Origin of the sequence: Shewanella violacea DSS12 (assembly GCF_000091325.1) — a bacterium.
GTDB lineage: Bacteria > Pseudomonadota > Gammaproteobacteria > Enterobacterales > Shewanellaceae > Shewanella > Shewanella violacea.
Genome location: NC_014012.1, coordinates 2,191,519 through 2,249,189, shown reverse-complemented (window position 1 = coordinate 2,249,189; position 57,671 = coordinate 2,191,519). Strand labels below are relative to the sequence as shown.

At 44.0% G+C, this 57,671-nt stretch carries 47 protein-coding genes and 2 pseudogenes (1 of these 49 running past the window's edge); 27 read left to right on the top strand and 22 right to left on the bottom strand.

All coding sequences use genetic code 11. The annotated features are described in order from the left end of the window. From SVI_RS09220 to SVI_RS09210, 3 genes are all read right to left on the bottom strand, one after another. Nucleotides 1-2,259: the 5' end (the start) of an Ig-like domain-containing protein gene (locus SVI_RS09220; RefSeq protein WP_013051234.1), read on the bottom strand. It extends 9,990 nt beyond the left edge of the window; 2,259 of the gene's 12,249 nt are visible here — the first part of the coding sequence; the start codon lies at nt 2,257-2,259; the stop codon falls past the left edge of the window. A gap of 980 nt (nt 2,260-3,239) precedes the next feature. Continuing rightward, nucleotides 3,240-4,586, bottom strand: coding sequence for a DEAD/DEAH box helicase (locus SVI_RS09215; RefSeq protein ID WP_013051233.1), 1,347 nt, complete (start codon nt 4,584-4,586; stop codon nt 3,240-3,242). Between the two features lie 206 nt (nt 4,587-4,792). Then, nucleotides 4,793-6,043 (bottom strand): MFS transporter, encoded by a 1,251-nt coding sequence (locus SVI_RS09210; RefSeq protein WP_041419831.1) that lies wholly within the window; start codon nt 6,041-6,043, stop codon nt 4,793-4,795. Nucleotides 6,044-6,140: 97 nt separating this feature from the next. On the opposite strand from SVI_RS09210, the gene SVI_RS09205 reads away from it, so the two are divergent. Continuing rightward, on the top strand, nt 6,141-6,923 hold the full coding sequence (locus SVI_RS09205) for an AraC family transcriptional regulator (protein ID WP_013051231.1): 783 nt from the start codon (nt 6,141-6,143) through the stop codon (nt 6,921-6,923). A gap of 239 nt (nt 6,924-7,162) precedes the next feature. On the opposite strand, the gene SVI_RS09200 is transcribed toward SVI_RS09205, so the two are convergent. Continuing rightward, the gene (locus SVI_RS09200; protein ID WP_041419830.1) at nt 7,163-9,352 is read right to left on the bottom strand and encodes an OsmC domain/YcaO domain-containing protein; all 2,190 of its coding nucleotides are present in this window, start codon (nt 9,350-9,352) and stop codon (nt 7,163-7,165) included. A 248-nt stretch (nt 9,353-9,600) separates the two neighbouring features. Between SVI_RS09200 and SVI_RS09195 the strand changes: the two genes are divergently transcribed. Both SVI_RS09195 and SVI_RS09185 read left to right on the top strand, forming a co-directional pair. Continuing rightward, nucleotides 9,601-10,230 (top strand): NAD(P)-binding oxidoreductase, encoded by a 630-nt coding sequence (locus tag SVI_RS09195; protein ID WP_013051229.1) that lies wholly within the window; start codon nt 9,601-9,603, stop codon nt 10,228-10,230. A gap of 1,118 nt (nt 10,231-11,348) precedes the next feature. Then, on the top strand, nt 11,349-11,567 hold the full coding sequence (locus tag SVI_RS09185) for a hypothetical protein (protein ID WP_013051227.1): 219 nt from the start codon (nt 11,349-11,351) through the stop codon (nt 11,565-11,567). Nucleotides 11,568-11,700: 133 nt separating this feature from the next. On the opposite strand, the gene SVI_RS09180 is transcribed toward SVI_RS09185, so the two are convergent. Then, complete coding sequence (locus SVI_RS09180) at nt 11,701-12,159, bottom strand: DUF4442 domain-containing protein (protein ID WP_013051226.1); 459 nt, start codon at nt 12,157-12,159, stop codon at nt 11,701-11,703. A gap of 298 nt (nt 12,160-12,457) precedes the next feature. Here SVI_RS09180 and SVI_RS09175 point away from each other — a divergent pair, with 298 nt between their 5' ends. Further along, nucleotides 12,458-13,213, top strand: coding sequence for a substrate-binding periplasmic protein (locus SVI_RS09175; RefSeq protein WP_013051225.1), 756 nt, complete (start codon nt 12,458-12,460; stop codon nt 13,211-13,213). Nucleotides 13,214-13,217: 4 nt separating this feature from the next. Further along, nucleotides 13,218-14,711 (top strand): methyl-accepting chemotaxis protein, encoded by a 1,494-nt coding sequence (locus SVI_RS20715; RefSeq protein WP_172634433.1) that lies wholly within the window; start codon nt 13,218-13,220, stop codon nt 14,709-14,711. 42 nt (nt 14,712-14,753) lie between these two features. On the opposite strand, the gene SVI_RS09165 is transcribed toward SVI_RS20715, so the two are convergent. From SVI_RS09165 to SVI_RS09150, 4 genes are all read right to left on the bottom strand, one after another. Continuing rightward, nucleotides 14,754-15,119 carry a GNAT family N-acetyltransferase gene (locus tag SVI_RS09165; RefSeq protein ID WP_083779895.1) on the bottom strand — a complete coding sequence of 122 codons (366 nt, stop codon included), beginning with the start codon at nt 15,117-15,119 and terminating at the stop codon, nt 14,754-14,756. 596 nt (nt 15,120-15,715) lie between these two features. Then, complete coding sequence (locus tag SVI_RS09160; RefSeq protein ID WP_013051222.1) at nt 15,716-16,264, bottom strand: GreA/GreB family elongation factor; 549 nt, start codon at nt 16,262-16,264, stop codon at nt 15,716-15,718. Nucleotides 16,265-16,365: 101 nt separating this feature from the next. Further along, nucleotides 16,366-16,734, bottom strand: a complete 369-nt coding sequence (locus tag SVI_RS09155; RefSeq protein ID WP_013051221.1) for a hypothetical protein — start codon at nt 16,732-16,734, stop codon at nt 16,366-16,368. A 127-nt stretch (nt 16,735-16,861) separates the two neighbouring features. Next, the gene (locus SVI_RS09150; RefSeq protein ID WP_013051220.1) at nt 16,862-18,004 is read right to left on the bottom strand and encodes a cupin domain-containing protein; all 1,143 of its coding nucleotides are present in this window, start codon (nt 18,002-18,004) and stop codon (nt 16,862-16,864) included. A 364-nt stretch (nt 18,005-18,368) separates the two neighbouring features. On the opposite strand from SVI_RS09150, the gene fusA reads away from it, so the two are divergent. Both fusA and SVI_RS09140 read left to right on the top strand, forming a co-directional pair. Beyond that, complete coding sequence (fusA, locus tag SVI_RS09145) at nt 18,369-20,462, top strand: elongation factor G (RefSeq protein WP_013051219.1); 2,094 nt, start codon at nt 18,369-18,371, stop codon at nt 20,460-20,462. Between the two features lie 155 nt (nt 20,463-20,617). Beyond that, complete coding sequence (locus tag SVI_RS09140; protein WP_013051218.1) at nt 20,618-21,238, top strand: 3'-5' exonuclease; 621 nt, start codon at nt 20,618-20,620, stop codon at nt 21,236-21,238. 374 nt (nt 21,239-21,612) lie between these two features. On the opposite strand, the gene SVI_RS09135 is transcribed toward SVI_RS09140, so the two are convergent. Continuing rightward, nucleotides 21,613-22,314, bottom strand: a complete 702-nt coding sequence (locus SVI_RS09135) for a DUF3334 family protein (RefSeq protein ID WP_013051216.1) — start codon at nt 22,312-22,314, stop codon at nt 21,613-21,615. A 505-nt stretch (nt 22,315-22,819) separates the two neighbouring features. On the opposite strand from SVI_RS09135, the gene SVI_RS09130 reads away from it, so the two are divergent. The 4 genes from SVI_RS09130 to crr all read left to right on the top strand — a co-directional run bounded on the left by SVI_RS09130 (nt 22,820) and on the right by crr (nt 25,855). Next, the gene (locus tag SVI_RS09130) at nt 22,820-23,206 is read left to right on the top strand and encodes an ACT domain-containing protein (RefSeq protein ID WP_041419829.1); all 387 of its coding nucleotides are present in this window, start codon (nt 22,820-22,822) and stop codon (nt 23,204-23,206) included. A gap of 47 nt (nt 23,207-23,253) precedes the next feature. Continuing rightward, complete coding sequence (locus tag SVI_RS09125) at nt 23,254-23,511, top strand: HPr family phosphocarrier protein (protein ID WP_013051214.1); 258 nt, start codon at nt 23,254-23,256, stop codon at nt 23,509-23,511. A 46-nt stretch (nt 23,512-23,557) separates the two neighbouring features. Beyond that, complete coding sequence (gene ptsP / locus SVI_RS09120; RefSeq protein ID WP_013051213.1) at nt 23,558-25,273, top strand: phosphoenolpyruvate--protein phosphotransferase; 1,716 nt, start codon at nt 23,558-23,560, stop codon at nt 25,271-25,273. Nucleotides 25,274-25,345: 72 nt separating this feature from the next. Continuing rightward, on the top strand, nt 25,346-25,855 hold the full coding sequence (gene crr / locus SVI_RS09115; protein WP_013051212.1) for a PTS glucose transporter subunit IIA: 510 nt from the start codon (nt 25,346-25,348) through the stop codon (nt 25,853-25,855). 218 nt (nt 25,856-26,073) lie between these two features. Here the strand turns inward: crr and SVI_RS09110 are convergent, their stop codons facing one another. Further along, entirely contained in the window at nt 26,074-27,753 is a 1,680-nt protein-coding gene (locus SVI_RS09110; protein ID WP_041420286.1) for a KAP family P-loop NTPase fold protein, read from the bottom strand. Nucleotides 27,754-28,315: 562 nt separating this feature from the next. Here SVI_RS09110 and SVI_RS09100 point away from each other — a divergent pair. The 12 genes from SVI_RS09100 to moeB all read left to right on the top strand — a co-directional run bounded on the left by SVI_RS09100 (nt 28,316) and on the right by moeB (nt 39,633). Further along, entirely contained in the window at nt 28,316-28,693 is a 378-nt protein-coding gene (locus SVI_RS09100) for an ArsC family reductase (RefSeq protein WP_041419827.1), read from the top strand. Beyond that, nucleotides 28,690-29,820, top strand: coding sequence for a succinyl-diaminopimelate desuccinylase (dapE, locus tag SVI_RS09095; protein WP_013051209.1), 1,131 nt, complete (start codon nt 28,690-28,692; stop codon nt 29,818-29,820). Before SVI_RS09100 ends, dapE begins: the two co-directional genes overlap by 4 nt. 5 nt (nt 29,821-29,825) lie before the next feature. Then, complete coding sequence (locus tag SVI_RS09090; protein ID WP_041419826.1) at nt 29,826-30,488, top strand: M15 family metallopeptidase; 663 nt, start codon at nt 29,826-29,828, stop codon at nt 30,486-30,488. Nucleotides 30,489-30,591: 103 nt separating this feature from the next. Continuing rightward, nucleotides 30,592-31,428 (top strand): alpha/beta fold hydrolase, encoded by an 837-nt coding sequence (locus SVI_RS09085; protein WP_013051207.1) that lies wholly within the window; start codon nt 30,592-30,594, stop codon nt 31,426-31,428. 373 nt (nt 31,429-31,801) lie between these two features. Further along, entirely contained in the window at nt 31,802-32,419 is a 618-nt protein-coding gene (can, locus tag SVI_RS09080; protein ID WP_013051206.1) for a carbonate dehydratase, read from the top strand. A gap of 197 nt (nt 32,420-32,616) precedes the next feature. Then, entirely contained in the window at nt 32,617-33,801 is a 1,185-nt protein-coding gene (kdnA, locus tag SVI_RS09075; protein ID WP_013051205.1) for an 8-amino-3,8-dideoxy-alpha-D-manno-octulosonate transaminase KdnA, read from the top strand. Between the two features lie 71 nt (nt 33,802-33,872). Then, nucleotides 33,873-34,943, top strand: a complete 1,071-nt coding sequence (gene kdnB / locus SVI_RS09070) for a 3-deoxy-alpha-D-manno-octulosonate 8-oxidase KdnB (protein ID WP_041419825.1) — start codon at nt 33,873-33,875, stop codon at nt 34,941-34,943. 215 nt (nt 34,944-35,158) lie between these two features. Continuing rightward, nucleotides 35,159-35,896, top strand: coding sequence for an 8-amino-3,8-dideoxy-manno-octulosonate cytidylyltransferase KdsB (gene kdsB / locus SVI_RS09065; RefSeq protein ID WP_013051203.1), 738 nt, complete (start codon nt 35,159-35,161; stop codon nt 35,894-35,896). Between the two features lie 56 nt (nt 35,897-35,952). After that, complete coding sequence (locus SVI_RS09060; RefSeq protein ID WP_013051202.1) at nt 35,953-36,219, top strand: DUF2897 family protein; 267 nt, start codon at nt 35,953-35,955, stop codon at nt 36,217-36,219. Between the two features lie 294 nt (nt 36,220-36,513). Continuing rightward, nucleotides 36,514-37,419, top strand: a complete 906-nt coding sequence (locus tag SVI_RS09055; RefSeq protein ID WP_231847819.1) for a PLP-dependent cysteine synthase family protein — start codon at nt 36,514-36,516, stop codon at nt 37,417-37,419. Between the two features lie 64 nt (nt 37,420-37,483). Then, nucleotides 37,484-37,915: a Mov34/MPN/PAD-1 family protein gene (locus tag SVI_RS09050; protein WP_013051200.1), complete on the top strand. Its 432-nt coding sequence runs from the start codon at nt 37,484-37,486 to the stop codon at nt 37,913-37,915. Nucleotides 37,916-38,211: 296 nt separating this feature from the next. Then, nucleotides 38,212-39,633 (top strand): molybdopterin-synthase adenylyltransferase MoeB, encoded by a 1,422-nt coding sequence (moeB, locus tag SVI_RS09045; RefSeq protein ID WP_013051199.1) that lies wholly within the window; start codon nt 38,212-38,214, stop codon nt 39,631-39,633. Between the two features lie 82 nt (nt 39,634-39,715). Here the strand turns inward: moeB and SVI_RS09040 are convergent, their stop codons facing one another. The 5 genes from SVI_RS09040 to dapA form a co-directional block, all read right to left on the bottom strand. After that, nucleotides 39,716-43,087: a PKD domain-containing protein gene (locus tag SVI_RS09040; protein ID WP_041419824.1), complete on the bottom strand. Its 3,372-nt coding sequence runs from the start codon at nt 43,085-43,087 to the stop codon at nt 39,716-39,718. Between the two features lie 642 nt (nt 43,088-43,729). Further along, a complete protein-coding gene (locus SVI_RS09035) occupies nt 43,730-46,825 on the bottom strand; it encodes an efflux RND transporter permease subunit (RefSeq protein ID WP_013051196.1) in 3,096 nt (1,031 codons plus the stop codon). Beyond that, nucleotides 46,822-47,907 carry an efflux RND transporter periplasmic adaptor subunit gene (locus SVI_RS09030; protein WP_013051195.1) on the bottom strand — a complete coding sequence of 362 codons (1,086 nt, stop codon included), beginning with the start codon at nt 47,905-47,907 and terminating at the stop codon, nt 46,822-46,824. The genes SVI_RS09035 and SVI_RS09030 overlap by 4 nt, the downstream gene beginning before the upstream one ends. Nucleotides 47,908-48,205: 298 nt before the next feature. Then, nucleotides 48,206-49,327, bottom strand: coding sequence for an outer membrane protein assembly factor BamC (bamC, locus tag SVI_RS09025; protein ID WP_013051194.1), 1,122 nt, complete (start codon nt 49,325-49,327; stop codon nt 48,206-48,208). A 3-nt stretch (nt 49,328-49,330) separates the two neighbouring features. Continuing rightward, complete coding sequence (gene dapA / locus SVI_RS09020) at nt 49,331-50,215, bottom strand: 4-hydroxy-tetrahydrodipicolinate synthase (protein WP_013051193.1); 885 nt, start codon at nt 50,213-50,215, stop codon at nt 49,331-49,333. 236 nt (nt 50,216-50,451) lie between these two features. Between dapA and SVI_RS09015 the strand changes: the two genes are divergently transcribed. From SVI_RS09015 to SVI_RS09005, 3 genes are all read left to right on the top strand, one after another. Next, on the top strand, nt 50,452-50,991 hold the full coding sequence (locus SVI_RS09015) for a glycine cleavage system protein R (RefSeq protein ID WP_013051192.1): 540 nt from the start codon (nt 50,452-50,454) through the stop codon (nt 50,989-50,991). A gap of 115 nt (nt 50,992-51,106) precedes the next feature. Further along, nucleotides 51,107-51,577, top strand: a complete 471-nt coding sequence (bcp, locus tag SVI_RS09010) for a thioredoxin-dependent thiol peroxidase (protein WP_013051191.1) — start codon at nt 51,107-51,109, stop codon at nt 51,575-51,577. 254 nt (nt 51,578-51,831) lie between these two features. Then, nucleotides 51,832-52,812 carry a transposase gene (locus SVI_RS09005; protein ID WP_013051189.1) on the top strand — a complete coding sequence of 327 codons (981 nt, stop codon included), beginning with the start codon at nt 51,832-51,834 and terminating at the stop codon, nt 52,810-52,812. A gap of 371 nt (nt 52,813-53,183) precedes the next feature. Here the strand turns inward: SVI_RS09005 and SVI_RS09000 are convergent, their stop codons facing one another. Beyond that, nucleotides 53,184-54,161, bottom strand: coding sequence for a transposase (locus SVI_RS09000; RefSeq protein ID WP_013051188.1), 978 nt, complete (start codon nt 54,159-54,161; stop codon nt 53,184-53,186). 109 nt (nt 54,162-54,270) lie between these two features. Then, nucleotides 54,271-54,516, bottom strand: a pseudogene (locus SVI_RS21075) (transposase); the annotation flags it as partial. A 75-nt stretch (nt 54,517-54,591) separates the two neighbouring features. On the opposite strand from SVI_RS21075, the gene SVI_RS08995 reads away from it, so the two are divergent. Next, entirely contained in the window at nt 54,592-55,281 is a 690-nt protein-coding gene (locus tag SVI_RS08995) for a transposase (RefSeq protein ID WP_013051186.1), read from the top strand. 37 nt (nt 55,282-55,318) lie between these two features. On the opposite strand, the pseudogene SVI_RS08990 reads toward SVI_RS08995, so the two are convergent. The 4 genes and pseudogenes from SVI_RS08990 to SVI_RS08980 all read right to left on the bottom strand — a co-directional run. Further along, nucleotides 55,319-55,738: pseudogene (locus SVI_RS08990) on the bottom strand (Mobile element protein); the annotation flags it as partial. 206 nt (nt 55,739-55,944) lie between these two features. After that, complete coding sequence (locus tag SVI_RS08985) at nt 55,945-56,469, bottom strand: hypothetical protein (RefSeq protein WP_013051183.1); 525 nt, start codon at nt 56,467-56,469, stop codon at nt 55,945-55,947. A gap of 22 nt (nt 56,470-56,491) precedes the next feature. Next, nucleotides 56,492-56,629, bottom strand: a complete 138-nt coding sequence (locus SVI_RS21435; RefSeq protein WP_013051182.1) for a hypothetical protein — start codon at nt 56,627-56,629, stop codon at nt 56,492-56,494. A 13-nt stretch (nt 56,630-56,642) separates the two neighbouring features. Further along, nucleotides 56,643-57,593 carry a hypothetical protein gene (locus tag SVI_RS08980; protein ID WP_013051181.1) on the bottom strand — a complete coding sequence of 317 codons (951 nt, stop codon included), beginning with the start codon at nt 57,591-57,593 and terminating at the stop codon, nt 56,643-56,645. Nucleotides 57,594-57,671 lie beyond the last annotated feature (78 nt).

The following is a 57,671-nucleotide window of genomic DNA, read 5'->3' as shown; positions in this document are numbered from 1 at the left end:
GTTAGGATTAACCTGAGAATCTATGTCGGCAGTGTAGGTAATGATGACGGTATCTGTTGTCAATGGTGGCCCTTTGCTACCATCATTTTTAGGCAAGGGATCAGTTAACAAGAGCCCAGCCGCAAATAGATCCCCAGAATAAGCCAAGTTAGCACCTAGGCCATCGGTGACTGAGACAATAACCGGCGCGGTGAGCCCGGTCACTAAGCCGGATGTGAGTAAAATATTATAGGCATCCGAACCGCCGATATTTTCGGCGGTGATCACCAAGGTCAGTTTGTCCCCTGCATCGGATACACTGATGTCGCTATTCACGGGCACCGCCGGAATAATACTGGCATCCGCCAGAGGGTTATCACTGGCACTGATACCATATTCGATAACCATGTCGGGAGCCCTGACATGCATCTTCACCGATGAGGTATTGAGTGCCGATGTCAGCGGTGTATTCTTGGTGCTGGCTAAAAACAATAAGCTTAAGTTGCGATCATCGGCAAAGGGGGTATCCCCTATTGTTAGTGTAATATCGATGGCAATGGTTTGGCTGCCTGCAGAGGCGACATCCGGCCATTCTATGCGCAGTTTATTACTCGCTCCATCGACTGAAATACTCGTTGGCAGCAGGCCTAAGGTATCTTGGGCCGCAAAACTGATACTGGTGTTTGATGCCAGGTTAGTATTGATGTCGATATCAGAGACATCGAAGACAGGTAAAGGCAGATAGGTTTCAAAGACCAGACTAGTGGTGTCGCCTGAGGCTATGGTTAACACCTCCTGTAAGGTCACTATATCGCCCGGAGAATATTCAGCCTGAGGGCTAAGAATGGCGAGTGAATTCGTCACAGGGATAATGCTCACCGAGCCCAGCGAACTGTCTGAACAAGCCGAGGCGCCAGCGGTCAGACCATAAATAACATTGACGTTAATGGCTAATTCATCGGCGGCTAGCACGGGTAAGCCTGTGTCTATATACAACTGGGCCACAGTCGCCGTATACACAATATCTATGCTTGTCCCTGGCGCAATATTGCCTGTGACGCTGTGAACATCGTAGTTAAGGGAAGTGGTACCATCACCATTAAGGGTCACATTCGGGGTGATGCTTTGTGGCGAGCCATTCACTAACATGGTCTGATGGCTAGCAAAAGTCAGCCCATCGTCAATATCCAGATTAATGACTAATGAATCTGAGGTTGCGTACTGACTTAAATCCACAGAATCGGTAAAGGTGATGCTATCACCGGGCAAAGCCGTGCTTGTAGAGGCTAAATGACGTATGACCAGATGTTTAGCCTGTAACTGACTGTTGCTTAATCCTTGCACAAGAGGAGCTGACAGGTATTCACCATCAAATTGAGCATCACTTTGAAGCAGACTGCCACTGCATTGAGACTCGTCCAATATGTCGGTGATATAAGCCGAGTAGCTGATTTTTATGTCATCATCCGCCGCCGTTCCTGTGACATCGGTAAACGAAGTCAGCAAGACTCCACCGGCAGTGGATGTCGACGGCTCGGCATCTTGGCTGAATCCGTTGCCACCCATAGCCGATGACGAAATATATTGAAGTGCGTTATCTAAGGTATTTTGGTGACTTAAATTATCAAGGGTTTTGCCATTGGCCACATTGACAGTGTCGGTAAACACGACGGGGAACGCAGATCCGGGGACACTTTTTCCTTCAGAGGCATTATTGCCAGCATCGAACAGATAGAGACTCGGCGCCACATCTTTATTCACCAAGGCGCCTATAATAGGACCATTGCTCCCGGTGGCCGTATCGCCATATTGGAATACACCTTGGACTCCCACCGTTAACGGCGCATTAATGACAGCCGACGTATCTAGGCTGACACAGATATTGGCGACAAGAGCCGGACCATTCTGAAAAACAGAGCCCAAGGCTAATACTAATAGTTCTAAGCTATCTCCTTCGGTCGAGCTAACCTGTGTAGCCGATCTTGGATCGCTCAACAGACCCGACATGGGGAAAACGCCAATATTGGTGACACTCATGGCACTTCCCAGTAGCGTTGCCGAATCAAAGCTAATCCCAATAGGCAAGATCAGACGAATGTAGGGACCAAAACCGGCACTGGGATCTGCATTACTGAAATCGACATCGAAGCAAACCTGCTCGCCAGAAAATGCGCTCGCTGGTAGACCATTAGTGAGTACAGGCGTAGCAGCCTTAAGGGTCAATGAAGTGAATAACAGGGGTATAAGTAAAGCAGCCTGAAGTAACTTATAGTATGTCATAGCAATACAAGACCTCAATGACGACACCACAGAGCTGCAACGAAAGAAGACAATAGTTAACTGGGTTCTTTCTAGCACTGACAACTGAAAAAACTGCTTCTCTCAGATGTGATTATGCCGCTAAAAATAAATTCTTCTTACGAAATGATGCCATTAATAATGGTTCATTTCGCAGAGCTTAATCATTGATCAAAGTTCAACGCTCGTTAGCTCCGTCTAAAAATCTATCCTAAATATTGACTGTATAGATTGCGTTATTTTCAATTCCCTAAAAGCCAGCCGGATACTTGATGCATATGTATTTTAAAAACCTTCGAGTTCCCGGGTATGCTGAACACTCAGACGTTTAAGCCTGAGTTTACGTTTGATTCTGAGCTGTAAAAGTGAATTTAATCTCCAGTAAAAACCACTTCTATTTTACGGTAAGCGAATGGGTAAGCCTGAAAGTCACTCAGCATTCCCCTTTAAACTTGTGGGGAGTTGCCACACCTTATTGTGGTCATTGTTGAAATTAAGACTGTTAGCATAACTAGAATCTGGCCTGTCATGGCCTAAAAAAGGAGCCGAAAACAATGACATAAAAACCATTATTTAGCGGTACAAGTGAAGTATTTTGACGAGATGATGAAGACAATCAGTGAGCACTTTATCATTGCTGACCTTTTTCTATGACTTAACCCCTACTAAATATAGTCGCTAATAATCACTTTAAAAATAACCTGCAATTAATTAGAGTCGAGTAGCCCATTTGCTTTCATATGGAGTGGTATTTGTTGAGCCTTAGATTTAAGGGGAAAAGCGCTGACAACAAGGGTTCACGCCAGAGAATGGCAGTCAAAATGAGCTAAACACAAAAAGGCTGGTGAATTCACCAGCCTTTTGAGGGGGATATAGCTTATAGTCGAAAAAGCTAGCTCATCTTTAGGCTTTAGCATAAGCTAACTTGTTTCTTAATTCTTGTTTGTGGCTATGGCTAGGAGTTATCGGCCCCAGGGATTAAGCGGTAACTTGTTATCCGCTGAGCTGACTTTATTGTCAGTTTGCTTAGATGCCGATGTTCTGCTTGAGCCGCGAGTCGACGCACTTGATTTCGAAGCCGAGCGCTTATCTTTTGGCTTAGGCCTATTATCCTTTGAATCATCTCTATCGGGCATATTCTTAGGCACGAAATTCAATACTGAGACAGGTACTTCTTTACGTGGCTCAAAACCTTCAACTACTTTTCTCTCGATCAAGAGATCCAGACGCCTTTCAATCATGCACAGATTCTTGAAATCATCTTTAGACACCAGAGATATCGCCTCACCGGCGGCGCCCGCACGTCCGGTACGACCGATACGATGCACGTACTCATCGGCAGGATATGGCAAGTCATAGTTGATCACTAACGGTAGATCATCGATATCTATGCCGCGAGCTGAGATCCCAGTTGAGATAAGATACTTTATCTTGCCAGTTTTGAAATCCGCCAAGATCTGCTCTCGAATGGCCTGAGCACGACCACTGTGAATACAATCGGCTTCAATGCCGCGTTTCTCAAGCTGAGCAACGAGCTTAGCGGCGCCGTGTTTAGTCTCGATAAAAATAAGCGCCTGGGGCCAGCTGTTCTCTTTGATCAGATGGCTCAGTAACGCCGACTTCTTATCTTTATCCACCGTCACTAACCACTGGTCAATATTGGGCTTACCTTCACTTTTCTTAGTGACGGAGAGCTGGATGGCATTAGGGATCGTCTCTTTGGCGAGTTCTCTCACCTGACGAGATAAGGTCGCCGAGAACAAGAGATTTTGTCTGTCTTCCGGTAAGGTATCTATGATCTTAGTGATATCTTCGATAAATCCCATATCCAACATTCTGTCGGCTTCATCGAGCACTAACATTTCGATTTCATCGAAATGAATCGATCTTTGAGTATACAAATCTCTCAAGCGACCCGGAGTGGCGACGACTATGTCTATGCCTTCTATCAAAGCCTGTTTCTGCGGCCCGTAATCGACGCCACCATATACTGCCAGCGCCTTAAGATTAAGGTACTTACCATAGGCCTCTATACTGGTACAGACCTGAACCGCTAGCTCTCTTGTGGGAGTTAGAATCAGTGCTCGAATACGTTTTTTACGTTGGTTTTCCCCTCTTGCCAACATTTCAAGCATAGGCAATACGAATGTGGCTGTCTTACCGCTGCCCGTCTGGGCTGCCGCAATTAAATTCTTGCCTTTAAGCGCCAGGGGAATAGCTTCGGCTTGAATAGGCGTTGGCGATGAATAACCTAACTCGGCTAGAGATGTTAAAATCGGATCGCTTAATCCAAGATTAGAAAATGACATTTTGGGTCTCAACATAATAACGAATAAATAACTGTTTAGGCCTTAGATCACATTAGCTAACGCAAAGCGTTCAACGTAAAGTAATTGCTCAATAGGAAAATGCGGCAAAACAGAGAAAGTGCCGCCATTATAACAGGGCCAAGCCGAAAACGAGAAGTGCCATCGGCCTAAAACCGCTATTCTCCCCTTAAAAACTCAGCATCTGTCTAGACACGTCCAGCAGAGGCAAGTTTCATTGTCATACTCTGCTTATGTTCAAGAGTACGATCCCGACCGGCCAATAAACCAAATATACTGCAAAGGACACAAGATACTGCACAGAGTATTAAGGGTAAGCGCCAGCTCCCGGTCGTATCATGGACATAACCGATAAAAATAGGACCCGTTGCCGCCAGTAGATAACCCACACACTGAGTCATGCCCGATAAGGCGGCAGCCTGATGAGTATGATAGGTACGATGGCTGATACATGACAGGCCGACAATGAAGCCCGCACCGCCACCGAAACCAAACACCAATACCCAAACAGTGGCAAACTGCGGCAGTAATAAGAGGCCTAATATGCCGCTTAAGGCGATAAGCGCAGTACCAAAGGCGAGTAAGCTCTGATTTTTTAACCTGCCCATGATAGGAATAAGTGCGATAGCCGGTAGCGCTGTCGCCAGTTGCAGCAGACCCGCGTTAAAACCCGCCTCAACCTCTGAGTAGCCGGCATCCATAAGCATACTGGGTAACCAGCCTATGATGATATAGGTCACGAATGAATTGAGCCCTAAAAAAAAGGTCAGTTGCCAGGCTAAGGGCGAACGCCAAACATAGCTATGGGAATCTAGCTTGGCAGTATTCTTTGTAGGAGCCGTGTGACTCGTCATCTGCGGTAACCAAAACAGAATTGCAACCAGTGGAAACACGATCACACTTACTAGGGCGAAGCTCCAATCAGACATAAATGAGATGCTTAAGTGCTCGGCTAGGTTCGATATGGGCACAGCTAAAGCCGAGCTGATTGCCGAGCCGATCCCCATGGTTAACACGTAAACAGCCGTAAGCGTAGCCACCTTAGTTGGAAAGTCTCGTTTCAGTAGACTAGGCAAGAGTACGTTGGCGATTGAAATCCCGGCTCCAATGACAAAAGTGCCCAGAAGAAGTGCGCTGGTCGACCCTAAGGTCCGAACCATAATACCGATGAAAATAAAAACTAATGCCGTCATAAGCGCGCGCTCTAATCCTAGAGCGTGACCCAGTTTGGAGGACAGGGGTGACATAAACGCGAACGCGAGCAGAGGCATGGTTGTGAGTAAACCCGCTTGACTCGCGGTTAAATTCAAAGCTGTGCGGATGGAATCCAACAAGGGGGACACACTGGTGATGGGACCACGCAAGTTAGCCGCAATAAGCAAGATACCCAGAATGAGGAATATCGATTTAGTGCCTAAGGTTTGATGTTCTTTGGTCATGAAGCGCTCCAATAAGAAGAATATTGCCACTCTAGCCTTTAAACCAACAGCAGAATTGAGCTATATTGACATTTTATTGCTAAAAACAGACAAACATATGTCACCAGATGCATTATTCCCCGAATTCGACTCGGACCAATACCCTCAAAAAGTAGTCTCTTTGAAGCTAAGAGGCGGAGACAGGGAATGCGAGACCCCCTTCCACCAACACAGGAAGGGACAATTAGTGCTGGCGACTCATGGTCATGTGACCTGTAAGATCGACGATGGGATCTGGATGGTGCCGACTCACTGCGCGGTGTGGATCCCAAGTCAGGTTCCCCACAGCAATAGAATATCGCCGGATGCACAGATCTGTATGCTATTTATCGATCCCAAAATTCCTAACTTGCCACAAAAGAGCTGTACCCTGTCCATCTCTCCCCTGGTAAGGGAGTTGATCTTGCACTTAACGACACAGATACAAGACTATAAAGCCCAGAGTGCCACGGCTAAACTTGTCGACGTACTGATGCATGAGCTAGTCAAGATGCCAAGGGAGCAATTTGACTTTCCCATTCCAAAAGAGCCAAGACTGAATAAGATCGCCCAAGACTTACTCGCCAACCCAGATAACCGGGAGACCATTGCTCAGTGGGCGGCAAAATTTGCCATGAGTGAGAGGACATTGGCACGGCTGGTGAAACAAGAAGTCGGGGTCACATTTGGTCGCTGGCGCGGTCAATTGCATATTGTTATCGCCCTGCGCGAGCTATCATCAGGATATTCGGTGCAAAGGGTATCTGAAGATTTGGGCTATGAGTCCGTCAGCGCCTTTATCACTTTTTTTAAGAAGACCTTAGGCCGACCGCCGAAGCAATATATCAATGGCAATACCTAGGCCTAGAGCTTCATCTTGCTTTGGATATGAAAGTTCCAAGCACATCAGATTCAGATGCAAAATAGCCCTGTTCCATAAAATGGAAAAGCTGAAATATTTTATTATTTTATCTAAGCCATTATTAACAATGTTGAGCTTGCACTCCCTACCCATGCCAAATTTTTACCAATAAAAAGCCCGTCAATTGACGGGCTTTTTATCTGTTAACTATTCACAAATAAGCGTAAAGCCTATTAATGCTAGTGACTCGATACACTTGCTTTACGGGCCTGATGAAGCTTTTTATAGCTTTCAATCAACCTTAGGTGCGGTTCTATGCCTTCGAGCTTCATGCTGGTTTGGGTCAGCCCAAAGAACTTAACTTCACCTGTTACTGAGCCAACTACATTATTCATGGTCTCTTCACCGAACATTCTCTTGAAGTTATTAATATAATGTTCGAGTGCTAACTCTTCATCTAAGCTAACTTCAAGCACAGCATGTACGGCTTGATAAAACAGGCCACGCTCAACCGTATTGTCATTGTACTGCAAGAATTCACCAACAAGCTCCATGGCGTCTTCAAGCTCGCCCAAGGCAAGGTAAATCAGAATCTTGAGTTCAATAATGGTTAACTGGCCCCAAGGGGTATTGTCATCAAATACAATGCCAATCAAGGTCGGGATATCAGTTTGGTTATCTAATTGACTCTCTTCGAGACGCTCGGCCAGGCTGGTTAGTTCATCATCAGTTAGCGAATGAAGATTTAAGATATCTTCACGATAATTGAGTGACTTGTTGGTGTTATCCCAGATAAGATCTTCAACTGGGTACACTTCTGAATAATCAGGCACTAGAATGCGACACACAGAAGCACCAAGCTCATCGAATTCGGCGATGTAAGCTTCTTTGCCTATATCTTTTAATATGCCGAATAAGCTTTTAGATTCTTCTTCGTTACTGCCAGAGAAGTCCCATTCGCAAAACTCATAGTCATGCTTACTGCTAAAGAAGCGCCAGGAAATAACACCCGTTGAATCAATAAAGTGATCGACAAAGTTTTCAGGCTCAGTGACAGTCATGCTATCGAAGGTGGGTTTAGGTACATCGTTTAAGCCTTCAAAGCTGCGACCTTGCAATAACTCAGTCAGGCTGCGCTCTAACGCCACTTCTAAACTAGGATGAGCGCCAAAAGAGGCAAATACCCCACCGGTTCTCGGGTTCATAAGCGTGACACACATTACCGGAAATTGGCCTCCCAGTGACGCATCTTTAACCACAACAGGGAAGCCCTGGGCTTCTAGGCCCTTAATGCCGGCTAAGATACTTGGATATTTTTCCAGTACTTGCATGGGCACATCAGGCAAGACAATTTCTTGTTCGATAATTTGTCTTTTAACGGCGCGCTCAAAAATCTCAGATAAGCATTGCACCTGAGCTTCTTGCAGATTATTACCCGCGCTCATGCCATTGCTTAAGAATAAGTTTTCGATCAAATTCGAGGGGAAGTAAGCTGTTTTGCCATCAGAATGACGAACATAAGGAATAGCACATATGCCACGTTCAACCATGCCCGAGTTGGTATCGATGAGGTTAGAGCCACTCAGTTCGCCATCTGGATTGTAAATATCTAAACAATACTCATCTAAAATACCGGCTGGTAGCGCGTCGTCCTCTTCCAACTGAAACCATTTTTCATTGGGATAATGAACAAAGTCACTGTTTGCGATTTCGGAGCCAAAAAATTGATCGTTATAGAAGAAGTTGCAATTTAGGCGCTCGATAAACTCACCCAGAGCTGAGCAAAGCGCGCTTTCTTTAGTTGCGCCTTTACCGTTGGTGAAACACATGGGCGATGCGGCATCGCGAATATGTAGCGACCACACATTGGGTATTATATTACGCCAAGAAGATATCTCAATCTTCATACCTAGGTCGGCAAGCATGGCTGTCATATTCGAGATAGTTTGTTCGAGTGGCAGATCTTTACCCAAGATGTAGGTGCTAGCGTCGCCATCGGCTTGCCCCATCAACATGGCATTGGCATCTTGATCAAGATTTTTAACCATTTCGATTTTAAACTCAGGATCGGTTTGTACCACCTTTTTGACGGTACAGCGATCTATCGAACGTAAGATACCTTGTCGATGTTTATCTGATATGTCATCGGGAAGCTCTACCTGAATTTGAAAAATCTGGTTGTAGCGATCTTCTGGGTCAACAATATTGTTTTGTGACAGCCTGATGTTCTCTGTTGAAATGTCACGAGATTTACAATACACCTTCACAAAGTAAGCCGCACAAAGGGCTGACGATGCTAAGAAATAATCAAAAGGGCTGGGAGCTGAACCATCGCCTTTGTAACGAATAGGCTGATCTGCGGTGACGGTAAAATCGTCAAACTTTGCTTCCAGTCTAAGATTGTCGAGAAAATTAACTTTGATTTCCATTAAATATGTCCAGATACGTGCGCTGTCAATCGGCGAGCTTGTCTTAATTGAAGAGAATTATCGGTGTTTTTAGCCCAATAGTCTTGGATTAATTGCGAAAAGACTTAAATAAAGGCGTTTAGAGACAAACTCCGCCTAAGGTATGGGACTAACATAATTTATCCCTTATCTGGATTTTCACGTAAAACGATAGTAATCCCACCCACAAAGATGCAAACTATTCTCATTATCAATTATGGGGTTTTTAGATGAATACGCTTGTTATTTGGGGAGCTGCTAGTGGTTTGGGTGCTGCAATGCTGGAGTACTTTTATCATCAAGACATTAATGTCATTGCCGTCGTTCGCGATCCAAACAAAAACCCACGTTTAGCCCAGCTAGGTATAACAAGATTAACTTGTGATGCTCTTGATAATAAACAGGTGCAAGAAAGCCTTGCTGCGATTCCGACTGACGCTTGGGTTATCTCGACCATGGGGAGTTTCCAAACGGATACGCCTGTTGATTATATAGGACATAGACACTTAATAAACGCACTTGAAAACAATAATATTCGTCGCTTCTTATTAATAACATCATTAGGTTGTGGCGATTCATGGCAGTATTTATCCGACCGCGCCAAACTCGTTTTCGGGGCGAGTCTTAGAGAAAAATCCTTAGCTGAATCTTGGTTGAAAACGAGTCGATTAAATTACACCATTCTACGTCCTGGTGGATTAAAAGATGGTGGCATAACTGAGAGCGGGAATTTATCACAAAATACTGAGATTCATGGATTAATTCACCGCAGTGAAGTAGCAAGATTAACTCACCAATTACTTCAAGATGAAGCAAGTATTGGTCAAATTTATCAATGTGTTGACCCTAGTTTAACCTGATGATAATACATTATAAAATATCGAGCCCAGCATTAAACCTGAGCTCCTATTATCTTAAACGAGAGACTGTATTTAATCCTGTTTAAGGCTCCACTAGTTTGCACCATCAAGGATCACACTAAGCCTGTTATTCACATTCATATTTACTGCTATATTTACGTCCATATTCACGGAGTAAATTAAGGTCTCGGCTGCATTCAGTCCATACTCACTTTATGCTGGATTCATGTTGGCTTTATTGATTTATTAATATCTTTCAGACCTTCCATCACATCGGGGAATGCTTTGAATATATGTAACAGACTAAATAGCAATACTCCATGATGGGAACCAATGGAGAACTCACTAAATGTATCCCAGGTTTCATAACCAGAAGTTAACAGTAAAATAAAACCAATAAAAAAATTAATATAAGGACTGTGAACAATATTACTCAACATAATGACTAAACCTGATTAATCCAACATGATGCCCTATAAATATGCAAGCCATACTGAAATAGGGATTTACCGTAACGAATAAGAGTGACCTCTTACCCACTGACTTAACACGGCGATTCCACATTATAAAGCACAGGGGTACAGCTCGCCGAACATATAAAAACATTAAACTACAATAACAACTGTCCTAGCATTCAATAACCCTTAGTTAATGACGCTATATTATTGAATAACGGAACAAAGCTAACACACTTCATCTTATCTTAAAAGATTGTTATCTATTAATGGGGCTGTCCACATCACTTATAATTTTAACCAGATGGATATCACCGTTAAGTATTAGTAGATATACTAGAATCATTTAAATACTCAGTTATAATAAATCAAACTTTATTTTTCAGGTCCGTTTATTTAAAAACACATAGAAGCCTTAATGCCAAAAGAGTCCCTCTCCTTTTCTTCGACATTGATTTTAACTTTTACCCTCCTAAAAAGTATAGGTCCATTATATATCCCCACCTAATAACTAGTCGTTTATCATCGCAGAACGAACATAAGATAACGCAGGACTTGAATGTTTTATTTTATATCATAAAATAATTCATGATCTATTTGGTAAGAAGATATTAGGCATTACTTACCTAGCTAGTGATAAGATTAAAAAGATGAAGGACATTTTTGGCCCAGTATGGAAATAAATTAATTTTTACTTTGGCTAAGCTAGTGGAAATCAGCTGCAGTGATAATGATATCAAGGCCCATGTTGACGGCGATAAATTTATTATCATGTCATTATTTTATTATGAAACACCTTACAAGCAAGTGCTCAGTGAGCTATCACTTCGCGTCATTGGTAATGACGCTCGCTTATCGAGTAGCACGACCCTCAAGGCCTGACTTCATGAGTTATGGCGGCTTAACCTTCAAGTATCATTAAATACAGAGCCTTAATGACATGATAAAAAATCCGATAAGCTAGTGAATCAACGCAATAAAATAAAAATAGCAACCGTCTCAGTCAATAAAAACATTACAGCTTAAGCGGCTTTCTCTTCACATAGAGAGTCTTATTCACTTTTGCTATCACATTACCCAATTCATCTTTTATCTCTAAGGTGAATGTAGGAAAATACTTATCTCCCCCTTGGGTGCCTTGCTTAATCTCCTCTAAATCTTTATCAGTAATACTGATCTCACAGGTGACTTTTTTCTTGGTTGCCTTCAAAAACTCGATATCGGCCGCCCTATCCCAGATAAAGTAGTCTTTGCCTAGCAGTTGCATCAATAGCAACATCAGATGTGGATCGACCATGGAGTAGAGACTGCCACCAAAATGGGTATTTACAGCGTTACGGTTGTACCAGCGTACCGACATGGCAACATGCAGTTCCCGCCAGTCTTGGCTCAAGTAGGTGATCTTTATCCCTGCTCCTAGGTAAGGTGGATAGAGATTCAGGAATCGCTTCATAGACTTGGGACTGAGTTTCATTTTTCTCCTATTGACTCCGATATAGTGATAACACGCTAGTTTAACTTAGATGTAGAGTATTTAATCTAACGAAGATATTCAACTAGGCAGATGAGAGCGTCTCAAAAAGGATTTTTAAATGAAGCCTGTGCCTCACTCCACGCGACAAAACCAGTTTAAATATATTGAAACAAGATATTCGGTTAACACCTTGAATCTGTATTTATAAGCCATCGTGTTTGAGCTGAACCTCTGTTCGATAAAGCAGCATTCATTGACTAGACTTCTTAGTACGCTCAGTTGTTAGTACTTTGGAATTATGATGAATAAGCTCACCCCTCTTATTATGCTATCTCTGGTTAGTTTTCTGGCCAATAGTGCGACCATTACTATTCGCAGCGATGTATGGTTCCCCATGAACGCTGCTCCTGGTGCAACACCAGCCGGTTACATGATTGATTTTGCAAATGAGATCTTCAACGCCGCTGGTCACCAAATTGAATATAAAACCATGCCTTGGGAGCGAGCGGTTAAACAGGTACGTGATGGGAAATTCGACTGTGTCATTGGCGCTTATACCGATGATGCGCCGGATTTTATCTTCCCCAAAGAGTCCTGGGGCACTGATGTTTCCTCTTTCTATGTACAAGCGGCTGATAGCTGGCGCTTCAAGGGTGATGACTCGTTAAAAGGTAAGAAGATAGGCATTATTTCCGGTTACTCCTACGGTGACAAGATGGATGCCTTGATTAAGGCAAACCCGGCTTCTTATAAAGCAGCCACAGGTAACGATGCACTAGAAAAAAACTTAAAGAAACTCAACGCAGGTCGACTGGATATTGTCATAGAATCTCAGGCTGTGGGCGCCGCAAAAGTCAGTGAACTGGGTCTATCGGCTAATATAGTCTCAGGCGGAGAAGACGGTAACCCTACCCCGCTATATATCGCCTGCTCACCCAGTAAGGCCAGCAGTCAGGAATATATCGACATCATCGACAAGGGAACCAAACAATTGAGGGAGTCTGGTAAATTAAAGCAGATCTTATCCGTTTATGGGCTAAATGACTGGAAATGATCCTATGAAGCTCATTAACTCTATCGCATTCAGATTGATTGTCGCGACCCTGATTGCGGTTAGTTTTTTAATCACTGTAATGAGTACCATCAGTTATTACAGCCAAAAAAACTTACTCGAACAGAGGCAGCAACAGCAGCTTCAACATGCCATTTCACGACTCGAATTGAATCTCCCTACGGCGGTGTGGAATTTTGAGCAGGAACGCATCGTTAATATTCTTAAGTCTGAGCAGGCATCTGAACATATTGCTTTCATCCAATTTATCAACGATAAGGACGAGGTCAGCGCCACTGCCGGTGATAACAAGACTGAACAAAAAATCAGTGTCCCTCTGTTTTTCGTCGAAGATGGTGAGTCCAATTCACTGGGGCAATTAGCCATATATATAGATAATGACAGCATACTTTCTGTACTCGCTGACTTACTCATCACCTCGGTTATCGAAGCTCTATCACTGGGGTTATTGATAATCCTCATCACTTACACCCTGTATAAAGCACTGATTGCAAAACCTTTACTTATGCTTACCTTGGCTCTGGAGAATATGGACCGAGGGGAGAGCAATCTCACTCAACGACTTCAGGTCGGTAATAAAGATGAATTTGAACGGGTCAGCCAGGGATTTAATCGATTCGTCGAGATGATCCAAGCCATCGTCAAGGCATTTCAGGAGTCTGTGGCCAAGACACGCATTCAGGCTATGCAGGCCAATGACGATGCCAAAGAAAGTATCCAGCTCATCGCGGCTCAACAGCAGGAAACCGATCAGATGGCGACCGCTATCACACAGATGTCATCCTCTGCGGGAGAAGTCGCAAGCCGGGTCAATCAAACTGCAGAGTCGGCGGAGCAAGCACGTAAAGATACTCAAGCCGTCGCCTTAATCTTACAGGAGACGGTCGCTTCAATCGAGGAACTGGCGCAGCAACTCAAAAGCTCAGAGCATGCTATCAACTCATTGGATGAAAATGTTAAAGGGATAGTCTCTGTAATGGATGTGATCAACGGCGTAGCCGAGCAAACCAATTTACTCGCGCTAAACGCCGCTATTGAGGCTGCAAGGGCCGGAGAACATGGTCGAGGTTTTGCCGTTGTCGCCGATGAGGTACGCGGCCTAGCTCAGCGTACCCAAGCCAGCACCTTAGAGATTAAGGAAAAGATAGATGGCCTCAGAGCAAGCACAAATACTGCCGTCGAGTCTACATTGGCTTCATTTGAGCTAAGTGCCACTGCCGTAGACAATGCTAAACGCTCCGAAGCCTCAATCACCGGCATTCTCGATGCCACCAGCTCGATTAGTAGCATGTCAGAACAAATAGCGACCGCAGTTAACCAACAATCTAATGTGGCCGAAGAGCTGAGTATGAGCGTAAACCAGATAGTGTCTCTAGGCTACGATAATACTGAATCCCTCAACAAGGTCTCCAACACCATCCAGGCACTTCTTTCACTATCAAAAGATTTAGATGAGCTGGCTAAACAATTTATTACCTAGATGGAGCTCACTTCCCCTTTAATATATTGATAATGACTTGATTCATGGCACAAGCTGCATCGAATAATAAACTATACCGTCTTGTTTACTTTTAGCGCCATCTAAACGGAATCCGAAACTCTCATAAACTGGAATGGCCATTGTTGAAGACTTTACCCAGTAGTTGCCATTACTTCCTTCAGCTATACAGATTTCATTGGCAGCTGACCATAATTGTCTCGCTATGTTTAATTTTCTACAATTTGGATCGACAAAAAGCTGGCTTAACTTCTCTTTGCTATAAATGGCAATAACTGCGACTATCTTATCTTCCTTAATGAAACACAGCATCAAGTATTGCTTGTTCAGGATGCGATCTTTTATAGCCTGAAACTCTAGCGTTTCTTTAAAATGTTTGACACCATTGATATCAAAGTCGGTGTTACTCTCTGGCTAAATCGCCCGTAAAATTAGTGAGCGAATACCTTCAGAGTCATTGATTGTGGCTTTGCGTATACTCATTACAATCCTAGAAAGTTAATACAGGTATAGTGCTCATGGGCTTATAGCGCTTGGACCAGATTGAAAATAAAACAATTTAAATAAAAACAATTGAAATGAAAAAAACTGAAACCTGACACTAGCTTCACATTTAAAACAGAAGCAAATAGCTAGACGCGAGTTTATTTAAGCCCTTCCGGTACCTATACCTAATCTAGCCAAATTAATGGCTCTGAGAGTAAAATATAACGTCACATATCAATCTATTGCATCGCGGCGAAGACAAAGCAGTAGCATCACGGCAAAGACAAAGACTCCAGTGACCAAGCTGAGCTAGTTACCCCATGGCCTCTGCCTGGCTAGGCCTGAAGGTACTAGCATCAATCTAATACCAATCAGTACAAGAAAGTGGCTAACTCAAGGTTATTTGGGGCTGCATAATTCAAGGTGAAAGAGTGAGGGGAATTTTAGCATTCAGCATGAAAGTTAAAGTTAAAGTTACCAAGCATACAGGCTCGTTTAGTTTAGCTGACAGAGATGATCTCGTAGTGCTTGAGTGCGCCGCCTATTGTAAGTTGAACACTATCGTATACCAGCTTTCCCATCAGTATCTGTCCTAGGGGAGAGGATGGAGTGATGACTATGATATGCCCCAGCTTGGGATCGCCATGTTTAATAGCGCCGGTATCAATATCAGTATCAAGCTTGATATCAATTTTCATGCCGCCGGCACCCGGGCCGATAAAACAGGTTTTCACAGCCCCTTGCTCATCCTCAATGGTCACCAAGGCGGATAAATCTATAATAATGTCATCGGAGAAACAGGCCAAGTTCAATGACTTATAGGCCAATAATTCGATGTTACATTCCGCAACTCGCTGAGCTTGCCCATGAGCCAAATATGATGCTTCGAGGCCGAAGGTCTCATACTTACTCTTGGCAACGGTTTCACTGTGTGTGGCAGTTTCGTGGGCCTGTTTCGCCGCAGACATGGCTGCCTGCTTGGCGAGTTCGAGCCCCGAAATGATCCTATCAAGGATTAAGCGCTTATCAAATTTACCACTAATCGCCATTAACAAATGATCCTATCAAGGGTTAAACACTTATCCAATTTATCACTCATTGCCATTAAAAATGATCCTATCAAGGATTAACTGCTTATTAAGATAAGTCATTAATCACCATTAATGATACCGATCAATCGCTTAATGAATCGCTTTACTGCCGCTTCATCTTCAAATTTGAACGCCAAACCATAGTGAATACCATTGAGGCTCTTCTGTACACGTTTAGGAAAACGCGTCATCTCATTATTATGAAAATATCCATGTTTATGCTTTACCCCTTCTAGCCCACTGAGATCCGCAAGAAATACCTCATAAGCGGGTCTGATGACCAGTTGGCAGTCACTGGCTGAGCCGTGCAGGTACACGGGCTCCTTGAGATGAGGCAGCATATACTCGGTGATCTTCTTAATGGTGAAGTTAGTGCGGCACTCCAATGAGCTTAAAACTGACATGATTACGCTGTGTTCAATCGCCAAGGTTGGCTCTCCTTCGATGGGATATTACGACATCGCCTCTTTAACCAGAGCAAAAGACGATAAAAACAATATAAATACTCTAACAAAAATGGAGCCTTATGGCTCCATTTTATGATAAATCAACTGCCTAGCTCTCCTGTAAATACCAGAAACCGGCATTGACCCAGTTGGTAAGCTGGTCGATGAAGACTTCATCTTTAAGCCAAGGTTCAAGCATAGCAGCACTAAGATTGTGATGATCGCAAAGTATAGGAATGCTTGCCATTAGGCTAGCTGGCATAACGATTTGTTCGCCGTTGAGATAGAAGATCCCCTGCCCAACTGAATGTTCAAAGTAGAGACAGCGCAATCCGCCGAGACGAGTGAGCACTTGATCATTAAGAAGCTCAACGATATCGGAAGCTTCAAATCCTAACGCTTCATCCACAAGATCCAATTCACACTTAGACTGGGTCAAATATCGGCCGGAAAATTCACTTATGAGTTGATCATCCAGTGTCGCGAGTAGTTGCGCCTTGATACGACTCAGATCGGCATCGCTTATCTTGCCACTTTGGGTAGCAAGGGGTCGGTCCGGATCGGCTATCTGCTCACAGGCCAGTTCATTGTCGATAAGGTGATCTGCCAGCGCGCTCACCATGTCCTTAGCCGATGCGGTGCGATAACCCACAGAGAAGCTCATGGACGCTTCCAATGCCACGCCTTCGTGAGGAAAACCAGGTGGCAGATACAAGATGTCACCGGGCAATAATTCTACATCAATAATGGCATCGAACGCCTCAGTGTGTAGCAGTGCTGGATGCGCGGCAAATTCCTTATGTGGTCCACGATCACCGACCCGCCAGCGACGACGACCAGAGCCCTGGCAGATAAACACATCATAGAGGTCAATATGTGGACCGACACCGCCACCTGGGGTGGCATAACTCACCATGACATCATCGAAACGCCAACGAGGAATGAAATCGAAACACTGAATAAGCTGCTCTGCATCTGGCAACCAATGATTGAGTGCCTGAACAACCAGAGTCCAGTCAGTCTCTCCTAAATCTTCATAAGAATCGAAGGGGCCAAATTCGGCTTGCCACTGCCCCTGATTTTTATAGATACGACGGGACTCCACCAGTTCATCACAGGCAAGACCCGCCATCTCTTCTGGGGTGAGTAAGTCTTCAAAATTGTTGAATCCTTGTCGAATAACCAGAGGTTTCTTCTGCCAATAGTCCCTAAGGAAGGTTTCCGCTGTAAGTTCACCTAATTGCAGATTCATAGTAATAAAGCCATTGAGAATTTTCGCGATATTAGCAATTAATATCCCTATAAACGCTCGACAAGATCATAAAAAAGGAGGCTTTCACCAGACAATTGAGGCTAACAGAGGAAATAGTACGGAACTAAGCTCACATTTAGTAAAAATGATATAAGTATAAACAGGGGGTCTCAATTCAAGCCTGACAGGCATATAACTCAGTCATGGCAGGCCATACAGACCAGTGTCATTCTGCTCGAATAGGCATTAGTTTGGCTTATTTATTCGAAAGTAGAGGAATTTAATAAATATCTATAAAAATATCCTCAAAGTATTGATATACTTCCTCCCGAATTTTAGAACGTAACTCAAATAGAGTAGAAAAATGACTGATTTAGCAAAGTACAGAAACATTGGTATCTTCGCTCACGTTGACGCGGGTAAGACCACCACAACTGAGCGTATCCTAAAGCTTACCGGCAAAATCCATAAAATCGGTGAAGTTCATGATGGCGAATCAACAACTGACTTCATGGAACAGGAAGCTGAGCGTGGTATTACCATTCAGTCTGCTGCTGTAAGTTGTTTTTGGAACGATCACCGTTTTAACGTTATCGACACCCCTGGCCACGTTGACTTCACAGTAGAAGTTTATCGTTCTCTTAAGGTTCTTGATGGCGGTATCGGCGTATTCTGTGGTTCTGGTGGTGTTGAGCCTCAGTCAGAAACTAACTGGCGTTATGCGAACGAATCAGAAGTTGCACGTATTATCTTCGTCAACAAGTTAGACCGTATGGGTGCTGACTTCCTGCGCGTTGTAAAGCAGACTAAAGATGTTCTGGGTGCAAACCCAATCGTCATGGTACTGCCTATCGGTATCGAAGATGAGTTCTGTGGTCTTGTTGACCTGCTAACTCGTAAGGCTTGGATATGGGACGAAACTGGACAAGCTGAAAACTATAAGATTGAAGATGTTCCAGCTGACATGGTTGACCTTGTAGAAGAATACCGTGAAATGCTAATCGAAACTGCCCTTGAGCAGGATGACGATTTGCTAGAAGCCTACATGGAAGGCGAAGAGATCTCTATCGAAGACATCAAGCGTTGTATCCGTACTGGTACTCGTAACATCGATTTCTTCCCAACATACTGTGGCTCAGCATTTAAGAACAAGGGTATGCAGCTTCTGCTTGACGCCGTTGTTGATTACTTACCAGCACCACAAGAAGTTGATCCACAGCCGCTTACCGACGAAGAAGGCGAGCCAAATGGCGAATTCGCTATCGTATCTGCCGATGAGCCATTTAAAGCACTTGCATTCAAGATCATGGATGACCGTTTCGGTGCCCTGACCTTCGTACGTATCTACTCGGGTCGTCTTAACAAGGGTGATACCATCCTTAACTCGTTCACTGGTAAGACTGAACGTGTTGGCCGTATGGTTGAGATGCAAGCCGATGAGCGTAACGAGTTATCTTCAGCACAAGCTGGTGACATCATTGCTATCGTGGGTATGAAGAACGTGCAAACTGGTCACACATTATGTGATCCTAAGAACCCTTGTACACTAGAAGCTATGGTATTCCCAGAGCCAGTTATCTCAATCTCTGTTAAGCCGAAAGACAAAGGTGGCAGCGAGAAGATGGGTGTCGCTATCGGTAAGATGATTGCTGAAGATCCAACTTTCCGCGTTGAGACTGACGAAGATTCAGGCGAAACCATCCTTAGAGGCATGGGCGAACTTCACCTAGACATTAAGGTTGATATTCTTAAGCGTACTTACGGCGTTGACCTTATCGTTGGTGAGCCACAAGTGGCATACCGTGAGACTATCACTCAGATAGTTGAAGATAGCTACACTCACAAGAAGCAGTCTGGTGGTTCTGGTCAGTTCGGTAAGATCGACTACGTTATCCGCCCAGGCGAAGCTAACACTGGCTTAACATTTACCTCTAAAGTTGTTGGTGGTAACGTTCCTAAGGAATTCTGGCCAGCTGTTGAGAAAGGTTTCGCATCTCTAATGGATACAGGTACTGTTGCTGGTTTCCCTGTACTTGACGTTGAGTTTGAACTTCGTGATGGTGCTTTCCACGCAGTTGACTCGTCAGCTATTGCATTCGAAATCGCTGCTAAAGGCGCATTCCGTCAGTCAATCCCAAAGGCAGATCCTAAGCTTCTTGAGCCAATCATGGCTGTTGACGTGTTCACTCCAGATGACCATGTTGGTGATGTTATTGGTGACCTTAACCGTCGTCGCGGCATGATCAAAGATCAAATGGCGGGTGTTTCTGGTGTTCGCATCAAGGCTGACGTAGCCTTATCTGAAATGTTTGGTTACATCAGTACACTACGTACTATGACATCAGGCCGTGGTCAGTTCTCTATGGAGTTCTCTCACTACAGTCAGTGTCCAAACAACATTTCTGAGAAAGTTATCGCTGATGTTAAAGAAAGAAAAGCAGCTGAAGCTAAGAGATAATCTTACTTTTTAAGCACGCTTTCTAAGCATGTAAAAGCCCGCGACTCAAATCGCGGGCTTTTGTGTTTAGAGCACTTATGTACATTTAGACCAGTGTCACCAAGAGTTGGAATAAATGGGCCTTGTTTCCTATTAAATAATAAGCGTAATGATAGATGAGCTCTCTAGCAGCCAACTCAGTCATAATCCTCGATTTCGAGACCACTGGCCTCTCCCCCAACCAAGGTGATAGAGCCATCGAAATTGGTGCAGTAAGAATACAAGATGGCATAGTCGTCGATACATTTCAGGAACTGATGAACCCAGGCTTTCGTGTCAGTGGATTCATTGAAGGTTACACAGGTATTTCCAATGCCATGTTGGCTAATGCAGCCCCGTGTGAAGAAGTGATGGCACGTTTCGCCGACTTCATTGGCGACCATAATCTAGTGGCACATAATGCCTCCTTCGATCAACGCTTCTTAGATGCTGAACTCGATGGAATTAACTTAAGCTATGGCGGGAAATTTGCTTGTTCCATGTTGATAGCACGTCGTTTATACCAAGACGCCCCCAATCATAAACTCGGTGGTCTGGTTGAATATAAACAGATTGAAAATGATGGTGTATTTCACCGGGCATTGGCCGATTCTGAGATGACAGCTAAGCTCTGGCTGCAGATGCTTGATGATATGCGCAGCGAACATGGCATCACAGCGCCCAGTTTTACCTTGATGCAGGACCTATCCAGGAAACCTAAGGCTCAGGTAAATCGCTTCTTAAGTACGGCCAATTAAATTCCGAGTAACGCGCTCTGGCCGTCAGACCTCTTTGACAATTAACCTGATTGGGAACTACAGGGCTTTGGCAGCTTCACTCTAGTCGACTTGAATACACTAGCAAGCTAGATTTAGCCGGTTTAGTGTTTTTTTGAAATGTGTTTTTTTGAAGTGTGTTGGTGTGTTGGTCTAAGGCTATTTAAGCTGGCGACACTTATTTCTTTATAGCCAAGGTTAGATACCTGCTCTAGCAATGCCCCCTGCTCTTTTAAGGTCTGAATGACGCCGATGGCCATGAGTTAATTAGCAGAAAAAATCGAATTTAAATCAAAAGCCAATTAGCAGGCCATACTCTGAACTATGGCCTACTTGTCACTTCAATTATAAAGCCATTAAATTCCTAGCTCATTGAGCAGATCATCAGCTTCATCAGTCATAGACTTATTATCGCTGACCTTTGTTAAGGGAGTTGCCTTACTCTTGTTATTTTGTCCATGTTCAGCTAGAAGATCATCGGGATCAAATTCCTCTTCGGCATCAAAATCATTGAGCTGTATAAATTCAGTCTTGTCCATGGCAAATTCAAGATAGAAAATATGATTGTTTTGCGTACGGAATGACACTCTTCGGGCCACAGCCTCATCTAAATTGGTATCGATGGAGATTGTCAGCTCTTTATTAATGGTCAACATCTTGGGTTGACTCTGATTGATGGACGTCTGTAGCTGTTTGTTTACCTTACTAATAAAATTACCCAATATCTGGTTCATTAACTCACCCAAAACATCACCAACTTCATCGGATGTATGAGAAAAAGCCAGTTCAGATTCCGGCATGCCCATCTGTTTCATGTAAGAGCGATAAATTTCGATGGCAGCAGGGGCAGAGAAATTAATCACCACCAAGCCCGAAAATCCCCCATCGAAAATAGAGAAACAACCGAGGTCGGGTTTAAGACACGTGCGAGTAATACTTTGCACCATGGCTGCATGTGTCACTTGGCTCGCCGTAGTGCTGGATAATACATGGGAAACAGAATTACAAAGCTTAATTAAAATATCATCAGTTGTGATGATCTGGGGTGTAGTAGTCATGAGGCCAACCCAAAAAGAATAATAATTAATTCTGCGCCCAATTAACAAAAAAATCAAAGTTAAAACAACATTTTAACCAATGAGTAGCAAGCGAATTGCGAACGTTCACCTAAATTATTGAATAGACTTAAATTTATTAACTGACTGACGTAAAGTAAATTAAGTACATCTAACAAACATTTCAATATAACTCACGGTATCCGATGAAAGAGTGGCAGTCTTGTATATGCACCAAGGCTAGAGATACCCTGTCTATGTGGCGTCGGTATTTACCCCTAAAAGGTTAGCATCACAGGCCCTAGTTTATACATAAACCTATTAGCTTCTATACTTTGCCACTAAGGTAAGCTTATCTTTGATACCAGACTATGACTGATAACTGATTTCACATAAGCCAAGAAACATACTTAGCTATAATAGATAAATGCATGTTTAGGAAAGATTTACTAAACAAAACTATGCTAATCTACTGACTCTAATCTCAAATATTAGGTAACGAATTATCATGGCGCGAATGACGTTAGCGGTTCATTCTCAAGTCTACAGCATACATAGCTTTAGCCCAGATGCGCCCATAGCCCCAGAAATTTTTCATCAAGAGATGTTTTTTGTAGGAAAAACCAAAGATGAGCTATCCGTTGTCGTTCCGGCAGAGTTGACACTGGACAGCATAGAAGAAGAAAAAGGCTGGCGCTGCCTGGAAGTGATAGGCCCGTTGGGCTTCTCTATGACAGGGATTCTCTCCAGTGTTTCCGGGACCCTAGCAGATTCTGATATCAGCATATTTGCCCTATCAACCTTCGATACCGATTATATTTTAGTAAAAAAAGACAAACTAGCGGAAGCCATCACAGCATTAAAGAAAAAGAACTTTATCATAATCGAATATTAGTATCGGTTGGTATCAGTCCCTCCATTCCACATTTAAGAGTTCTTGCTATGTACGAAAAATCAGTCACTATAACGGCTACTCACGGTATTCATACCAGACCCGCAGCGCTACTGGTTAAAGAAGCCAAGACCTATACATGTGATGTCTTAGTAGAGTGTAACGGTAAGCAAGCCAGTGCTAAAAGTTTGTTTAAACTGCAAACTTTGGGCTTATATAATGGTGTCACAGTCAGAGTATTTGCCGAAGGTGAAGAAGCCGAGCAAGCCGTTGAAAAAGTCTCAGAGCTTTTAATCACACTAAGCTAAATAGCTCTAAACGCTTCATCAAGCTATTTGTTCATAGGAAAACAGTATGTCCATTTCTGGAATTGTTGTGTCATCGGGTGTCGCTTTCGGTCAAGCCAGAATACTTAAGCAACATAACACCGAGCTGGATTATCGGGTATTGCCCTTAGGACAAATCCCCGCCGAGCAAACCAAGCTCTCTTCAGCAATAACACAATTTGTCACCTCATTGACAAGCAGCTTGCAGAGCTTAAGCCCAGATTGTGATAATTATCAGTTAATTGAAGCCGATATCTTACTGTTAGAAGACGAAGAGCTTATCGCACAATTACAAACATCTATTGCCGACCAGCAATTTACCGCCAGTGTCGCCGTGGAGCGTGTTTTTACTCAACATGCTAATCAGTTAAGAGCCATGGAAGACCTTTATCTTGCAGACAGAGCTCAAGATATAGCGTGTCTGGCCAGTCGTTTAATATCGGTAATTAACGGCAATATCCAACATGATCTACAAAACCTCCATGGACCGACAATTTTATTCGCTTACGATCTCACTCCAGCGGAATTTGCCACACTGCCTCTGGATAAGATTAACGGTATCGTCCTGAAAACCGGCGGGCTAACCAGCCATACTGCTATTCTGGCCAGGAGTGCTGGGATCCCGGCCATGCTCAATTGTGATTTTGACATCAGTGAAGAAGCTGAGTCGCTACAGGATAATCAAGCCATAGCCCTCGATGCTCTCTCTGGTGTTTTACACATAAATCCTGACTCAGATGTACTGACCCAGCTTACACAGCTAAGCAAAAAGGATAAATTAAGAAAAGCTCAGTTACTGAAATACAAAGACCAGCCCATGGTCACCCAAGACTCACACAGAGTGACCCTATTAGCCAATGTTGGATGCTTAAGTGAAATACGTCACTTAGCCGATGTTGGCGCCGACGGCATAGGTTTATTTCGCACCGAGTTTATGTTGATGAACGCCAGCGAAATGCCGACGGAAGAAATACAATACAGGCTATATTGTGATGCCTTGCAGCTGTTAGACGGGAAAATTTTCACCATAAGAACCTTAGATATAGGCGCCGACAAAGAGCTCCCCTGTCTTTCCCTGCCAGCAGAGGACAACCCGGCTTTAGGTTTACGTGGTGCAAGGTATTCACTCGCTCATCCAGAACTACTAAAGACGCAATTACGAAGCGTACTCAGGGCTGCCAATCATGGTCAGATCAGATTAATGTTTCCCATGATCAACCAAGTGGAAGAGCTAGACACCATTTTCGACATCATAGAGGTCTGTAAGACTGAGTTGGTCGATGAAGAACAAGGCTATGGCGATCTGAGTTATGGCATAATGATTGAAACACCAGCAGCAGTGCTGAACCTGCCCTCTATGCTATCCAGACTCGACTTTATCAGCATAGGCACTAACGACCTTACCCAATATACCATGGCTGCAGACCGGACTAATCCACTGTTAACTAAGGCTTACCCTTCACTATCGCCAGCAATTTTGGCTCTCATCAAGATGACAATTAACACGGCTAAGTCCGCCGGGATACCGACCTCTTTATGTGGTGAACTCGCCGCGAATCCCAATGTTGCCGCCATTTTGGTCGGCATGGGATTGGATGAGCTCAGTGTTAGCCCATCCTCTTTACTGGAACTTAAGTCTTCAATGCGCAATCACAGTCTGGACACGTATTCTCAGTGGAGCCAACAAGCATTATCGCTACAAAGATTAGATGAATTAAATGATTATGTGTCACACTGTAACTAGCCGATATTATTCAGTATGCAGGTATGACAAGCGTAATAACAATAAGATAAAAATTGTACTAGGGGATAATAAATGGGTTTTTTAAGCCGTATCAGACGATTAATGTCAGGGCAAACCGACCTAGTGGGAGGCATAGATGTATATGCCCCCGTTTCAGGCGAGATAGTCCCAATTGAAAAAGTACCCGATGTGGTGTTTGCCGAAAAAATTGTTGGCGACGGGTTAGCCATCAATCCTAAGGGCAAACAGATTGTTGCTCCTATCGATGGCACCATAGGAAAGATTTTCGAGACCAATCATGCATTCAGCATAGAGTCTCCACAAGGGCTAGAACTCTTCGTCCATTTTGGCGTTGGCACGGTGGAATTACGTGGCAATGGCTTCAAACGCTTGGCTGAAGAAGGCCAGGAAGTCAAAATGGGAGAGCCTATCTTAGAATTTGATCTCGCTTACCTTAAAGACCAAGTCGAGAGTCTACTGACTCCTGTTGTTCTGGCTAACATGGAAGACATTCAATCATTGGATAAGAGACAAGGCTCCATCGAAGCCGGTAAGGACGTCATCTTCACCGTAGTGCTTTAATCCGTAATAAATTTAGCCTTCTTAGCACCAAAATAAACCGTCTTGAAAGAGACGGTTTTTATCTAAAAAATGTAAGACAAAGGTCAAAATGACCTTTCATAATTAAGAGAAGCAATATTTAGAGGTCTCACGTTTTAATAAACCATTGTTTAAACATATGGTTATCATAAGATGGTATGTGCAACCCCTTCGATTAATGGCCTTAAGATAGGAAGTGATTAATCAAGCCAGTCAAGTGAAGACGATAGCTCTACAAGGTCTTTGTAATCTTTGACCTTAACTTTATCGAATTTTCCCAAATAATAAGTATAATCCCCCCAGTGTTTACCTATTATTTTCTTATTATCTTTCGTATCTCTACGATTTTGATAATTTATTAGTTCGTTAGCTATTTGTGACAAAGGATCAGATTTTTGCTGTCTACTTGAAAACATCAAGTCTGTAATGTCTTTAGAATCAAAGAAGTCACTGAACAAATTAAAATAATCTTTCAAATCTAATGAGTATTGAGTTTCAATATAGGTATTGGGAATGGTTGTAAAGAATGTCGGAGCGACTTCTACTGGATTGAAGTTCAATTGCACTTTTTCTTCATTTTCATACACTACTTGCATGAATTCACTAAGATGTAATTTACTATCATAATCTTTTACTGCTCTCTTAAAATCTCCATAGCCAACAATATCATCATATACAGCCTCATCTTTCTCCCTAATACAAAGCAATATAGTTAGCATGAGTAGGTCAACTTTACTCCCACGAGGAAGATTACCTATTGTAGCTATAACTCTATCTGCAATTTGAATTGCTGGACGTGCAGACAACTTAAAACAGTTCAACACGGCCGTTATATTAGCTATATTATCTTGGGGAGCATCATTCTCAGGCCATACCTGAATGCCTAAGTCACTAAAGTGAGCACCTGATAATTTATTTAAATCGCAATGTACCTCTAGCAAATCATCAAAACTAGGTTGTCTTAAGGTAAAACGGCTATTAAAGAATCTACCAAGATAGTTCCTAGCATCAAACCCTTCACCATAAATAGCTTTAACAGCATGTTGTAACTGCTCAGTATCTGTACCTACGACAAAAACAACTCCAGGAATGTCGAAGATATGCTTGATTGTCTCCAGCATTTCTACAGCATAGCTAGGTCTACACCTATCAAGTTCATCTATAAATATAAATGCTGGATAAGTTCGCTTTTCAGTTTTAGTGTGCTCGGTATTATCAGCACTAATGACTGCTTCAACCCATTCTTCGACATTGATTTTAATACTGTCAATCGCATTAGCTTTAGCGTCATGCTCTTTAATAAGATGGCTTACCAAATTCGAAGCTGCTATCCCCATGTCTATCGGCTTACCGCTATCATCCAGCTCTTCACTTTCTAGGCCTGTTTCATCTGCAGCATCCATTATCATCGCAGGGTCTATTCCTAAGTACCTTTTACTAAGGCCTCTTGCAACTGCAGGGGCTACAGCTTTGAGCAATCCAACGAGTTTTCTAGGAGCTTTAAATAGTGGGTCATCTTCGCTCTTACCAGCTTGTACTCTCAGCTGCTTAATCATTGAAGATATAACAGTCATCAATGGGTCTTCTGAATAATCTTGTGCCCAGGCATCAATGTAGACCGTTGGGTAATAGTCTTTCAGATCTTCGGATAATCTCTTAAGGAAATAAGTCTTACCTGATCCCCACTCAGAGTTTAAGTTGAGAACATAATTATGAGGTGTGCCTTCCGTGCTGTTATAGCCTTGGTCAGCTAAGAATCTAACAATAAATTCAGCATATTTCTGTCTGTCTAACTTGTCCTCTGGAAAAGTAAATGCTCTACCTTTGTCATCGGTTCCTTCTAAGGAAGCAGACCAATCTAAACTTACATTCACAGCCATTATAACCTCGATAATTATTGAACCTGCACACATATCAACAATACTAACAACTGCTTATTTGATAAGTCAAAACAATCACTTAATTATTATCATGAATCAATATGTACTGAGCCGTCGAACGTTTTAAAGTCATAATCACTAGCAACTACTTTCAAAGCATTACTCTATAAAGTTACTCACAGTATTCACCCTGCATTAGCAGCTAGTACAACCAACACCTCTGACGCTCCTTCGTGCTGGGTTATAAGGTCTACCAAGACAGCACTGGGTATTGATTTATGCTTGGCATGATCCTGCACGTCAATTCCAAAAAAAAAGTCAATAAAGCTAAAAAACCGATACTCGCTAATAATTATGGTTAACCAGATCCGCGAAACCTTCACTTTTAGGGGCATTTACTGCTCACCGAGCTATTTTCGATAAAATATTAATCTTGTTTATGCTATTTACTCGTAAGCGCACTAGATGCTTGAGTCCTTCGCAAGGCAATGCCACAATGCGTGCAAATATCTATTCATGCCCCTGGTGAGCTAGCCTGCCAAGTAATACAAATAACATAGGCATGAACAACTGCTTTAAAAATGGAGTAACCACCTTGATCCTCTACGGCATAAAAAACTGCGATACAGTACGTAAAGCCAGAAAATGGCTTCAGGCTAACCAAGCTCAAGTGACTTTTCATGACTTTCGTGAAGATGGACTCGACAAAGACCAGCTCACTAGCTGGGTTGCCATGGCGGGCTGGGAAACTCTGTTCAACAAACGCAGCACCAGCTTTAGAAACTTGTCCGATGCCGACAAGTCTGATATCGATCAGGACAAGGCCATCGAACTGATGCTTGCCCATCCGACGCTGATCAAGAGACCCGTATTAGTTGCTGCCGATAAAGTGCAGGTAGGATTTAAAGAAGCCGAATATCAAGCCTGGTTTAACCTATGAGTCAGGATGTATTAACCCTAGCGCAAGATCTTATCTCTCGCCCCTCAGTCACACCACTAGACGAAGGCTGTCAGCAGTTAATGGCCGACAGGTTAGCTAAAGCAGGCTTCGATATTGAGCCTATGGTGTTTGAAGATACCACCAACATGTGGGCCAGACGCGGCACTGAAAAGCCGCTATTTTGCTTCGCTGGCCATACCGATGTGGTGCCAGTGGGCGATCTCAATCGCTGGCACACACCGCCCTTCGAGCCTGTGGTTATCGATGGCTATCTCCACGGACGCGGCGCCGCCGATATGAAGGGCTCACTGGCCGCCATGTTGGTCGCGACCGAACGCTTCGTCGAGAAAAACCCGGATCATAAAGGCTCCATCGCCTTCTTGATCACCAGTGACGAAGAGGGACCTTTCATCAACGGTACCACTCGCGTCATCGACACCTTAGAGGCCCGAGATGAGAAGATAACTTGGTCTCTGGTCGGTGAGCCGTCTTCGACTCATAAACTCGGTGATATCGTCAAAAATGGTCGCCGAGGCAGCCTCACGGGTAACTTAACCGTCAATGGCATTCAGGGCCATGTGGCCTACCCTCACCTTGCGGACAATCCTATCCATAAGGCGATGCCGGCTTTAGATGAATTGGCCAAGATGCATTGGGACAAGGGCAATGAATATTTCCCGCCCACCAGCTTCCAGATAGCCAATATCAATGGCGGTACAGGTGCATCGAATGTGATCCCTGGGGCATTAGAAGTTATGTTTAACTTCCGATATTCCACCGAGGTCACCGCCGATATTCTTATCCAACGTGTGCTCAATATCTTAGATGCCCATGGATTAGAATACGATATCAGCTGGGTCTACAACGGCCTGCCATTTCTCACCGGTGACGGGCCTCTGCTGGACGCGACCAGAGAAGCCATCAAGCAAGTCACTGGCACAGATACAGATCCACAAACCACAGGTGGTACATCTGATGGACGCTTTATCGCGCCAACCGGCGCACAAGTCATAGAACTGGGTCCAGTTAATGCCACTATTCACAAAGTGAATGAGTGCGTAAAAGTGGATGATATCGAACAACTAGCACTTTGCTATGAAGTTATATTGGAAAAATTACTTTGCTAAAATCCATGGCGGCCTATGGCCTTAATACAAGCCAATTAGTAGAACATCAAGGTCAGAAGCTCGAACGTAGAACCCGAGATGCCTTCATTGAGATGGCCCGTGCCGCCGACTGTTATGGGGTTACACTCCAGCTCTGCTCCGGTCACCGCGATTTCAAAAGACAAGTTAAGATTTGGAACAGCAAGGCCAGTGGTAAACGCCCTGTTCTAGATCTTAAGTCGCGAGCGGTTAGCCTGAAAGGTAAATCTGCCGATGAGATCATAGATCTGATCTTGCTCTGGTCAGCCCTGCCCGGCGCCTCACGCCATCACTGGGGAACGGATATCGATGTCTTTGATGCTACTGGTATCAAACAAGATGATTTAAAACTGGTAACCGCTGAATACTCACGAGGTGGACCTTGTGCCAATCTTCACCTCTGGTTGCTTGAACATGCTGCTGAATTTGGTTTTTACTTTCCTTTTCAGCAAGGATTGAGCGGCGTCAGCCCAGAGCCTTGGCACTTGAGCTACTACCCGGTATCCAAGGGTATTTTAGATAATTTCGATGTCGAGTGTTTAAAGCAGGCACTCATAGACTCAAACATCATATTTAAAGATGAGATCCTGTCACGCCTGCCTGCTTTAACACAAGAATATGTGTTTAAGGTTGCGCCGCCTCCTGAATAGGAACGCTAAACTAGGCACTAGGATAACGCGACGTTAACGTCACTGGTTCAATTTATACCTAACGAAAATCTAACTCTCATTACTAATGAACACAGCAGGAAATATGAATTTTTCATCCGCAAGAAAGCAGATAACCATAGATAACAAGCGTCTTAGTTACTTAGATATAGGCACGGGTCCGGTACTATTATTCGGCCATAGTTATCTTTGGGACTCTAGAATGTGGACTCCTCAAATCGAGCATCTGTCAAAACAGTATCGTTGTATCGTGCCTGAATTATGGGGACATGGCGAGTCAGACCCTCTGCCTGATTCTACCCACTCATTACGAGATATCAGTCAGCAGATGCTGCAGTTGATGGATAGTCTATCCATAGATGATTTTGCTGTGATTGGCTTATCTGTCGGAGGAATGTGGGGCGCAGAGCTGGCACTCGCCGCACCGACCCGTGTAAAAGCTTTAGTCATGATGAACTGCTTCATCGGATATGAACCTGAAGTCGCCAGAGCTAAGTATTACGCTATGCTGGATATCATCAAAGAGGCACAAGGTGTTCCTGCACCGCTTATCGAGCAGATAGCCCCACTCTATTTCGCCAAGAATGTCGCACAGGATAATCCTGAGTTGTTTAACACCTTTAAGCAGTCTCTCGCCGATATAGACTCGGGACGAATCGAGAGTATCTGCCGATTAGGTAAGATTATCTTCGGTCGCCGGGACACATTGGATGATGTGGAACAATTGACCTTGCCTTGCTTAATAATGACAGGTCTGGAAGACACAGTACGACCGGTTTTAGAGAGCTATTTAATGCACGATGCCATCAATGGCAGTGAATTTATTAATATTCCCAATGCCGGTCATATCTCGAGTCTAGAACAGCCAGATTTTGTCAATCAACAGCTGAGTCAGTTCCTCACGAAGCACTTAGATAAATAGCACACCTGATAAATAGCTACACTTGATAAATGAATCATTCATCATATTGGTAGGGAAAGCTTGCCTACCAATATGATTGACCAGATTCAAATCACTTCCCCATATCCTTGCCTATCTAGACTAAATACCAATATGAAAACCTTGGTAGAATTTAACAGCTTGCTTTGCCCTGCAGGAAGATCTCATAGCGTCAACATAGCCCCTGTAAACCTTCAGGGTAAATAGACTCGATTAACAGGCAATTAATCCTGTCAGTTAATGGTTAATTAAGTTTAAGCTTGTACCTTACTGAATAGACCACCAAAGTTAACAAACGATGCTAGAATGCATTATCGTCAAAAACGACTCTTAATTACTTAATTTCTGTGAATAAATGAAAATACTAAAACCCCTATTTGATAATAATCGCCGCTGGGCCGAACGTATCTTACAAGAGAAGCCTGATTTTTTTGAACAGTTGGCGAAGCAGCAAAACCCAGAATATTTATGGATTGGCTGTTCAGACAGCCGAGTTCCGTCAAATCAAATCATTGACCTTATGCCAGGTGAGGTCTTCGTTCATCGCAATATCGCCAACATGGTGATCCACACAGATCTCAACTGTTTATCTGTGCTTCAATATGCGGTGGAAGTGCTAAAAGTTAAACACATCATGGTTGTCGGCCACTATGGCTGTGGCGGTATCAAAGCTGCTATGGGCACGAAAAGACTCGGACTCATAGACAACTGGCTGGGACACATCAGAGATATTCACCGACTTCATAGCGAAGAACTCGATAAACTCGAGAAAAATGAAAAGTTCGATCGTCTCTGTGAACTCAACGTCATCGAGCAAGTCATCAATGTCAGTAGCACCAATATCGTGCAAGATGCTTGGGCCAGAGGCGATAATGTCTCGGTTCATGGTTGGATTTACAGTGTCGAAAATGGCTTACTGTCAGATCTAGATGTCACCGTCGATAACGAACGGTTCAAAGACAGAATCGAATAGTCTGACCATATCGGCCCTTAAATTCGCTAAAATTTAGGGGCTTGATGTACACGCTTTGCCCTATCTCACCAATATCTTACTTTTTTAATTAAATAATCCTTAATAAACATCGCAGTTCCCTGTCTAACCCAGTTATAATCTTCAGTTATGATTTATTTCTCGCGCAGATAAGCGCAGCGAATTCTAAGGAAATTTCCATGCCCGGTTTTGAATTATTTGGTCCTGAAGAGAAGCAAGAAGTTGCAGACGTAATGGAGAACGGTTTTACCTTCCGTTATAACTTTGATCATATGCGTAATGACCGCTGGAAAACGCGTGAGATGGAGCAGTTGCTTTGTGAAAAAATGAATGTGAAGCACGCTCACCTTCTTTCAAGCGGTACAGCAGCGCTCCAAACAGCCCTAGCAGCGGCTGGTATTGGTGCAGGCGATGAGGTTATCGTGCCTCCGTTTACATTCGTAGCTTCTGTAGAAGCGGTATTTATGGCTGGTGCTATCCCGGTATTTGCCGAGATAGATGAGACGCTTTGTCTCTCTCCTGAAGGCATCGAAGCGGCGATCACTCCGCGAACTAAAGCAGTTAACTTAGTTCACATGTGTGGTTCTATGGGTAAGATGGATGAAATTAAAGCCGTCTGTGAAAAGCATGATCTTGTTCTGCTAGAAGATGCTTGTCAGGCTATCGGTGGCACGTACAAGGGTCAGGCCCTTGGCACTATCGGTGATGTAGGTTGTTACTCTTTCGATTCGGTTAAAACCATCACCTGTGGTGAAGGCGGAGCCGTTATCACTAACAGTGACACCATCTACAATCACACTCACATGTTCTCGGATCATGGCCACGACCATGTAGGCAACGACCGCGGCGCTGAAGACCATCCAATCATGGGTCTCAATTTCCGTATCTCTGAGCTGAATTCAGCCATGGGCCTAGCGCAATTGCGTAAGCTTGATACCATCATAGAGATCCAACGTAAGCATAAGAAGATCATCAAGGATGCCATTAGCGATATCGCTGAAGTGACTTTCCGTGAACTTCCCGATGCAGAGGGTGACTCAGCTGGCTTCCTAACCTTTATGATGCCAACAGAAGAGCGCACCATAGAGATCAACAAGAAGTTAGCCGAAAATGGTGTAGACGGTTGTTTCTACTGGTATATCAACAACTGGCACTACCTGAACAATTGGAAGCACATTCAAGAGCTTAAATCTTGCTCTGCCCTGCCGATCACATTAATTGACGACCGTCCTGACTATACTAAAGTCTTGGTACCTAAGTCTGATGCCATCATGAGCAAGACCATCTCTATGTTGATTAAACTCTCCTGGACCGAAGAAGAGATTGCTCAACGTATCGAGAACATTAAGAAAGCCTTTGCTTAAATAGCATAGACCCATACTTTATTGCGCCTTCAATGGAGGCGCAATCTCACATTTCAACGGAGAATGTTGTAATGAGTTTTAAAAATTTCAAATGCGTACCAAAAATGATTTTTGGACGCGGTTCATTCGTCGATCTTGATAAAGTATTGGGCGAAGAGCGTAAGACTGAAGAAGATTTCGTGGTATTTCTTGTGGATGATGTCCATCAGGACAAGCCACTCGCGGCTCGCGTTCCAGTTAAAGGTCATGACCTGCTTATCTATGTCAACGTTGACGATGAGCCATCGACTAAGCAAGTTGATGCCCTTACCGAACAAGTACAAGCCTTCAACGGCAAGCTTCCTGTCAGTGTGGTTGGACTAGGCGGTGGTTCGACTCTGGATTTGGCCAAGGCCGTATCTTTGATGCTAACCAACCCAGGTGGCAGCGCCATGTATCAAGGTTGGGATCTTATCAAGAACCCGGCTATTCATCATATCGGTATCCCGACTATTTCGGGTACCGGCGCCGAAGCTTCACGCACCGCAGTCCTGTGTGGTCCTGTGCGTAAACTGGGTCTGAACTCAGATCACACGGTATTCGATCAGATCATTATGGACTCGGAACTTATCGCCGGAGTCGAAAAAGATCAATGGTTCTATACAGGCATGGATTGCTTTATCCACTGTGTAGAATCACTTGAGGGCACCTTCCTCAATGAGTTTGCCAAGGCCTTTGCAGAAAAATCTATGGATCTTTGTCGTCAAGTCTATATCGACGATCATGAAGAGAAAGATGATAAGTTGATGATGGCGTCATACATGGGCGGCATGAGCATTGCCTATAGCCAAGTTGGAGCCTGCCATGCAGTGTCTTACGGCTTAGGTTATGTACTGGGTTATCATCACGGTATCGGCAACTGTATCGCCTTCGATGTACTGGAAGACTTCTACCCTCAAGGGGTTGCAGAGTTCCGTACCATGATCGCAAAACATAACATCACTATCCCTAAAGGGATCTGTAAAGATCTTCCTGATGAGACTATCGCTAAGATGGTTAAAGTGGCTAAGAGCATGGGCCCATTATGGGAAAATGTTTATGGTCCAAGCTGGGAAGAAAAAGTCACCGATGAGATGCTCACAGCACTTTATCGTCGCATGTAATCATGATGGGAGTGCTGAGAGCACTCTCTTCTGTCGTCATATGTAACCATATGAGATGCTGACAAGGCTTGCTACCATCCCATAATTTAATGAGATGCTGACTGCGCTTTTTTATCATCCTATGTCATTATGTTGATATGACAGCATGTTACTAATGAGGGCTCAATTGAGCCCTCATCTATTGAACTAGAATTGTAAAATGATAGGTAAATCCCATGAATGTTACCCTGTTAATCCCGGCACGCTATGGTTCAAGTCGTTTTCCAGGAAAACCACTAGCCCCGATTAACGGCAAGCCGATGATCCAGCATGTTGTTGAACGTGCATCATTAGCCAAAGGCCTGACCTCCATCTATGTGGCAACTGACGATGTTCGCATCAAGGACGCTGTTGAAGCCTTCGGTGGTCAAGTGGTAATGACCAGCCCGGAAGCCGCCTCTGGTACCGACAGAATTGAAGATGCCATTACCCAATTGGGTTTGAAAGATGATGATCTTATCGTCAATCTTCAAGGCGATCAGCCGCTGATCGATCCGATTTCAATCGAACAGATCATCAGCCTGTTCGAACGTCATCCCGGTGAGTTCGGTATGGCTACCTTAGGTTTTGAGATCACCGAAAAGAGTGAACTCGACGATCCTAAACACGTCAAGATGGTGTTCGATAACGATTTCAATGCACTGTATTTTTCCCGTGCTCGTATTCCCTTCGGCCGTGACACCAACGAATACCCTGTGTATAAACATCTAGGTATCTATGCCTATACCAGAAAGTTTGTATCTACCTTTGCTAAACTTCCATTAGGCCGTTTAGAAGATCTTGAGAAGCTTGAGCAGCTCAGGGCTCTGGAACATGGTTATAAGATCAAAGTCGCTATCAGTGCCTTCGATTCTCCTGAGGTGGATACCCCAGAAGATATCCGCATCTGTGAAGCCAGACTCGCGGTAGATTAATCTTGGTAAAGCCCACCATGTGGGCTCTCCTTTGAGAACATTGATTAAGGATTCTTATGTCTAATCTTGAAACTTGGCTCATCGTCATTCTTGTCTTTGGCGTGATAGCCAGTAATTTTGCTGTGCTCAAATACAGTGCTAAATTTAAAATGACTCAGTTCGGTAAAAATACCAAGTTAAGTGCCAAAACCAAGAAGCCGGGCGACACTAAGACAGACACTAGCCCATCGGATCTGAGTTCGGCTCATGCAACAGATAAGACTGATAATCCGCTTAAAGGTGAGAACACCAAGGCAGATGATAAACCAGGCTCCTCTACATAAGTTCTTCTACATAAGTTCTTCTACATAAGGTCCTCTGCATAAGTTTCTCTAGTTAAGCGCCTCTAGTTAAGCGCCACAGTTAAACACTTCACTTCACTTCACCACAAGTATCCCCCAATAATTCTAGATTCCCCTAGGGTCAGACATTGCGCTTTGCTCAGAAAAACATACTAAAGTCGGCTCAAAAACCTAGCTCTAACACAGCTGTTATCCATTATCCCATATAAGTTGTAATACGCCCTTAGCTCAGATTTTAAGTCTCATGCACTATACTCATGTGTGTCTGAGTCAATAATGAGACACAACATGACGCTACTGGAGATGATTGGCAATACTCCTCTACTGGACCTGAGTTTTCTGAGCCAAACACCAGATAGTATCAAGCTATTTGCCAAAGCCGAGTGGCTTAATCCTGGCGGCTCCCTTAAAGACAGACCAGTCAAGGCTATGCTGTTACATGCCATCGAATCAGGTGAGCTAACACCAGGGAAAACCATACTCGACTCCAGCAGCGGCAATGCTGGTATCTCTTACAGCATGATAGGTGCCGCACTGGGTTTTCCAGTCACCATAGTCATTCCAGGTAATGCCAGTAACGAGCGTAAACTTCGCCTCAAGGCCCATGGCGCAACGCTCATAGAGACAGACCCTTTAGAAGGTTACGATCAGGCACTACGGCATGTACGAGATATTTACGCCGAGTCGAGGGATAAATATTTCTACTGCGATCAGTACAGCAATCAATTCAATGTCCAGGCCCACTTTCACGGTACAGCCAAAGAGCTGCTACACCAAAGTCCACAAGCTATCACCCACTTCGTCTGTGGTGTCGGCACAGGTGGCTCCTTAACCGGTATCGCCAGACGCCTAAAACAAACCAACGCCGATATACGTATTGTCGGGGTTAGACCTCAAGTCTGGCCAGGTATAGAAGGCTTAAAGCCCTTGGGTCATCCCGATGACATCATACCAGCGATATTTGATGCCAGCCTTGTGGATGAATGGATAGATATCAGTGCCGATGAAGCCAAAGATATGAGCCAAAAAATGGCGGGTCATGGCTACTTCCTCGGTCAATCTTCCGGTGCCTATCTTGCTGCCAGTGAAAAATTAATGCTGAGCCTGACCTCTGGGGTTGTCACCACACTATTGTGTGATTTAGGTGAACGCTACTTCAGCTCAGGTCTGTGGCAGCGATGAGAGCTGATTGGAATATATACGTCAAACACATTTTTAACGATTCGCACGAGCCAGAGGTACTTAGATGAGCATAGCAATCAGCAGACTGATCGAAGCCCAATTTTTAGCCCATGCCAAAACCTGTTACCCCCACGAATGCTGTGGATTCATCACAGGTACACAGGAAGAAACGACCTTGTCTAAGGCCTGTTACTACCTACCTTGTCATAACAGCTTAGTGGAGAAGAGACGTCGCTTTCTCATCGACCCCCAGCAGTATCAAGACGCTGAGGACAAGGCCGATGAGCAGGGTCTAAGGATCATCAGCATAGTGCACTCTCATCCGGATCATAGCCATGACCCTTCGGATTTTGACCGCTCACATGCCTGGCCAGGTCTGAGTTACATCATCATCTCTATTCTGGAGGGTCAGGTAAGCAGTTATCGCTCCTGGCAGCTCAGGCAAGATCACAGTCAATTCGATGGAGAGGATATTCTAATAGAGTCGCAGTTATAATAATGACAATGATAATCAAGATCACTTGCCCGAATCAGATGAAAAAGACATGTTAATGAAGCACGAGTCATGAAGATGATAATCAAGAACACTTGCCCGAATCAGATGGAAAAGACATGTTAATGAAGTCACAGCCATGAAGATGACAATCAAGATCACTTGCCCGAATCAGATGAAGAAGACATGTTAATGAAGTCACAGCCATGAAGATGACAATCAAGAACATTTGCCCGAATCAGATGAAAAAGACATGTTAATGAAGCACGAGTCATGAAGATGATAATGGAGCCGTAGTCATGAAGATGATAATCAAGATCCCTTCCCCTCTGCGTCGATTTACCGACAATAACAAACAGATAGAGCTCGATGCCCTAACGGTAAAAGACGCACTCATTGAACTGTTTAAGCGCTACCCGGACATTAAACCTCAGATCTTAGATGACACGGGGAACTTACGAAATTTTGTTAACCTGTATCACAACAAGGTTGATATACGCCAGCAAGAGGGCCTGGACACTAAACTCCAATCTGGCAGTGAAATAAGAATCGTCCCGGCCATCGCCGGCGGCAGCTCTTTGGACACTCATATGTCGGCCAATGAACTCAGCCGCTATAGCCGGCATATCCTCTTGCCGGAAATCGGGGTACCAGGACAGCAAGCCCTGAAAAATGCCAGCATACTGATCATAGGTGCAGGCGGTTTGGGATGCCCATTGGCACTCTACCTAGCCGCTGCCGGAGTGGGTCATCTGGGTCTGGTGGATGATGATGTCGTTGAGGAATCAAATCTGCAGAGGCAAGTACTGTTCAGTGTCGATGACATAGGCCAGTCTAAGGTCGATGCAGCTAAGCGGCGCCTCGAGCGGCTCAACCCACACATAAACATAACCAGTTATCCCGAGCGCCTCACTGCGGACAATGCACTTAAGATCATGGATAACTACGATATCATCATAGATGGCACTGATAACTTCCCTACCCGCTATCTGGTCAATGATGCCTGCGTCTTGCTTAATAAACCTAACATCTACGGCAGTATTTTTCGCTTCGACGGCCAGACCAGTGTATTTAATTATCAAGCCGGCCCCTGTTACCGTTGCCTTTATCCTGAACCGCCTCCGCCAGGTCTGGTGCCCTCCTGCGCCGAGGGCGGCGTACTCGGAGTATTACCTAGCATCATCGCCTCCATCCAAGCCACCGAAGCCATCAAGATGATCACCAATATCGGCGATTCACTCTCAGGACGTCTGGTCCTATACGATGCCTTGGCCCTGGATTTTGAATTTCTGCTGATAAAGAGAGATCCTGCTTGCCCCATTTGCGGTGAGAACCCAACAATTACTCAGCTCATGGACTATCAAGCATTTTGCGGTCTCTCTCAAAACACTGATGAAAAATCCTATAAAGAGATAGAAGCCAAAGAGCTCAAGGCTTGGATGGATAGAGAGCAGAGCGTGATTCTAATCGATGTCAGAGAGCCTTTCGAGCGGGAAATATGCATGTTAGCAGGTAGTCAATTTATTCCCATGCAAGATATCGATGCTCATATCCCTGAGCTAGACCCGAACAAGGAGCTGGTTTTTTACTGCAAAATGGGCGGACGCTCGGCTAAGGTGTGCGCCAAGCTGACTAAGTTAGGTTTTAACAAGGTAACCAATCTCAAGGGAGGCATCTTAGCTTGGATAGATAAGGTAGATCAGAGTCTTACCCGTTATTGACGGATAATCCATGCAAAAATAGCATAAAAAAACCGGCATGATTCACCATGCCGGTTAAGGTTTTCCCTGTATTACCTAGGAATTATTGCATATCTACCTTGAGTGTCACATCTGAATGGCTACCGCCAACCATGATGTAGTGCCATCCATTTGCTAATCCATTGACTGTTATCGATTCAGTATTACCTGAGGTGTTTGATAACTGAGTGTAGGATGAACTGGTCGGCCAACCTGTGTTGCTGTAATACAGCGCCACATCACCACCGCCGTGCTGAGTACGGATCACGGTTTTGGTTAGTCCATCGGCGTAAAAATAGAAATACATATCACTGCCCGAAGTGACACAGATTGGGCTAGGAGATTGCACTTCGATATAATCCACCGGTGCTTGAGTAGCACAAGCATTGACTAGGCCATTAACCGGTGCACTAGATACAGTAACATCGGCAACACTGGTGCCTATGGCGCCAAGATCGTCAGTCACAGTAAGAGTCACTGTATAACTACCTGCACTCGCATAAGCATGACTTGGGTTAGCCTGAGTGCTGCTAGTACCATCTCCGAATGCCCAGCTGTAGCTGGCGATAGTGCCGTCAGCATCGCTAGAACCTTGACTGGAGAAGCTAATGTTAGCATTCACATCTCCACTATAAGGTCCATTAGCCATGGCTGTTGGAGCCGTGTTCTGCGAAGAAGCACTGATACTGGCTGAAGTTGTACTCATATGAGTCAAGCCGCCATTATCGGTAACCGTCAGTGTCACCGTGTAGCTACCAGCTGCAGAGTAAGCATGGGTCGGGTTAGCCTGAGTGCTCACGCTGCCGTCACCAAAATTCCACTCATAGCTTGCAATGCTGCCATCGGAATCGTTAGAACCTTGACTCGAGAAGTTAATCACTTGAGACACATTGCCGGCATAAGCACCGTTAGCATTAGCGACCGGTGCGACATTAGCCGTTCCGGTATCGAAGCTCGCCACTATGGTCAAATTAGCAAAGGTACTATAGGCTTTCAGGTTTGCATACCAGCGTCCTTGAGCAGGAGCAGCTTGGGTACAAGTTTCACTATTACCACCCAGATAAGGCCTACACGCATAACTGCTATCTGTCGGCTCTGAACCCGATTGAGTATAGAGATCCGCATCCCCAGTTCCACCACTTATCTTGATCACAAGATTTGTGGCTCCAGCAGGCACATTGATGAAGAACTTAGCAAATTCACCTGTATTAGCTGTAACCCCTGATTGAGGTACGCCATTTTTAAGCTCCATAACACCTGAGCTGGTAATGGCCGCCGTAGTCGTTACGCTGGCTGTACCACCAAGATCATCGGTAACAGTCAGGGTCACATTAAAGGTCGCAGCAGTTGCGTAGGTGTGAACCGGGTCAGCTTGAGTACTAGTATTACCGTCACCAAAGTCCCAGCTATAGCTGGCTATCGTGCCATCTGAGTCCGCTGAACCAGTGCTGAAGAAGTTAATGCTAGCGCCTAAAGTTGCCGAGTATGGTCCGTTGGCCTGAGCTGTTGGCAGTGCGTTCGTACTTACAGGATGATCGTAAACGGCTTTGAGGGTCACTTCACTATAATCGAGAAATGCATCGATCATAATGTTATAAGTGCCACCGAGATCGACGCCAGTAAATTCACAGACTTCTCTCATGCCTGGAGCTGCAAAAGGCTTACAGTCGGCAACTGAGGTTGTCGGGATAATATCACGACTGACATAGAGATCCGGATCTGGACCACCTTGCAGTGTACTACCGTAACCTGACGGGATCTCAACCATGACACGAGTTGCGTCATTAGGAACCGTGAAACTATAGTGCTTAGGCGCTGAGCCTTTAAGCGCGGCAAGTTTAGTTTCCTCGATGGCTATCACACGCTCACAGCCATTACATAGAGTCGGATCGTCCATAGCAACCACCATCAATCTGGCATTGGTATAAGCCGAGAAAGCATCTATGGTGATGTGATAAGTCCCAGTAGTCTTAGGACCAACCAGACCGATAAACTCGGGGGTTCCCGCTGAGCTAAAGGAATGAAGATCATAAGTCCAGTTGGTACCATCATAGCTAGGCGCCTGACCGTATCTTAAGTACAAATCGGGATCTTCAGAAAATCCATCCAGGTAAACAGCCATCACCTCAGTGCCCACTGGCAAGTCTATGGTGTAAGTGTTGATTTCACCTTTTAAGGCCGACAGCCCAGGTAACTCCATCAATACCGTACCTTTTGGTGGTGCATCGACACCCGAACCATCCCAGTTATGCGGTACACTCGATGTATAAGCACTTAGTCCCACAGAGATTAAGTTATCATCTGTCCACAGAGTCTTACGGGCAGGATGATTCAAGGCACCATACATACGCTGGGCTTGTTGCTGGGTAAACATGGCGTAATTATCAGTGTAATGCATGAAGTTTTCGGTATTAGTCGCCTCCCCCAAACAGTTCTGAGCATTATTTGCCATAGTTTGGCTACTCATCTGCGGGGTATCACAGACGCGATCTCCCGTATGAGAACAGAAAATATCGTTATCTGTATTACACTGATTACCGTCAAATACATGGGGTAAGTTAAGCCAATGGCCGAACTCATGAGTCAAAATGGAGCGAAAGTTTTCATCTGTATTCGTGCCAAGATAAGCACCGTTATAGATCACTCGAGCTAGACCAGCATCAGACATAGCTGTGGTTGGATACCAGGCAACACCTGAGTTATTAGTGGCGCCATCGCCATCTATATCATTCATGATATAGATGTTCATGTAGCGATAGTTGTCCCAAGCATCTCCAGAGATTTCGGCATCTTTCGCGGCTCTGGCAGCATCGTTCGGCGCGTCATAATTACCGTAACCCGTGGCTTCGCCATGTCTAACTATACCATTGGTTGGGTTTCCCCAAGGATCGATTTGAGCAAGCACAAATTCAACATTCATGTTCTCTCTTATCGCTTGAAATTGATTTGCGATAGGTCCATCTAAAGTATTGAGTCCCTGGAAATCTTCATTTGATCTCTTTAGTGCATTGGCTATAAGGCTGTCAGGTACACAAGATCCACCTGAGTTACAGTTATGTACTGCACCGTATATGTGAAATACCACAGGAACGATATACTCACCCTGATCGACAGTTCCAATAGATGTAGTGCCTACAGAGGCACTAGCTGGACTGCTAGCGCGCATTTTTGACTGAGACAGTGGCTGTCCCTTTGGTTCGCTCGCACCGAAAAATAATCCTTCATTAGGACTCGGCACCCAAGTTTGACCATTGCTGTCAGTACCACAGACCTGACCTCCGGCCTTTAGGTAACTCGACATGGTATTTTTTTGTTGATTGCTATCGGTTTGGCTGATCTTATTGACTGACTGCCCAGCCCAAGCATGCCCTACAGGCAAACTTGCACATAGGGTCAGTGCAGTTAAGATAGCACCACCTTTGAAAGTTTTTATCATTATTATATTCTCGCTTTTATCAGGCTAAATTAACGTGGCGGACCACTTATGAGGCCTCTGAACCCACTATTTTTGATCTGCGACTTATTAGAGCTAGCTGCCCATGCCGCTTATATTCGTAGTGCTGGTGATATTGGCTTAACAATGAATGTTCAATATGAGTCACCTCATAATGTTTGATCACAAATCAATAATTAATCACCAAAAACTAAACTAACACATATAATATACGATATACAATGCCGCAACATTTCATTAACGTTTCTTTAGTTTTAGATTTAGCTTTTAGATCTAGGTTTAGATTTGGCTTTCAGAGAATACTGATAGCCGAGGAACGAGTAGCAATAATGAGATACGCGATAAAAACGAGCTAAGGTTTAAGCCATAATGTCTGGCTTTTTCAAGAATAATTTTTAAGAGTAATTTTTAAGACTAGTTTTCATAAATAGTTTTTAAGACTAGTTTTCACATCAAACTGTGTAGCGACCAGACTTAATTTTACTCACCAGTTAGCTCTTTTAAGCCGTCTACCGCGATTGTTTTAACAAGGTTTTGAGCAAGTCATTGAAGATAGATACAATAAAAGCCAGTCAGATAGCTGACTGGCTTAGCGCCTTAGGATCATGAGTTAACTTGCTTGGCTTACTCTCGCACTAATTCAATCTCCAATGCCCGCGCCACGGCCTCGGGTGAACTAGAGTTACGGGCAAACAGTGAATATGCCACAGGGATCACCAACAAGGTAAACAAGGTAGCAACCAGAATTCCCGATAACACTACCACGCCGATAACGAATCGAGTCTCGGCGCCAGCTCCCTGGGCCATTACCAGAGGTATAGCGCCAGCAGCTGTGGTTATCCCCGTCATCAGGATAGGCCTGAGTCGCTGGGAGGCAGCTTGAATAATGGCCTGTTCAAATTCAAGCCCCCTATCTCTTAGTTGATTGGCAAACTCAACAATCAAGATGCCATTCTTGGCCGCTAATCCCACCAACATGATGATGCCTATCTGGCTGTAGATGTTGAGACTCTGGTCTGTTAAGTAGAGTCCAATCAGAGCGCCTAGTGTTGCCAGAGGCACAGTTAGCATGATAACCATGGGATGTATAAAGCTCTCGAACTGAGCCGCCAATACCAGAAACACTATGCCTAGGGCCAAAGCAAAAACAAAGTACATAGAGCTGCCCGAATTTTGATAATCCAGTGACTGGCCCTTATAACTGATGACCGCCTCGGCGGGCAGATAGGTATCGGAAATCTCATTAAGGTAATCCAGCGCCTCACCTAGACTGTAACCCTCAGCAAGGTTTGCCTCTATGGTGATAGCTCGCATACGATTATAACGATTGAGCCTGCTGGCATCGGCAAACTCTTCAACGCTTACCAAGTTCGACAAGGGGATCAAGACCTGAGTCCTGTCCGAGCGTACATAGATGTTTTCCAGATCTCTGGCGGTATTTTGATTGTCACGATTGCCCTCTATGATGACATCATATTCCTTGCCCTCTCGCATAAAGGTGGTCACTAGACGTGAACCTAACATAGACTCTAATGTTCTCCCTATGTGAGAGATGGATACCCCCAAATCTGCTGCCCTGTCTTTATCTATGATCACCCTAAGTTGAGGCTTAGTTTCTTGATAATCATGATCAAGTCCCACCAGATTCGGATTTTCTTTGGCCTTTTCCAGAATAATATCTCGCCACCTAGCCAACTCCTCGTAGCTGGGCCCACCGAGCACAAATTGCACAGGTTTGCCGACACCGCGGCCGAAGGCTTGCCTCATAACAGGAAATGCCCTGATCCCAGCAAGATCGGACAGTCGCCCGCGTATGTCTGTGGTTATCTCTGCCGCGCTTCTACGTACCGCCCAATCTTCCAAGACTATGATGGCCATGCCGTTGGAGAAATCGGCACTGCTGCCAAAACTTCTCGGCGCCCTGATCAAGAGTCGCTTGATATCACCATTGTCGACCAGGGGCATCAGACGTGCTTCGATCTCATCCATATAAGACTCGATATACTCGAAACTCGCGCCTTGAGGGCCATTGACGATAAGGAACATTGAACCTCTGTCCTCCCGAGGAGCAAATTCTTGGGGCACCAACTTAAACAGGGCCATACTTGAGCCCAGTGCAACCACAATTAGCGAGGTCACAATCACAGGATGGCACATGGCCTTGGTCAACAATTTACGATACTTGTCTGTGACATAGTTCATGCCAGCATCGACCTTACGTACCAGCCAAGGATCATTTCCAGCAGGCTTGAGTAATTTAGAGCACATCATAGGACTCAAAGTTAGGGCGACTATACTCGAGAAAATCACCGCGGCGCTCATGGTCACGGCAAACTCTTTAAACAGTTTACCTATGTCACCTTCGAGAAAAGTGATCGGCATAAAGACCGCCACCAGCACAAGAGTGGTGGCAACAACGGCAAAAGCCACCTCTCGGGAGCCAAGGTAAGCCGCCTTCAAGGGGGAATCCCCCTCTTCTATTCGTCTATGAATATTCTCCAGTACCACGATGGCATCATCCACCACCATGCCGATAGCCAAAATCATCGCCAGCAAGGTCAGTAGATTAATGGTGTAACCTAAGGCATAAAGCACAATAAACGTCGCCATCAGGGACACAGGTACGGTTAACGCCGGGATCAACATGGCGCGCACGCTTCCCAGAAATAGATAGATGACGACGATAACCAAGAACATGGCGATAAACAGCGTCTGATACACCTCCTTCACCGATGCCTCGATAAACACTGAGCTGTCATAGGAGCGTTTTATCTCCATACCCGCTGGTAAGGTCGGGTTGATTTCATCGACTAAGGCGTTAGTAGCCCTAGACACATCTAAGGTGTTGGCCGTGGACTGCTTGGAGATCCCTAAGCCTATCATGGCCTCTCGGTTGCCCCTGAACATGATGCGATCCTCTTCCGAGCCAATCTCTACCCGAGCAACATCCCCAAGTCTAATCAGATACCCATCGTCTCCCTGGCTCAGCACCAGGTTAGCAAAGTCCTCCACGGTGCGAAAACTGCGCTCGACACGCACGGTAAAGTGCCTCTCTTTGGACTCAACCGAGCCTGCGGGTAGCTCAACATTCTCAGATCTCAGTACTTTTTCTATGTCAGACACGGTGAGATTGCGAGCCGCCAAGGCTTGTCTGTCGATCCAAATTCGCATGGCATACACCTTGCCGCCGCCGATACGAATATTGGCTACGCCATCTATGACCGACAGGCGATCGGTTAGATAACGACGGGCATAATCGGTGAGCTGCAAGGTGGTCATCTGATCTGACACCAGATTTAACCACATGATCACCTCATCCCCGCCATTGGCTTTCTGTACCTCGGGGGGCTCAGCTTCTTCGGGTAAATTGTTTAACAGGCCCGATATCCTGTCGCGAATGTCATTGGCGGCAGCTTCGATGTCTCGGTCCACATCAAACTCTAAGGTCACGGTAGAGCGTCCGTCCCGGCTCGAAGAGCTGATATGACGTATGCCCTCGACGCCACTTATTCGGTCTTCCACCAGCTGAGTAATACGGCTCTCGACCACAGAGGCACTGGCTCCACGATAAGTGGTTTGTATCGACACCACAGGTGGGTCGATATTGGGATATTCTCTCAAGGGTAACTTGTCGAACGCCACTAAGCCAAAAGCAATAAGCAATATGCTGATCACCGAAGCGAAGACGGGACGCTTCACTGAAAGATCGGTTAGTATCATACGGTTGGCCCAACCTTAGCTTCTTTAAGGAAACTAAAACGCTCACTAAGCTGAACCTTTACCTTGTCTCCTGGCCTGACCTTTAAAATGCCGCGGATCACCACCTGCTCATCTAACTTGACCCCATCGAGCACTTCGACCCAACCCCGCTTACGCAGACCTAAGCTAACCTGACGGCGCACGATGACATTTTCATCATTAACCAGATAGACATAATGCCTATCCTGGATTGGGATGATCGCCGATTCAGGTAAAATCAGGGCTTCACGGCTCTGCTGGATAAGCGTGACTTTCATCAGCATGCCTGGCATTAAGCGGTTATCCCCATTAGGGAGCTTGGCTCTGACGGTAACGGCTCGAGTGATTGGATTTATCCGGCTGTCGATGGAGATGACCTTGCCGCTAAACAGTTCACCTGGAAATGCTACCGCACTTGCTTCAACTTGTTTACCTATGGCCAAAGACTGTAAGAAGCGTTCTGGCACTGAGAAATCCAACTTGATCACAGAAATATCATCTAAGGTGGTGATCACAGTTCCCGGCGTCAACAGGCTACCCACGCTGATCTGACGAAGACCTAAACGGCCATTGAAAGGCGCGAATATTTTTCGGTCTGCAAGGGCCGCTTGAGCTTGGTCCAATTCTGCATTGGCGGTATCTATCAGGGTCTGTAACCTGTCACGTTCAAGCTCGGCAATGGTCTGACTGGTGATCAAAGAGCGTATTCTGTCCAGTTCACGCATATGATCCCTGACACGTACCTTAGCGACTTTCACCCGGGCTCTGTATTCTGTGTCCTGAAGTTGAACCAGTAAACGGCCCTTTTTTACAATATCACCGTCTTCGAAGTTGATCTTGCTTGCCACTTCGGTGACTTTTGGAGTAACGGTTATCGACTCGTTGGCCTTGCTGGTGCCTAGGGCCTCAACTTCATCTCGAATCAACTCAATTGCCGCCTTAGCCACCACGACATTGGCTATGGGTCTCTGTTTCTTGCCAATAGTTATATTTTCCGATGAGACTTGTCGATAGCTAAACCATGCAATAAGCAGGATGATTAACAATATTATTATTTTTTTCATTAATTCCACAAAACAGCTTATTTTTCGTGAGGCTAGTTTACCTATAGACCATAGCGCTTCAAGAGTGCTTTACCTTTACTTACAATTGACCCAAGGCGCAACAACAGAGGATAATACAAGCCCAGTCTGGCTATTGGAGGTATTAGTACTAGTTAGTAAAGTCAGAGTAGTGGAGTGTGATAGAAAAAGGCTATTCTAGAGTAGAATCTATGCTGTTAGGTGCGATATGAGTGTCAAAATGAAGGCAATAAAAAAGGAGGCTAGATGCCTCCTTTTCGGGATTGTTCAACCAATGAGCTTAACGGATCTTACGATCTTCCTGCATCAGTTCAGAGAAACCATCATACACAGCTTCAACAATCTCATTATCTAACGGCTTATCTGATGAATCACGCAGATAGATACGAGTCTTATCTGCATTAGTGTCATCTTCAAGTGTCATACGGTAAGAACCTTCATTAATCGCTAGGTCCTTATCGTTCCAGAGCGAGCTCCAGAAACCTGAATCATCGGTGACATTGATATAGTAAAGACCCTTGTTACTGTCCATATCGACAATCTCGAAGCCCAACTCAGGTAAGACGATACGCAATCGATCCCATGTTCGTTTGAACGGTGCTTCGGCTAACCAATATGAAGCCACCCCTTCTTCACTCTCGACCTCAGAGCTGGTGCCTTTGACTATGCTCATGTCGATGCCTAGACTTTCACGTAGACGCTTAGCTTTCAGCGATTTACTGCGTTTAATACTCATATAGGCAACGGCATTATTCAGCATATCGATGGTGTATCTGCGTTTGTCTTCGCCACTCAATACGATGTCTTTCTGCTTACCATCATAGCTCACTTCATGATCCACAAGATTGATCATCAAGTCGCCACTGCGGCCATGTGGACGAATGTTTATTTTAAACTCATAACGTTGACGCAGCTTAAAGATCTCATCGCTACCCCAGAAACTTGAATCGATCACTTCTTGATTCTCGATCCAATCAGTTTCAATCAAGCCTTTGTCATAATCTTCATTAAGAATTGGGATTGATCTGCTCGCTAAATAATCTTTGATCACATTGAACATTTCACTTTTCAGTTCAATGTCCTTGTCGATGGAATCGACGACAATTTTAATATTGTCACTACCTTCCTCTACACGCGTACCCTCGGCCATAGGTAAAATTTGCAGAGGTGGACGAATATCCAGTTGCTTGCCTATCAGGCTGGCACTCGCTTTGCTGTTCAGCTTAGGAATTTTGTATTCTTTACTGTATACCGGAGTGTTCAATCCCGCAGGTATGGTTAAAACCGGCTGAGTTTTCACATTGGTGTATTCATCACCACCGTTGGCCTGTCTTCTATCGACTGGAGAACTACACGCGGTAACGGCGACGATAAGTACTAAAGGAGTCACTTGCTTCAACATCTATTATTTAACCTCAATTCGGGCATTTTTCATTGCATCTAACAACAGACCATGGAACTCGGTAGAAAGTTCCGTCAAAGGTAATCTAATATCACCTCGACTGATCAAGCCCATCTGATGGGCGGCCCATTTAACTGGTATAGGATTAGCTTCGCAAAATAGGGCGCTGAATAGACCTTTGATCTGATCTTCAGCTGCCATGGCGGCTTGGATATCACCAGCTAGCGCGGCGTCACACATCAATTTAAACTGTTTTGGAACTATGTTGTTAGCAACAGAAATGACTCCATCACCACCCAAACTTAAAAATTCACGTGCGCTTGCATCGTCACCACTATAAAGCAGGAAGTCATCGCCGCAGAGTTCACGTAATTGTTTCACCCGAGAGACATCACCTGTGGCGTCTTTAACACCTATGATATTTGGCACTTCAACCAGCTGCGCTATGGTCTCAGGTAACATGTCAACGGCTGTTCGGCCTGGTACATTATAAAGAATTTGCGGAATATCTGTGCTGGCAGCGACAGCTGTATAATGAGCAATCAAGCCCTTGGGACTCGGCTTATTATAGTAAGGTGTTACACCTAACATCGCCACAATACCAAGCTTGCTTTGCGCCTTGGTCAGCTCTATGGCTTCTGCCGTTGCATTGGCGCCATTGCCTCCAATTACAGGAATACGCCCCGATGCAAATTTTACCGTTTGTGCAACAACTTCGATATGTTCTGATATAGGAAGTGTGGCAGCTTCACCTGTAGTGCCTACAGCAACGATGCCATCGGTGCCTTCTGCAATATGGTACTCAACTAACGTTTCAAGACTTTTATAATCTACTGTGCCATCACTATTTAGTGGTGTGATTAAGGCTACGATGCTTCCGTTTATCATGTGACTTCCCCAAGATCCAGGACTGGCTATGGTACTGATGCTATCCATTAAAAACAAGCATTTCAGTGATTGAATAATGTTAAGAGTGTTCATCGTCTAGTGTATGCAATCACATTTTTGTTGTATCAGACGGGGATCTCATCTCTGCAATCTTGTGGTAGCATTAGTCACCGCAGAGAAATGCACCTAAAATTGGTGCGTTTATGTACATATCTGGCTATAAAAAAGGAAAATTCATGTCCAATCAGCTTGTCGTTACTGCTATGGGGTCTGACCGACCGGGAATTGTCAGTAAATTTGCGAGGCTTGCAAGTGAATGTGACTGTGACATAGTTGACAGTCGAATGGCCTTATTTGGCAATGAATTCACCTTAATCATGATGTTGTCAGGCTCTTGGGCCTCGATCACTAAGATGGAAATCCAACTCCCACCCTTGAGTGTTGAGCTTGAATTGATGACGGTAATGAAGCGCACCTCTGAACATACTGCACAAAATTACATTTCGCGTCTGGAGCTCACCTTTACCGGACAAAATCAGCGAGGCACCATGAGAAAGATCACCCAGTTTCTTGCTGATCGCTCCCTGGATCTCGCCGCAGTAAGGTCTCATGCAGAGGAAGACGCTCAAGGCAATCCTAGCCAACATGTGTTCCTGACAATCAATGTCCCAGAGAAAGTCGAACTGGATAAGTTAGAAATCAGCATCAATGAGCTGGCTTCTGAGATGTCATTGCACTGCGTCATCGAACGTATGCAGGGCACCACGAGTAACTAATACCAGTTCCATAGGGAATAACCATTTTTTCAACAATACGCCTTGAATTTAACGCTCTGAGAAAACTCTGAATTACTCATAAATTTAATGGAATTGGTATAACTAGGAAAATCAAATGAATACCTTAACTGCAGGCGATAACGCCCCACTCTTCGAGCTAAAAAACCAAAACGATAAGCTCATCTCTTTGAAAGAGTGTTTAAATATCGGCCCAGTGCTGGTCTATTTCTACCCCAAAGCCTCTACACCCGGCTGTACCGTTCAAGCCTGTGGTCTTAGAGATAGCATGCAAGAACTCAATGGCTTGAAAGTCACAGTATTAGGCATTAGCCCAGATCCTGTGCCTAAGCTGGCAAGGTTTGCACAAAAGCAGGAGCTTAACTTCTCTCTTCTTAGTGATGAAGATCATGCCATAGCGGATGCCTTCGGTGTCTGGGGTGAGAAAAAGTTTATGGGTAAGGTCTATGACGGAATTCATCGATTAAGTTTCTTAGTTGGACAAGATGGTAAAATCAGCCACCTGTTCAACAAGTTTAAGACCAAAGATCACCATGAAGTGGTACTTGAACATCTTAAGCAAGACTAATTCAATCAACTTATTCAAACAAAAGCCCGCTTATTGCGGGCTTTTTTATGCCTATAAAACACATAAACATAAAGTGCTACAGAGAAACCTAAGCGAAATAGGGCCATATCAAGACCAAAGCAATCGTCCAGATAACTCCAGATAAAAATGCTTAACATGGCCACCCACAAATGCTTAACATGGCCACCCACAATTATTGATGGATAATTCAGCTCTGACTAAGCTTAAGTTCTCTCTGTAGGATTGAGGTTGCTATGGCCAGACCAAGAAGCACATTGATTAGCATTGAAGATACGCCTTTCTACCACTGTATTTCTAGATGTATTCGCATGGCGTGGCTTACGGGAGTCGATAGATACTCAGGTAAGTCATACGAGCATCGGCGTGAATGGGTTGAGTCTAGGATACTTGAACTCGCTCAAATTTTTGCTATAGATGTGGCGGCTTATGCTGTTATGTCTAACCACCTGCATTTAGTGCTTAGGGTCGATATTTTTGAGGCTAATAGCTGGACAGATAAAGAAGTGGTAGCGCATTGGCATCAGCTGTTTAAAGGGACTGAAGTTACTCAGAAGTTTGCTGAGGGGGAGTTAGTTGAAAGCTTTGAAGTTAAAGCCTTAAAGCATTCAATTGCTCAATACCGAAGTCGATTAAGTGATATCTCCTGGTTTATGCGCTGCCTCAATGAACCCATTGCGAGACAGGCGAACAAGGAAGATAACTGTACAGGGAGATTTTGGGAGGGGAGGTTCAAGTCCCAAGCCTTGTTGGATGAGGCAGCTGTTCTGGCCTGCATGGCTTATGTAGACCTCAATCCTATCCGTGCCAAGATGGCTACAACACCTGAAACCTCAGACTTCACCAGCATTCAACGACGTATTACAGCGGCTTGTAATGGAGAGCAACCTAAGTCACTGCTGCCATTTGTGGGTAATGAGCGCAAGGATATGCCAAAAGGACTGATGTTCAGTGCTAAAGATTACTTACAACTGCTTGATGATACAGGGCGTATTATTAGAGACGACAAGCGTAGTGCCATTAACCAAACATCCCAACAGATACTCGATAGACTCAACATTCCTCAAGCGAATTGGCTAAAACTCACCACTGAATTCAGCCGTCTATTCAAAGGCCCTGTGGGAACACTTCAAGAATTAGATGCCTACTGCGAACACTTAGATAGAAAGCGCCGGCAAGGGGCGGCTAACTGTCATCGATGGCTAGATAGCGCCTAGTTACACTCCTCTTTTATGAAAATGGAAAACCGAACTTAATTTTGGTATTTTTGCTGTGTGTTTTTAAGATTTTGGACTGATATTAAGATATCCAGAGTCATTAACTACTCAGCAGGAGCGACTTAAGACGTAAATCATGTTGAGTTAGTGAGAGTAAGGCTGGAACTTTAGAGCTTCGAGTTAGAGAGATTAAGAATGGGTGGCTAGGTTAATTAGTTGACGATAAAACCAATCGAACAGACCTATGTTTAACTCGAAACGAAGAAAGTATTGAAAATGGGTATTTAGGGGCGATAATGATGAAATTCAAACAGCAGGTTTTGACTCGGTTTATTATGAGCCGGCTTTAACAAGAGGAGTGGTTGAAACGCTCAGCCAGCTTGAAAATACTGGCAATTTTTAGAAAAGTGCCGTCGTCGTTTACCCAAATGTTCACAGTAACTCGTCAGCTCTTGTAATGTCCCCACCGGACCATGAAATAACTTGCCAAAATCAGCGGTGATTGTTAACCAATTCTCACAAGGAATATTTAACCTTGCTAGAATTTTTTCAGCATTGGCTGATATGGAACCTCGCTTGCCATCTCGAATTATTCGGCCTGTTTCATCAACTAATTCAAGGTAGTCTTTCAGTGTGAAGTTTATCCCTTTAGGTTGATTTAAGCGCTCATTACCAATAAAAGAGAGGAGTTTGGCAGGTTGTTTACCATTGAGGGCGGATTGGATTCTAAGTTGAATACTTGTGTAATCTGATTGCTCTGGCGTATCAGCCATTTTTGCTCGAATGGGATTGAGGTCTACGTAAGTCATGCAGGCAAGCACTGCTGCTTCATCTAATAATGCTTGGCTTTTAAAGCGTCCTTCCCAAAAACGACCTGTACACTTATCTTCTTTGTTTGCCATACGGGCAATGGGTTCATTAAGCGACCTCATAAACCAACTAATATCACTTAATCGACTTCGATATAGAGCAATCGAATGCTTTAAACTTTCAACCTCATAGCTTTCTATCACTTCACCTTTAACAAACTTTTGAGTGACTTCAGTTCCCAAAAATATTTGATGCCAGTGCTCAACGACTTCTTTGTCATTCCAACGATTAGACTCATAAATATCAACACTAAGAACAACATGTAGATGATTAGACATCACCGCATAGGCTGCAATATTTATAGCAAACACACCCGCTAATTTCAGTAATAGAGATTCTACCCAGCCACGCCTATGGTCATAGTTCTTACCAGTAAGTTCATCATCTCCCAAAAGGAAGGCTCTTCTGGTTACCCTACTACAGCAATGGTACATTGGCGTGTCTTCAATACTGACTTGAGTTCTTCTTGGACGCGGCATAACAACCTCCCACTTAAGCTCTTCATTAAAGCTTAGTAAGAGGCGTAAGATATGCCATTAAGTTTGGGTGGCACTGTTTATTCTTTAGCAGAAGGACAGATTGAAACGCTTAGCCATCTTGAAAATACTGGCAGTTTTTAGAAAAGTGCCGTCGTCGTTTACCCAAATGTTCACAGTAACTCGTCAGCTCTTGTAATGTCCCCACCGGACCATGAAATAACTTGCCAAAATCTGCGGTGATTGTTAACCAATTCTCACAAGGAATATTTAACCTTGCTAGAATTTTTTCGGCATTGGATGATATGGCTCCTCGCTTATCATCTCGAATCATTCGGCCTGTTTCATCAACCAATTTAAAAACAGGGTCAGAGTAAAATTAAATTTTTAAGCTAAACTAAAGCTATATTTATGGTGCAAAAGGAGTTTGCACATGCCAAGAGCACATAGGAACGCCCCAATCCATATTCCTCAACATATCATTCAACGAGGTAATAATCGTCAAGCATGCTTTGCTTCAGAAGAGGATTTTATGCTTTATGCCAAATGGCTAAAGCAATATGCTTCAGAATATAAAGTTCACATTCATGCATGGGTGTTTATGACCAACCATGTCCATATTCTGTGTACCCCGTTGCAACCAAATGCAATGAGTCAAATGATGCAATCATTAGGTAGGCAGTACGTTCGCTACTTCAACTTTACTTATAATCGAACTGGCACATTATGGGAGGGAAGATTCAAATCCTGCCTTGTACAAAGCGAACAGTACTTACTACAAGTCTATCGCTATATTGAGCTCAACCCAGTAAGAGCGGAGATGGTGGCAGAGCCTTCTGCCTATAAATGGTCAAGCTATCAAATTAATGCGCTCGGGAAAGCTTCAACCCTTTGCACCCCCCATCAAATATATTTGTCTCTCGCGAGTAACCCCACTCAACGACAAGTTAATTACAGAGCTCTGTTTAAGCACCATATAGATACCAAGCTCATCACCCAAATACGCAACGCCACCAACAAAGGCATGGCAATCGGCAATGATAAATTTAAAATTGAGATTGAGGCCCTAACAGGTGAACCCATGCACTCTAAAAAGCGTGGAAGACCAAGCCAGAAGCCTTGACTTCAACTTAATTTCACTATTTTACTCTGACCCCATTTATCAACCAACTAATATCACTTAATCGACTTCGATATAGAGCAATCGAATGCTTTAAACTTTCAACCTCATAGCTTTCTATCACTTCACCTTTAACAAACTTTTGAGTGACTTCAGTTCCCAAAAATATTTGATGCCAGTGCTCAACGACTTCTTTGTCACTCCAACGATTAGACTCATAAATATCAACACTAAGAACAACATGTAGATGATTAGACATCACCGCATAGGCTGCAATATCTATAGCAAACACACCCGCTAATTTCAGTAATAGAGATTCTACCCAGCCACGCCTATGGTCATAGTTCTTACCAGTAAGTTCATCATCTCCCAAAAGGAAGGCTCTTCTGGTTACCCTACTACAGCAATGGTACATTGGCGTGTCTTCAATACTGACTTGAGTTCTTCTTGGACGCGGCATAACAACCTCCCACTTAAGCTCTTCATTAAAGCTTAGTAAGAGGCGTAAGATATGCCATTAACTTTGGGTGGCACTGTTTATTCTTTATAATTCCAATTCCAAATCATCGTCTGACATTCCTGATTTCAAATCTACGGCATAGGCAGCTTGTGCTAGTAAAGCATCATCAAATAGCGATTGAATCGTCATAATTAGTTCCCTCTAAATTATTTTTTATAAAATGTATTTCTAACTAAACCATAATGGGATGAACTATAAACAAGCTGGTCATACTCATTTTTCCTCTTTGGACAAGAGTCTCTGTCGGTTATTCCTAAAATCACTCCTTTTGCTAACCAACCTTTTTGATTGTGAATATTCACGGACTTACTCAATACCGTATCATCCGATTTTCTTACTATGATCTTCTCTTGGATATAAATAGGCCCAATTTGTGACAAAGTTTTTTTAACCCAATTAATCTTAAAATCTTGCATAAAACGCTGTTTATCTATTAATAGTTTTCTATCATCGATAAAAAAACCATTATCAACACGCACAAGTTCACGTCTATCTTTAGGTATTGGTATAAAATACTCGTCCCCTAACCCCACACGCTCGTAAATAAACTGACCAGTACGCCCCTCTTCATTACAGTACTTATCAAACAGTAAGTTAGATAAAACACTATCGCCATAGCAACCAGTAAAACTGCCGACGATGAGAATTAGAAACCAAGTATAAGCTTTCATTAGTTTACTCCTTATTAAAAGACTAACGCTCTCTTGCGCCTTCACTCACACCTCGCATTAACGGCGCTAATAAAAACTCCATTAATCGTCGAGTGCCGGTTTTAATCTCTGCCGTGCTAAACTTATCATCCAATATGAAGTTAATATCTGAAAATTCCATTTCCTACCCTTTTTTAGTTTTTTCTACGTCCACGAAGTGAGTTAATTTTATAATTTTCTAGCAGCTCCAAAGCCTCGTAACTGTCAAGATCTAATATCGTTTTATAACTCTGCAATTCATTATTCTCGGCAGAGAAACATTGATGAACCAGATGCTTGACAATATTGGTATAGCCTGGTGCGCTATGGTTTTCTAACCGAGGTCCAAGCCCAGCCAAAAATGTCATCGAGTTCATCTCAATACGATCAAATAACCACAAGAGATCTTCTGGAATATTCGTATTCATCGCTAATATTTCATGCCTAGTTATATTTGGTATCTGTAATAACTTATTGTACTCATCTGCGTATGCGGAATAAGTTTTCGAGGTGAGTTCTTGAGGCGAAAAATCATAGACCAAATACGGGTTGGAAAGTAACGTTTGATCTATGAGAAATTGCCTATTATGCCAATTGAATTTGGCGAGTACCTTTAAACTAGGTTCACGCTGAATGTACATTGTTAACCAGGGGCTTGATAGCTGGCATGATAAGTTATCTTTTGGAAAACGTTCAAATAGACGGGAAATACTTTCTGGTATTTTATGGTAAGAACGCCTCTTTTTTCTAGGAGGCGTAATATATTTTTCAGCAAACTCAAGTGTGATTGCTGGGGCATTTAACAAAGGTTGATCGTAACCAGGTTCCATTGCTAACTTGTCAGATACATAATTTATTATATCTTCTGTAAAAATGTCGTAGTCTGATTTTTGACCGTCCAATCCCGTTTGATTTGATATTGACGTTTGTGGCTTAAGAGAACCATTGTAATATATCCTTAAATCGAACTTATCAGTGACGTTTACATTTACCTCTTGTGAGTTAGCGACTTTTATCATTACGCCATAAACACTAATCGCTAGGATGAGTATTAATAGAGTTCTATGTTTAACTATTCTTACACTTAATTGTTGCCCGTTACTCATTTAACATCCCTATTCTAATATTAACGCTCACGCGCCCCTTCACTCACACCACGCATTAACGGCGCTAATAAAAACTCC

What these genes read in the sequence shown, in the direction of transcription:
- SVI_RS09215 (WP_013051233.1), bottom strand. Translation starts at nt 4,586, where the DNA reads ATGTCATTTTCTAATCTTGGATTAAGCGATCCGATTTTAACATCTCTA.
- SVI_RS09210 (WP_041419831.1), bottom strand. Translation starts at nt 6,043, where the DNA reads ATGACCAAAGAACATCAAACCTTAGGCACTAAATCGATATTCCTCATT.
- SVI_RS09205 (WP_013051231.1), top strand. Translation starts at nt 6,141, where the DNA reads ATGTCACCAGATGCATTATTCCCCGAATTCGACTCGGACCAATACCCT.
- SVI_RS09200 (WP_041419830.1), bottom strand. Translation starts at nt 9,352, where the DNA reads ATGGAAATCAAAGTTAATTTTCTCGACAATCTTAGACTGGAAGCAAAG.
- SVI_RS09195 (WP_013051229.1), top strand. Translation starts at nt 9,601, where the DNA reads ATGAATACGCTTGTTATTTGGGGAGCTGCTAGTGGTTTGGGTGCTGCA.
- SVI_RS09180 (WP_013051226.1), bottom strand. Translation starts at nt 12,159, where the DNA reads ATGAAACTCAGTCCCAAGTCTATGAAGCGATTCCTGAATCTCTATCCA.
- SVI_RS09175 (WP_013051225.1), top strand. Translation starts at nt 12,458, where the DNA reads ATGATGAATAAGCTCACCCCTCTTATTATGCTATCTCTGGTTAGTTTT.
- SVI_RS20715 (WP_172634433.1), top strand. Translation starts at nt 13,218, where the DNA reads ATGAAGCTCATTAACTCTATCGCATTCAGATTGATTGTCGCGACCCTG.
- SVI_RS09160 (WP_013051222.1), bottom strand. Translation starts at nt 16,264, where the DNA reads ATGGCGATTAGTGGTAAATTTGATAAGCGCTTAATCCTTGATAGGATC.
- SVI_RS09150 (WP_013051220.1), bottom strand. Translation starts at nt 18,004, where the DNA reads ATGAATCTGCAATTAGGTGAACTTACAGCGGAAACCTTCCTTAGGGAC.
- fusA (WP_013051219.1), top strand. Translation starts at nt 18,369, where the DNA reads ATGACTGATTTAGCAAAGTACAGAAACATTGGTATCTTCGCTCACGTT.
- SVI_RS09140 (WP_013051218.1), top strand. Translation starts at nt 20,618, where the DNA reads ATGAGCTCTCTAGCAGCCAACTCAGTCATAATCCTCGATTTCGAGACC.
- SVI_RS09135 (WP_013051216.1), bottom strand. Translation starts at nt 22,314, where the DNA reads ATGACTACTACACCCCAGATCATCACAACTGATGATATTTTAATTAAG.
- SVI_RS09130 (WP_041419829.1), top strand. Translation starts at nt 22,820, where the DNA reads ATGGCGCGAATGACGTTAGCGGTTCATTCTCAAGTCTACAGCATACAT.
- SVI_RS09125 (WP_013051214.1), top strand. Translation starts at nt 23,254, where the DNA reads ATGTACGAAAAATCAGTCACTATAACGGCTACTCACGGTATTCATACC.
- ptsP (WP_013051213.1), top strand. Translation starts at nt 23,558, where the DNA reads ATGTCCATTTCTGGAATTGTTGTGTCATCGGGTGTCGCTTTCGGTCAA.
- crr (WP_013051212.1), top strand. Translation starts at nt 25,346, where the DNA reads ATGGGTTTTTTAAGCCGTATCAGACGATTAATGTCAGGGCAAACCGAC.
- SVI_RS09110 (WP_041420286.1), bottom strand. Translation starts at nt 27,753, where the DNA reads ATGGCTGTGAATGTAAGTTTAGATTGGTCTGCTTCCTTAGAAGGAACC.
- SVI_RS09100 (WP_041419827.1), top strand. Translation starts at nt 28,316, where the DNA reads ATGAACAACTGCTTTAAAAATGGAGTAACCACCTTGATCCTCTACGGC.
- dapE (WP_013051209.1), top strand. Translation starts at nt 28,690, where the DNA reads ATGAGTCAGGATGTATTAACCCTAGCGCAAGATCTTATCTCTCGCCCC.
- SVI_RS09090 (WP_041419826.1), top strand. Translation starts at nt 29,826, where the DNA reads ATGGCGGCCTATGGCCTTAATACAAGCCAATTAGTAGAACATCAAGGT.
- SVI_RS09085 (WP_013051207.1), top strand. Translation starts at nt 30,592, where the DNA reads ATGAATTTTTCATCCGCAAGAAAGCAGATAACCATAGATAACAAGCGT.
- can (WP_013051206.1), top strand. Translation starts at nt 31,802, where the DNA reads ATGAAAATACTAAAACCCCTATTTGATAATAATCGCCGCTGGGCCGAA.
- kdnA (WP_013051205.1), top strand. Translation starts at nt 32,617, where the DNA reads ATGCCCGGTTTTGAATTATTTGGTCCTGAAGAGAAGCAAGAAGTTGCA.
- kdnB (WP_041419825.1), top strand. Translation starts at nt 33,873, where the DNA reads ATGAGTTTTAAAAATTTCAAATGCGTACCAAAAATGATTTTTGGACGC.
- kdsB (WP_013051203.1), top strand. Translation starts at nt 35,159, where the DNA reads ATGAATGTTACCCTGTTAATCCCGGCACGCTATGGTTCAAGTCGTTTT.
- SVI_RS09060 (WP_013051202.1), top strand. Translation starts at nt 35,953, where the DNA reads ATGTCTAATCTTGAAACTTGGCTCATCGTCATTCTTGTCTTTGGCGTG.
- SVI_RS09055 (WP_231847819.1), top strand. Translation starts at nt 36,514, where the DNA reads ATGAGACACAACATGACGCTACTGGAGATGATTGGCAATACTCCTCTA.
- SVI_RS09050 (WP_013051200.1), top strand. Translation starts at nt 37,484, where the DNA reads ATGAGCATAGCAATCAGCAGACTGATCGAAGCCCAATTTTTAGCCCAT.
- moeB (WP_013051199.1), top strand. Translation starts at nt 38,212, where the DNA reads ATGAAGATGATAATCAAGATCCCTTCCCCTCTGCGTCGATTTACCGAC.
- SVI_RS09040 (WP_041419824.1), bottom strand. Translation starts at nt 43,087, where the DNA reads ATGATAAAAACTTTCAAAGGTGGTGCTATCTTAACTGCACTGACCCTA.
- SVI_RS09035 (WP_013051196.1), bottom strand. Translation starts at nt 46,825, where the DNA reads ATGATACTAACCGATCTTTCAGTGAAGCGTCCCGTCTTCGCTTCGGTG.
- SVI_RS09030 (WP_013051195.1), bottom strand. Translation starts at nt 47,907, where the DNA reads ATGAAAAAAATAATAATATTGTTAATCATCCTGCTTATTGCATGGTTT.
- bamC (WP_013051194.1), bottom strand. Translation starts at nt 49,327, where the DNA reads ATGTTGAAGCAAGTGACTCCTTTAGTACTTATCGTCGCCGTTACCGCG.
- dapA (WP_013051193.1), bottom strand. Translation starts at nt 50,215, where the DNA reads ATGATAAACGGAAGCATCGTAGCCTTAATCACACCACTAAATAGTGAT.
- SVI_RS09015 (WP_013051192.1), top strand. Translation starts at nt 50,452, where the DNA reads ATGTCCAATCAGCTTGTCGTTACTGCTATGGGGTCTGACCGACCGGGA.
- bcp (WP_013051191.1), top strand. Translation starts at nt 51,107, where the DNA reads ATGAATACCTTAACTGCAGGCGATAACGCCCCACTCTTCGAGCTAAAA.
- SVI_RS09005 (WP_013051189.1), top strand. Translation starts at nt 51,832, where the DNA reads ATGGCCAGACCAAGAAGCACATTGATTAGCATTGAAGATACGCCTTTC.
- SVI_RS09000 (WP_013051188.1), bottom strand. Translation starts at nt 54,161, where the DNA reads ATGCCGCGTCCAAGAAGAACTCAAGTCAGTATTGAAGACACGCCAATG.
- SVI_RS08995 (WP_013051186.1), top strand. Translation starts at nt 54,592, where the DNA reads ATGCCAAGAGCACATAGGAACGCCCCAATCCATATTCCTCAACATATC.
- SVI_RS08985 (WP_013051183.1), bottom strand. Translation starts at nt 56,469, where the DNA reads ATGAAAGCTTATACTTGGTTTCTAATTCTCATCGTCGGCAGTTTTACT.
- SVI_RS21435 (WP_013051182.1), bottom strand. Translation starts at nt 56,629, where the DNA reads ATGGAATTTTCAGATATTAACTTCATATTGGATGATAAGTTTAGCACG.
- SVI_RS08980 (WP_013051181.1), bottom strand. Translation starts at nt 57,593, where the DNA reads ATGAGTAACGGGCAACAATTAAGTGTAAGAATAGTTAAACATAGAACT.